The sequence below is a fragment of the Streptomyces sp. NPDC001401 genome (genome assembly GCF_042895385.1).
Classification (GTDB): Bacteria; Actinomycetota; Actinomycetes; order Streptomycetales; family Streptomycetaceae; genus Streptomyces.
Genome location: NZ_JBIAWI010000025.1, coordinates 55759 through 113429, shown reverse-complemented (window position 1 = coordinate 113429; position 57671 = coordinate 55759). Strand labels below are relative to the sequence as shown.

Sequence of the window (57671 nt, the reverse complement as noted above, 5' to 3'; positions counted from 1 at the left end):
CCCGCCGTCGCGCCCAGCGCGTCCAGCAGGATCTGGGCCGGTGGCGCACCGGTGGGCGAGGCGAGTTCCTTGTCGTAGGACTGGATGGCGAAGGTGAAGCCCAGCAGCAGCACGAAGCCCGCTATCCACGAGGTCCAGATGGACTGGACGATGCCCTTCGGGCCCGCCGTCGACGCGTCGTGCGTCTCCTCCGTCATATGGGCCGAGGCGTCGTAGCCGGTGAAGGTGTACTGCGCCATCAGCAGGCCCAGGAGCACGACGTACACACCGCTGCCCCAGCCCGTGTTGTTCACGAACTTCGTGAACACGAAGGACGCCGACTGGTGGTGGTCCGGTACGAAGGCCAGCGCGCCGACGATCACCCCGACGCCGAGCACGTGCCACCACACGCTCACGTCGTTGAGGAAGGCGACGATACGGACGCCGAAGGTGTTGAGCACGCCGTGCAGGATCAGGATGCCCGCGAAGAGCAGCACCGTCCGGCCCGGTGTCACCTCGAAGTCGAACTGCAGGTTCAGGTAGGCGCCGAGGAAGGACGCGGCACCGAAGTCGATGCCCGCCGTCACGGCCACCTGGCCCAGCACGTTGAACCAGCCCGTGAACCACGCCCAGGCGGCGGCCGAACGAGGGGGCGCGAGGCGGTGGGCCCAGAAGTACAGGCCCGCGGAGGTCGGGTAGGCCGAACAGATCTCGGCCATCGACAGGCCGACGAACAGCGTCATCAGGCCTACGGCGACCCAGCCCCAGGTGATCACCGCCGGGCCGCCCGTGTTCATGCCGAACAGGTAGAGGGTCAGGCAGCCCGACAGGACCGAGATGATCGTGAAGGAGACCGCGTAGTTGGAGAACGCCGACATGCGGCGGGCGAGAACCTGCGTGTAGCCGAGCTGGGCAAGCCGTTCCTCGTCCGAGAGTGCCGAGGAACCCGAAGAACCCGAAGAGTCCGAAGAGTCCGAAGAGTCCGAAGGTTTCGAGAGACCCGAGTGCCCGCTCGCTATGCCGTCATCTGTCATGCCCCCAGCGATTCCCTCGCCAGGGGCGTGACATGCATCACAGTATGGCTAAAAAAGGCCCTTGCAGCCCTGCCGGCGGGCCCCGATCTTCACCCGCGCGCCGCAGGAACCATTGGCCTTGCCGTCGTAGCGGTAAGGGCTGCCCGAGGTGTCCCGCGCGACCAGGCCGTTCTTCCCGTCACCGGTGAGGTCGCCGACGCCGACGACCGCGTTCCACGCGGCTCCCCCGCCGCTGGAGACCTTTGCGCGGTCCTCCAACTGCCGTGTGTTCCCGAGCACGCGAAAGGGCCCGTACGACCGAAGTCGTACGGGCCCTTGCTCAGCTCACTCGCCGTCAGCCGTTGCGCTTCCAGCGCGGCTTGTCGTCACGGCGGCCGAAGGAGGAGCCGCCGGTGCCGCGGTGGTCGTCACGGCGGCCGTAGGGACGCTCGTGGCCGCCGGAGCGGAAGCCCGGGCGGTCGCCCTGGCGGTCACGGTTGAAGGGACGGTCGCTGCCGCGGTGCCCGCCGCGCTCGTCACGACGCTCGAAGGAACGGCCGGCCGGACGGTCAGCGGGACGGTCGTCGCGGCGGAAGCCGCCACGGTCGTTGTCCCGACGCTCGAAACCACGGCCACCACGGTCGTCACGACGCTCGAAGGAACGGCCACCACGGTCGTCCCGACGGTCATCGCGACGGAACCCGCCACGGTCGTTGTCCCGACGCTCGAAACCACGGCCACCACGGTCGTCACGACGCTCGAAGGAACGGCCACCACGGTCGTCCCGACGGTCGTCACGGCGGAACCCGCCACGGTCGTTGTCCCGACGCTCGAAACCACGGTCGCCACGGTCACGGTTGAACCCGCCGCGGTCGTTGTCGCGGCGCTCGAAGGAACGGCCACCACGGTCGTCCCGACGCTCGTCGCGACGGAAGCCGCCACGGTCGTTGTCCCGACGCTCACGACGCTCGTACGACGACGAAGCCGGCGCCCGGTCGACGTCCTGCGCGACGGGCTGCTCGGGCACGGACACCTCGGCCGCCTCGACGGTCTCGGCGACCGCAGCCTGCGCCTCGGCCACCGCGGCCTCGGGGTCCTCGCCGCGCTCGCGGGCGACCCGGGCGATCAGCCGGTCGGCCTCCTCGCGCAGCTCGGTCGCGCGGCGCTGCGCCCGCTCCAGCTGCTTGGTGAGGTGGGAGACCTCGCGCTCGGCCAGCTGCGCCGCGTTGGCCGCGGACTCGGACTGGACCTCGGTCATCGAACGGGCGCCGGTGATCTCGGCGACCTCGGGCTCGAAGGCCGTACCGGAGTTGATGATGTGACGCCCGGCGTCGACGCCCGCGTCCTCCATCAGCCGGAAGATCTGGCGGCGCTGGTGCGGCAGCGACAGCGACACGACGGTGCCGGTGCGGCCGGCACGGGCCGTACGGCCGGCGCGGTGCAGGTAGTCCTTGTGGTCACCGGCGGGGTCGACGTTCAGGACCAGGTCGATGCCGTCGACGTGGATACCGCGGGCGGCGACGTCGGTCGCGACGAGCGCGTTGACGTAACCGTCCTTGAAGTCGGCCAGCGTCCGCGTCCGCGCGCCCTGCGTCATACCGCCGTGCAGCGCGTCCGCCTTCACACCCGCTTCGCGCAGCTGCTCGGCGATACGGTCGGCGCCCAGCTGGGTGCGGACGAAGATGATGGTGCGGCCCTTGCGGGAGGCGATCGCGGCGGTGACCGGCGCCTTGTCCTTGGGCTTCACGATGAGGATGTGGTGGGACATCGTCGTGACGTTGCCCTGGGCGCTGTCGACCTCGTGCGTGACCGGGTTGCTCAGGTAGCGCTTGACCAGCGTGGAGATCTCGTTCTCCATGGTGGCGGAGAAGAGCATCCGCTGACCGCCGGCCGGGACCTGGTCGAGCAGCTCGGTGACCTCGGGCAGGAAGCCCAGGTCGGACATCTGGTCGGCCTCGTCGAGAACGGCGATCTGCACGTCCTCGAGCGAGCAGGCGCCGCGGTTGATGATGTCGCGGAGACGGCCGGGGGTGGCGACGAGGACGTCGACGCCGCGCTCCAGGGCGTAGATCTGGTTGCCCATGGAGGTACCGCCGCAGACGACCTTCATCTTGAGGCCGAGGACGTCGCCGTAGGGCTGGAGCGCGTCCGCCACCTGCATGGCGAGCTCGCGGGTCGGGGTGAGGATGACGGCGCGGGGCTTGTGCTTCTCGGTGCGGCCGCCGGCCAGCGTGGCCAGGGTCGGCAGACCGAAGGAGAGGGTCTTGCCGGAGCCGGTGCGGCCACGGCCGAGGATGTCCTTGCCGGCCAGGGCGTCCGGGATGGTCGCGGCCTGGATCGGGAAGGGGGTGGTCACGCCGTTCTGGGCGAGCTTGCGGACGACGCCCTCGGGGAGGCCGAGGTCCGCGAAGGTGACCTCGGGAGCGTCCGCCGCGCCCTCAGTGCCTTCGTTCTCGGGCACGACGACGTGATCAGTACTGGAAATGGACATGCTTAAGCGAAACCTTCCGGAGTCTCGTCGGCACGCGCCCGTCAACTCCGTGATTCGCAATACGACCGCCTCTATGCGGTCAGCCACGGCAAGGGAGAGAACGCGCCACACGGCGCGCTCTGCGTTGGCGCCGGGCAATGGGATCAAACGATCTACCACCATACGCACCCATCACCCCCGAGGGCAAACCAAACCCCAAGGACGTAGGCCAGATCACACTCCTACGCCGGCGACCCCGCTGTAGGCGCGGGCTCCCGCTCCGCCATCTGCGGCGCCGTCTCCTCGTGCGCCGACGACGACGGCTCGGCGACCGTGGGCGCGGGCGAGGCGGAGGTCGGCTGCTCGCTCGGCGTCGGCTGCGGCTCGGCCGTGCGCGTCGGAGTCGGCGTCGCAACGGTCGGCGCAGGGTCCCCGGGCTTCTCGCTCTTCCCGTTGCCGGGCTTGCCCGCCGCAGGAGCGGACTGGCCGGCTCCCGCGGACGGCGAGGCCGAGGGGGACGGCGACTTCTTGCCCTTGTCCTTGTCCCGCTTGCCGTCCTTGTGCTTGCCGTCGACGGTGACACCGGCCCCACCGCCCCGGCCGGACACGCCCGTTCCCCCGTCGGGCGCCTCACCGCCCCGCTGCCCCGCGGAGTGCGACGGCTTCGCGCTGCCGCCTCCCCCGTCCTCGCCCACGCTCATGCAGCCGGCGGCAGCGGCGACGGCCATGACCGTGGCGGCCAGACGGACGGGTACGTACATGCGGCGCACGGAAAGCCACCTCCGAGGCGGGGGAAGGAGTCAACCTGCCCAACTCCCGCCGCCCACAAGAGGACACGCGCCCCGGTCATCCGTATCCCAGGGCGTGCAGCCGCGCGTCGTCGATCCCGAAGTGGTGCGCGATCTCGTGCACGACGGTCACCTCGGTCTCCGCAACGACGTCCTCCCGCGACTCGCACATCCTGAGTGTCGGCCCCCGGTAGATCGTGATCCGGTCCGGCAGCACCCCGGCGTACCACTCACCCCGGTCCGTCAGCGGAGTCCCCTCGTACAGCCCGAGCAGCTCGGGATCGTCCGCCGGCGGCTCGTCCTCGACGAACACCGCGACGTTGTCCATCAGCCGCGTCAGCTCCGGAGGGATCCGGTCGAGCGCCTCGGCGACCAGTTCCTCGAACTCCTCGCGCGTCATCTCCAGCACAGGCCCATTGTCAGCCACAGCACGCCCGTACGAGAGTCATGGACCCACCCGCATATCCACCCCCGCACTTGGGCATACGGGACCAATGGGCCGCGCCCCCGCCATCGCCGCCACCGTCCTGAACCGGGTACGCAAGTCCCCGCGCACCCTCACCCGCCACTACCGCTCCCGGCGTCCCCTCCCGACCCTCGAGCTCGTCCGCCAGCCGCACCCCTGGCCGCGCGCCCTGGGGCTGGTCGCCGTGGTCCTGCTCGGCGCCTGGCTGGGGCTGCTGATCGTCGGCAACGTACGGGTCCCGGTCGGCCCCATGAACACGACGATGACCCTGCGCCCGTCCCTCAGCGGCGGCACGAAGATCAACGTCTCGCCGCTCGGCGCCCTGCAGCTGAACAGCCACCGCGCGCCGCTCCGCCTGGACGTGAACGTCGACCAGCTGGACCCCGTCCGCGCCCAGGCCCTGGTCGACCACCCCGAGCGCCTCTCCGGCCTCCAGGACGAGGTCGTCCACGACGTCGAGCACGGCACCCTCGACCTGGCCGTGCGCTCCTGCGTCGCCGTCGTGTCGGGAGCCACGGCCCTGGGCCTCGCGGTCTACCGCCGCCCCCGCCGCGCCCTCGCCGCCGGCGGCACGGCCCTGACCCTCCTCATGGCCTGCGGCGCCACGGCGTACGCCACCTGGAACCCCGAATCCGTCCTCGAACCGAAGTACTCGGGCCTGCTCTCCTCCGCGCCCTCCGTGGTCGGCAACGCCCGCAACATCGTCACCGAATTCGACGTCTACCAGAAGGAGTTGGCGCGCCTGGTGACCAACGTGACGAAGCTCTACGACGTCACGTCCACCCTCCCCGCCTACCAGCCGGACCCGACGACCGTCCGCGTCCTGCACGTCTCGGACATCCACCTCAACCCCGCGAGCTGGAAGATCATCGCGTCGCTGGTGGACCAGTACAAGGTGAACGTGATCGTCGACACCGGCGACACGATGGACCACGGCACGGCGGCGGAGAACGGCTTCCTCGACCCGATCGCGGACCTCGGAGCGCCGTACGTCTGGGTCAGGGGCAACCACGACTCGAACATCACCCAGCGCTACCTGTCCCGCATGAAGAACGTGCACGTCCTGGACAACGGCCGGGCGGAGACGATCGGGGGCCTGCGCTTCGCCGGCATCGGCGACCCGCAGTTCACCCCCGACCGCTCGAAGGTGATCGGCGCCGACGAGTCGGAGCAGCTGGCCGGGGACCGCCTGGCCGCGGCCCTGAGCGACCAGAAGAACACGGGCACCCCGGTCGACGTGGCCATGGCCCACGAACCGTCGGCGGCCCGCGAGGTCGACGGCGAGGTGCCCCTCGTCCTGTGCGGCCACCTGCACCACGAGGGCGACGAGATCCTGAAGAACGGCACCCGCCTGCGCATGGAGGGCTCGACGGGCGGCAGCGGCCTGCGCGCCCTCGAACACAAATACCCGGCCCCGATCGAGGCCTCGATCCTCTACTTCGACCGCGACACCCGCCGCCTCCAGGCCTGGGACGCGATCAAACTCGGCGGCCTGGGCGAGACGACGGCGGAGGTCACCCGCCACCTCCCGAAGGAGAACCAGCCGGGAGCCACGACACCCACTCCATCGGCCCCCTCCTCCCCCTCCAACCCCACCGCACCGACCCCTGCCACCTCAGCCCCCTAAACCGTTTTGGCGATACCTCCCGCCATCCCATATGCTTCTCACGTCCCCGACGCGCTGAGAGGCGCCCAGGCGGGCCGATAGCCCTCATCGTCTAGCGGCCTAGGACGCCGCCCTTTCAAGGCGGTAGCACGGGTTCGAATCCCGTTGGGGGCACGCAACACCGTGTGCGACACTGTCGTACGCAACAGCTTGGTCCTGTGGAGCAGTTTGGAGTGCTCGCCACCCTGTCAAGGTGGAGGCCGCGGGTTCAAATCCCGTCAGGACCGCTGAGGTTTCCTCGGAAGCCTCGTGGCTGGGTAGCTCAGTTGGTACGAGCGATCGCCTGAAAAGCGATAGGTCGCCGGTTCGACCCCGGCCCCAGCCACACGGTACGAAAGCCCCGTCTCCGGACGGGGCTTTCGTCGTGCATACGGGTAGTGCGCACGGTTCGTGCATACGGCGAGTGGAGGGCACCGGTGACAGACGGCAGCCAGGGTTTCCGGGGCTTCGACGTCGTGCGGCGCGGCTACGACCGCTCCCAGGTCGACGAGTACCTCCGGCTCCTCGCGGCGGGCACCGCCCCCACCGCACCGCCCGCCTTCGACCTCGCCCGCCGCGGCTACGACCGGGGCCAGGTCGACGCCCGGATCGCCGAGCTGCGGGCCGGCTGAGGTTGTCGGGCCGGACGCTTGGCAGCGCTGCGGTGCAGCGCTACGTTCTGGCTGGTCGGCGTAGGGCCAAGGGGGGCGGGGGACGATGAGTCGGGACGAGGCCAAGGCCATTCGGGATGTCGAGCTGGAGAAGGACCGGGCTCGATACGGGCTGCTGTCCGTGGTGATCAGCAATCTTGCGATCGCGGGGGTCGCGATCTTCGGGGTGTGGCGGCTCGACGGGGACAAGGCGGTGATCGTGGGGGTGCTCACGGCCGCGTTCACCGCGGTGAGCAGCATGACCACGGCCTACCTGGGGATCAAGGCCGTCTCCAACACCGCCAGGTCCATCGCGCTGGGGGAGGGCGGCATGCGGCAACAGCAGCAGCCCGCGCCCACGGCGCCGCCAGGGCAGCGGACCACCTGAGAGCCTGCGAACAAACCCCCTGCTCAGCCGCCGGGCGGCAAATCGTTCGCCAGAGATTTCCCCGGGATGAGATCCTGGATCGCGTATGTCTACGCACCCTGCCCCCGCCACCCCGGCCCTCGGCACCCTCGCCCCCCGCCTGACCGAGCTCTCCCTGCGCGACGCGCACCGGCTCGGGCGCAGGCTCGAAGGCGCGCGCAAGATCCGTAAGCCGGAGGCCCAGGCCGCCGTCCTCGCCGAGATCGAGGCGGAGATCGCGAAGGCCGAGGGGCGGATGGGCGAGCGGCGCGGCCGGGTTCCCGCCGTCTCCTATCCCGAGCAGCTGCCGGTCAGCCAGAAGAAGGACGTCATCGCGGAGGCCATCCGCGATCACCAGGTCGTGATCGTCGCCGGTGAGACCGGGTCCGGAAAGACCACCCAGATCCCCAAGATCTGTCTCGAGCTCGGACGGGGGGTGCGGGGCATGATCGGGCACACCCAGCCCCGTCGTATCGCCGCCCGTACCGTCGCCGAGCGCGTGGCCGAGGAGATGGACACCCCGCTCGGCGAGGCCGTCGGCTGGAAGGTGCGGTTCACCGACCAGGTGAACCAGGACGCCACCTTCATCAAACTGATGACGGACGGCATCCTGCTCGCCGAGATCCAGACCGACCGCGAGCTGCGCGCCTACGACACGATCATCATCGACGAGGCCCACGAGCGGTCCCTCAACATCGACTTCCTGCTCGGTTATCTCGCGCAGCTGCTGCCCAAGCGGCCCGATCTCAAGGTCGTCATCACCTCCGCGACCATCGACCCCGAGCGCTTCTCCCGGCACTTCGGCGATGCGCCGATCGTCGAGGTCAGCGGGCGTACGTATCCGGTGGAGGTGCGGTACCGGCCCCTCCTGGAGGAGGACTCCGACGACGCCGACCGCGACCAGATCACCGCGATCTGCGACGCCGTCGAGGAGCTCCAGGGAGAGGGCAAGGGCGACATCCTCGTCTTCCTCTCGGGCGAGCGGGAGATCCGCGACACGGCAGACGCGCTGGTCAGGAAGAACTACCGGTTCACGGAGGTCCTTCCGCTCTACGCCCGGCTCTCGCACGCCGAGCAGCACCGCGTCTTCCAGCCGCACACCGGACGCAGGATCGTTCTGGCGACCAACGTTGCCGAGACCTCCCTCACCGTCCCGGGCATCAAGTACGTCATCGACCCGGGCTTCGCCCGCATCTCCCGCTACAGCCACCGTACGAAGGTGCAGCGGCTGCCGATCGAGCCGGTCTCCCAGGCCAGCGCCAACCAGCGCAAGGGCCGCTGCGGTCGTACGTCCGACGGCATCTGCATCCGGCTCTACTCCGAGGACGACTTCGTCGCCCGTCCGGAGTTCACGGACGCGGAGATCCTCCGTACGAACCTCGCCTCCGTCATCCTGCAGATGACCGCGGCCGGCCTCGGCGACATCGAGAAGTTCCCGTTCATCGACCCGCCGGACCACCGCAACATCCGCGACGGCGTGCAGCTGCTGCAGGAACTGGGCGCGCTGGACCCGAACGAGAAGGACGTACGCAAGCGGCTCACCCAGAGCGGGCGCAAGCTCGCCCAGCTGCCCGTCGACCCCCGCCTGGCCCGCATGGTCCTGGAGGCCGACAAGAACGGCTGCGTGCGCGAGGTCATGGTCATAGCCGCCGCGCTCTCCATCCAGGACCCGCGCGAGCGCCCCGCCGACAAACAGGCCCAGGCCGACCAGCAGCACGCCCGCTTCAAGGACGAGACCAGCGACTTCCTCGCCTATCTCAACCTCTGGCGCTACATCCGCGAGCAGCAGAAGGAGCGGGGTTCGAGCTCCTTCCGCCGTATGTGCAAGCAGGAGTACCTCAACTTCCTGCGTATCCGCGAATGGCAGGACATCTACAGCCAGCTCCGGACGGTCGCCAAGCAGATGGGCATCCATCTCAACGAGGAGGACGCCCCCGGCGACCGTATCCACGTCTCCCTCCTCGCCGGCCTGCTCTCGCACATCGGCATGAAGGACGTGAAGGACGGCGCGAAGAACGAGTATCTGGGCGCCCGGAACGCCAAGTTCGCGGTCTTCCCGGGCTCCGCCCTCTTCAAGAAGCCGCCGCGGTTCGTGATGTCGGCCGAGCTGGTGGAGACGTCCCGCCTCTGGGCCCGTGTCAACGCGAAGATCGAGCCGGAGTGGGTCGAGCCGCTCGCCGAGCACCTCCTGAAGCGGACGTACAGCGAACCGCACTGGGAGAAGGACCAGGCGGCCGTGATGGCGTACGAGAAGGTCACGCTGTACGGCGTCCCGATCGTCGCCCAGCGGAAGGTGAACTACGGCCGTATCGACCCGGAGTCGAGTCGCGAGCTGTTCATCCGCAACGCACTCGTCGAGGGCGACTGGCGCACGCACCACAAGTTCTTCGCCGACAACCGCAGACTCCTCAGCGAGGTCGAGGAGTTGGAGCACCGCGCCCGGCGCCGGGACATCGTCGTCGACGACGACACGCTGTTCGACTTCTACGACCAGAAGGTGCCCGAACACGTCGTCTCCGGCGCCCACTTCGACTCCTGGTGGAAGCGGAAGCGGCACGAGCAGCCGGAGTTCCTGGACTTCGAGCGGGAGATGCTCATCCGGGAGTCGGCGGAGGCGGTCACCAAGGCCGACTACCCCGACTCCTGGCGGCAGGGTCCGCTGAAGTTCCGTGTCACCTATCAGTTCGAACCGGGTGCGGACGCCGACGGTGTGACCGTCCACATCCCGCTCCAGGTCCTCAACCAGGTCACGGACGAGGGCTTCGACTGGCAGATCCCGGGTCTGCGGGAAGAAGTCGTCACCGAGCTGATCCGCTCGCTCCCGAAGCCGGTCCGCCGTAACTACGTGCCGGCGCCGAACTTCGCGAAGCGTTTCCTGGACACTGCCGTCCCCTTGCAGGAACCCCTCACCACCACCATGGCGCGCGAGCTGAAACGCATGGTCGGCGTGCCGTTCGAGGCGTCCGACTTCGACTGGTCGAAGGTGCCGGACCATCTGCGCATCACCTTCCGCATCGTCGACGAGCGGCGGCGCAAGCTCGCCGAGGACAAGGACCTCGAGGCGCTGAGGCTCCAGCTGAAACCGAAGGCCCGCAAGGCCCTCTCCCAGGCCGCCGCGGCCACCGCCTCGCGCGAGGGCGGGGAGTCCCTGGAGCGCAAGGGCCTGACGGACTGGACGATCGGCTCCCTCACCCGCGTCTTCGAGACGCGCCGTGCCGGCCAGCCGGTGAAGGCGTATCCGGCGCTGGTCGACGACGGCGACACGGTCTCGGTCCGCCTCTTCGACACGGAGGCGGAGCAGGCGGAGGCGATGTGGAAGGGCACGCGCCGGCTGATCCTGCGCAACATCCCCGTCAATCCCGCGAAGTTCGCTTCCGAGAAGCTGACCAACGCCCAGAAGCTCGCCCTGTCCGCGAACCCGCACGGCTCGATCCAGGGCCTGTTCGACGACTGCGCGATGGCGGCGGCGGACAAGCTGATCGGGGACTTCGGGGGCCCGGCATGGGACGAGGAGTCGTACCGGAAGCTGTACGACAAGGTGCGCGCGGAGATCGTGGACACGACGGTCCGTGCAGTGGGGCAGGTGCAGCAGGTGCTGGCCGCCTGGCAGGCCTGTGAGCGCCGCCTGAAGGCCGTACGGAGCCCTGCCCTGCTGCCGAACCTCCAGGACGTGCGCAGGCAGCTGGACGCCCTTGTGAAGCCCGGCTTCGTGACGGAGACGGGGCTGCGGCGCCTGCCCGACCTCATGCGCTACCTGATCGCCGCGGACCGCCGGCTCCAGCAGATGCCGACGAACGTCCAGCGGGACACGACGCGCATGGAGAAGGTCCACGAGATGCAGGACGAGTACGCGTGGCTGCTGGAGCAGATGCCTCAGGGGCGTCCCGTCCCCTCCTCGGTCCTGGACATCCGCTGGATGATCGAGGAGCTCCGGGTCAGCTATTTCGCCCACGCCCTCGGCACGGCGTACCCCGTCTCCGACAAGCGGATCGTGAAGGCGATCGACGCGGCCGTACCGTAACCGCCCGCACACACTGGGTGAGTTCGACCAGCGGGCTCACCCTCCTGTACAGTCTCTTCTCGCAGCGCAACGCACGAATGGCGCCGCGAAACCTGGTCCTGTGGAGCAGTTTGGAGTGCTCGCCACCCTGTCAAGGTGGAGGCCGCGGGTTCAAATCCCGTCAGGACCGCAGTGAGAGAGAAGGGCCCGCATCCCGCAAGGGACGCGGGCCCTTCCTCATGTCCCACGCCTCCCGCTCGCCACCCTGTCAAGGTGGAGGCCGCGCCCGCGGCGCAGCCGCAATCGGGTACAGCAAATCCCGTCAGGACCGCAGTGCAGAGCCCGGATCTTCGGATCCGGGCTCTTTGCGTACATCACCCTCGCCTCGGATCCAGGCTCTCCGGATACGTCACCCCACGTCAGCACTTCCGGTACGCCATGCACAGGTGTCCGGCGGAGCCCCACGCCGTCTTGACGGCGTCAATTTCCATCGGTACCCAGAAGACAGGGCCCGTTCCCCGTTCGGTCCGGTGGAGGTGGCGTATGGCGGCGTCGGTCAGGCACGAGACACGGGCCCTGCTCCGTGCGCATCTGTCGGCCGCTTCGTCCTCGTACGGCCACCTGACCCGCCACTGCCCGATCTGCCACCACCTGCTGCGGCTGGCGCTGGACTCGCCGAGAGTCGCCGAGGTCCCGGACGAGGCCGTCGAGGACGAAAATGCCGCCGGCGCATAACGGCCCGCCGCTCCCAACACCCGCCCGCCATGGGAATCCGGACCGTGTGCCTCCTTTAGCGCACGGGCGCTGACAGCAACAAGGACTGCGGCATGTGACGGGTGTCACCGCATGAGTTTCTGAAACCGCGGTACTTACACCTCGCCTACAAGTGGTCAATTTTATATGTGCAATTGCACTACCCGGGGGCCCCTCCGAGAGGCTCCCCCGGGCGCCGCCCAGCGGGCACCCACAGGAGATCCGACACCCCTCCCCAGACTCCGACAAGGCCACTCACAGAGCCCCGGACCAGGCACGCCACGCACACAAAAAAGATCGCGCTGGACCCGGCGGAGTCCAGCGCGATCGACGACGCACCCTGTTACTTGCTTGGAAAGCTCTGAAGAGCGTGGGCGTGGAGCCTGTTGGGGCAGACCCCGCGTCGCTTGGAGCTAGGGTTCGGGCGCCGCGGCAAGTTGGGGGACCTGCCGGTTTGCCCGGTTATGCAGTTGTTCAGGCCTCGCTGCGCTGCTGCGGGATGCCCGCGAGCAGCGCACGGACCTCCGCCTCGCGGTAGCGGCGGTGCCCGCCGAGCGTTCGAATCGAAGTGAGCTTTCCGGCCTTCGCCCACCGCGTGACCGTCTTGGGGTCGACGCGGAACATGGTGGCGACCTCAGCCGGGGTCAACAGCGGCTCGGCATCAGGGGTGCGAGCGGTCATGAGCGGCCTCCTCGGGAGAACCGAACCTTCTCGGTTCTTTCCTCTAAATTCTGCACCTTGACCCGCGTTGCCCGAAATGGCGGATGCGGGTCGAGTCGGTTATAGGACGAACGGCTTGTCCTCGGCACTACAACTACACCATCTGTCCAGCCGCGTCGGCCAAACCGATGGAATTGCCCCTCCAGGTGTTCATCAGCGACGGAAGCCGATGGACCATGCCATAGCGGACAGTCACGTCACTGTGACGATCAGTCACAGGACAATCAGGAGCCACGAGACCCCCCAAAGCGTGCAATGCTGAGATTCCGCCCACAGTGGTACGCACTGGGACGGACGGAGCCCTCCCCGGACTCCTTGTCCTATTTTGGCACGAGGAGGGGCAAGGGACGCAAGGGCCGCGTAAGTGCGGTCCGTCACGCTTGGCACGGCTTGAGATGAACGCCCGGATCGGGACCTACGTCCCATGTTGACGAAACCTCAGGAAACTCAGAGCACACTTCGGTGCGAGGACGAAACCCCAAAACGGGCGATTCGTCAAACGTCAGTTCGTGACCTGAGGTTGCCCTCAGTTGGCCGAGCGCCGGTCCCGGACCGACCGCCAGCGCTCCACGAGCCGCGCGTACGCCGCCCCCGCGGCCACGCCGTCGCCCTGCCGCACCGCCTCGATGCCCTCGGCGACGTCCGCCGCCGAGTGGTCGTCCTCGAGCTCGCCGGCGGGCAGCGTGTGCACCAGCCCGCCGTAGTCCAGCTCCACCAGCGAGCGCGGGTGGAACTCCTCCAGCCAGCGCCCCACGTCCACCAGGCCGTCGATCAGCGGCCCCTCGTCGATGCCGTCCTTCAGGGCCCGCAGAGCCCGCGCCACCCGCCGCCGCGCCTGCACCATGGGCGTCTGGTAGCGCAGCATCGGGGGAATCTCGCCGGAGCCCTTGTCGAAGCGCCGCTCCTGGTCCGAGACCAGCACGAACCAGTGCAGCGGCACCTGCCAGGTCGCCGTGCGGATCCACGGGCGGGCGTCCGGGTTGCGGACCAGCCAGCGCTCGTAGTCCTGGGTCGTCTGCCGTCGTACGACCTCCGGCAGCACCGCGTCCAGGACCGGCTTCGGCAGCTCCTCGGGCAGCTCCTGGAGGGCCTGCCAGCCGCGCAGCCGGGTGCGCCAGGGGCACACGCACAGCACACCGTCGACCTCGAGCACGAACGCGTCGCTGCTCTCGTGCACCGGCACCGGGATCGGCGGGGTGGGCACCAAGTCGGCCAGGGAGCGGCGCAGTTCGTCCTGGTACGAGGGGCGGTCGGCGCGCCGGGCGTAGCGCGCCCAGTGGCTGCGCTCCGGCTCGGGGAAGGCGGCCAGCGGCTCGTACACGCGCAGATACGTCGCGTACGGGACGATCACCGAGGACACCTTGGGCACGCCTGCTCCCTCCCCCGCCCACCACCGGGAAAACCTGCGGAACCCGCTCACAAACGGGCGGGAAATCTATGCAAATCGTCGCACGGACGTACTCCGCGAGTGGGTGATCCTGAGCACTGCGCGGTGGCCGGGGGCACCCAGGCTCTAATCTCATGCTCACAGCACCCGCCACCCGCACGGGAGCTGGTCTCCAACCGCCGCTACTTACTTCAGGAGTCACCACAGTGACCGACGTAACCGGCGCACCTGCTGATGTACTGCACACCCTGTTCCACTCGGATCAGGGAGGTCATGAGCAAGTCGTGCTCTGCCAGGACCGCGCCAGCGGCCTCAAGGCCGTCATCGCCATCCACTCCACCGCCCTGGGCCCCGCGCTCGGCGGTACGCGCTTCTACCCGTACGCGAACGAGGCCGAGGCCGTCGCCGACGCGCTGAACCTCGCGCGCGGGATGTCGTACAAGAACGCCATGGCCGGTCTCGACCACGGCGGCGGCAAGGCCGTGATCATCGGCGACCCGGAGCTCATCAAGACCGAGGAGCTGCTCCTCGCCTACGGCCGGTTCGTCGCCTCCCTCGGCGGGCGCTACGTCACCGCGTGCGACGTCGGTACGTACGTCGCCGACATGGACGTCGTCGCCCGCGAGTGCCGCTGGACCACGGGCCGCTCGCCCGAGAACGGCGGCGCCGGCGACTCCTCCGTGCTCACCGCCTTCGGCGTCTACCAGGGCATGCGCGCCAGCGCCCAGCACCTGTGGGGCGACCCGTCGCTGCGCGGCCGCAGGGTCGGCATCGCGGGCGTCGGGAAGGTCGGGCACCACCTCGTCCGGCATCTGCGGGACGAGGGCGCCGAGGTCGTCATCACCGATGTGCGCGAGGAGGCCGTGGGGCGGATCCTCGCGGCGCATCCGACGGGCGTGAGCGCCGTCGCCGACACCGCGACCCTGATCCGCACCGAGGGCCTCGACATCTATGCCCCCTGCGCGCTCGGCGGAGCTCTCAACGACGACACCGTGCCCGCGCTGACCGCGAAGATCGTCTGCGGCGCCGCCAACAACCAGCTCGCCCACCCGGGCGTCGAGAAGGACCTCGCCGACCGCGGGATCCTCTACGCGCCGGACTACGTGGTGAACGCCGGCGGTGTCATCCAGGTCGCCGACGAGCTGCACGGCTTCGACTTCGACCGGTGCAAGGCGAAGGCGGCGAAGATCTTCGACACCACGCTGGCCATATTCGCACGTGCGAAGGCGGATGGGATTCCGCCGGCCGCCGCGGCCGACCGGATCGCCGAGCAGCGGATGCACGAGGCGGCCGCCGGGCGCAGTCTCTGACCTTCGGGAGGTTTGGCCGGTACCCGTCGGCGCACACTTAGAGAGAACTCTCACGTTCGTCGGCGGGTCGCCTGCCGAGAAGTGGTTAAAATCGCGGTTGACCAGCGGGGACGGGGCGCCCCGAGGGTCCTGGACCCGGGCCCGTCCTGCGGGCGACGTACCGTATGGGCGCGGGCTCAGGTACCGTGGAAGCCCTACGGACCGGTCTCTCTGCGGAGAGCCCGTTCCAGATCATGAACGCGTGTCAAGACTCTGGGGCCGTCGAGCCCCGTCACCGAGGGGGTCGAGCCATGGGGCGCGGCCGGGCCAAGGCCAAGCAGACGAAGGTCGCCCGCCAGCTGAAGTACAACAGCGGCGGGACTGACCTGTCGCGTCTGGCCAGCGAGCTGGGCGCTTCGACTTCGAACCAGCCGCCGAACGGCGAGCCGTTCGAGGACGACGAGGACGAAGACGACCCGTACGCCCAGTACGCGGATCTTTATAACGACGACGATGAGGACGAGGACGACGAGTCCGGTCCGTCGTCGCAACATCGCCGCGGCGCTTGACGCACTCAGCAGTGCTTGACCCGGTCCGGGGTGGTCCACACCACCGGACCGGGTTTTGCGCTGTCCCAGCGGACCTCAGGCGCTGTAGTCGCCCACCAGCTCCGCGCCCGTCGCGTGGTCCCCACGGTCGGTGATCTCTCCGGCCACCCACGCCTCGACGCCCCGGTCCGCCAGCGTCGCCAGGGCCACGTCCGTCGACTCCTCGGGGACGATGGCGATCATGCCCACGCCCATGTTGAGGGTCTTCTCCAGCTCCAGGCGCTCGACCTGACCCGTCCTGCCGACGAGGTCGAAGATCGGGTCCGGGGTCCAGGTGGAGCGGTCGACGATCGCGTGCAGGCCGTCCGGGATGACGCGGGCGAGGTTCGCGGCGAGGCCGCCACCCGTGACATGGCTGAACGCGTGCACCTCGGTGGTGCGGGTCAGCGCCAGGCAGTCCAGCGAGTAGATCTTGGTCGGCTCCAGCAGTTCCTCGCCGAGGGTGCGGCCGAGCTCCTCGATCCGGGCGTCGAGCGACAGGCCCGCCTGGTTCAGCAGGACGTGCCGGACGAGCGAGTACCCGTTCGAGTGAAGCCCGGAGGCCGCCATGGCGATCACCGTGTCACCCGTACGGATGCGATCCGGGCCCAGCAGCCGGTCGGCCTCCACGGCGCCCGTACCGGCGCCGGCGACGTCGAAGTCGTCCGGGCCGAGCAGTCCGGGGTGTTCGGCCGTCTCGCCGCCCACGAGGGCGCAGCCGGCCAGTACACATCCCTCCGCGATGCCCTTGACGATCGCGGCCACTCGCTCGGGGTGGACCTTGCCGACGCAGATGTAGTCGGTCATGAACAGCGGCTCGGCGCCGCACACCACGATGTCGTCCATGACCATCGCGACCAGGTCGTGGCCGATGGTGTCGTACACACCCAGTTGGCGAGCGATGTCGACCTTGGTTCCGACGCCGTCGGTGGCGGAGGCGAGGAGGGGACGCTCGAAGCGCTTGAGGGCGGAGGCGTCGAAGAGGCCGGCGAATCCGCCGAGGCCGCCGAGGACCTCGGGGCGCTGCGTCTTCTTCACCCACTCCTTCATCAGCTCGACGGCGCGGTCGCCCGCTTCGATGTCGACGCCCGCGGCTGCGTAGCTGGCACCAGTTGTCTCAGACATGACGGTGAGAACTTTCGTGTCGTACTGCAGACGTATTCAAAAAAAGCACAGCACGGGCTTTACGGGCGACGGATCGCGTCGGCCGCCGCCGTGGCTGCCGGACCGGCGGCCAGCTCGGTCTCCAGGAGCTGCTTGCCGAGCAGTTCGGGGTCCGGGAGCTCCATCGGGTACTCGCCGTCGAAGCAGGCGCGGCACAGGTTCGGCTTGGCGATGGTGGTCGCCTCGATCATGCCGTCGATGGAGATGTACGCCAGGGAGTCGGCGCCGAGCGAGGTGCCGATCTCGTCGATGGTCATGCCGTTGGCGATGAGCTCGGCGCGGGTGGCGAAGTCGATGCCGAAGAAGCACGGCCACTTCACGGGCGGGGACGAGATCCGGATGTGGACCTCGGCGGCGCCCGCCTCGCGGAGCATCCTCACCAGCGCACGCTGGGTGTTGCCGCGGACGATCGAGTCGTCCACGACCACCAGGCGCTTGCCCTTGATGACTTCCTTCAGCGGGTTCAGCTTCAGGCGGATGCCGAGCTGGCGGATCGTCTGCGAGGGCTGGATGAAGGTCCGGCCGACGTACGCGTTCTTCACGAGACCCGCGCCGAAGGGGATGCCGGAGGCCTCCGCGTAGCCGATGGCGGCCGGGGTGCCGGACTCCGGGGTCGCTATGACCAGGTCGGCCTCGACCGGTGCTTCCTTGGCGAGCTTGCGACCCATCTCCACGCGGGAGAGATACACGTTCCGGCCGGCGATGTCGGTGTCGGGGCGGGCCAGGTACACGTACTCGAAGACACAGCCCTTGGGCTTCGCGTCCGCGAATCGGGAGGTGCGCAGACCGTTCTCGTCGATGGCGACGAACTCGCCCGGCTCGATCTCGCGGACGTAGCTCGCGCCGCAGATGTCGAGGGCGGCGGACTCGGAGGCGACCACCCAGCCGCGCTCGAGGCGGCCGAGGACCAGCGGGCGGATGCCCTGCGGGTCGCGGGCGGCGTACAGGGTGTGCTCATCCATGAAGACGAGCGAGAAGGCGCCCTTGACCTGCGGAAGGACCGTGTGGGCGGCCTCCTCGATGGTCAGCGGCTTGCCGTCCCCGTCCTCCTGGGCGGCGAGCAGGGCCGTGAGGAGGTCGGTGTCGTTGGTGGCCGCCACGCGCGGGGTGCGGCCGCCCTCCTTCTTCGGCAGGTCGGCGACCATCTCGGCGAGCTGCGCCGTGTTGACCAGGTTGCCGTTGTGGCCGAGCGCGATGGAGCCGTGCGCGGTGGCGCGGAACGTCGGCTGGGCGTTCTCCCACACGGAGGCGCCGGTGGTCGAGTAGCGGGCGTGACCGACCGCGATATGACCCTGGAGCGAACCGAGCGAGGTCTCGTCGAAGACCTGGGAGACGAGGCCCATGTCCTTGAAGACGAGGATCTGGGAGCCGTTGCTGACCGCGATTCCCGCGGATTCCTGGCCCCGATGCTGGAGGGCGTAGAGCCCGAAGTAAGTGAGCTTGGCGACCTCTTCGCCCGGAGCCCAGACTCCGAAGACGCCGCAAGCGTCCTGGGGGCCTTTCTCACCGGGGAGCAGATCATGATTGAGTCGACCGTCACCACGTGGCACGGCACCGAGTGTAGGCGAGATCGACCACTGGTCCGAATTGGGGATACCTGCCGCTAATGGATCACCGCTCGGCGACCGCCTTGGCGCTTTCTCCGTTTGCGCTGGTCAGGGTGAGGGTTTGATGATCCAACCGATAGGTCGCGGTGCCGTCGAAGAGGCGCAGGAGGCTCCTCTCCGTATGCATGAGTGAGGTGTCGCACATCATTCGTGTGGTGGACGGGGCGCCCAGGGTGATATGTCCGTCGCGCACCGTGGCCTTCGCGTTGACGTGATTGCAGCCGAGGCGGCCGGTGACGTTGCCGGACTTCTTGTCGAAGGTGAGATACGTGGACGTCTGCTGCTTCTGCGGCAGGCTTGCCGCCGTGCCGTCGGCACCGAGTGCCGTGATCGTCCACTTCGTCCCGTACAGGGGAGCGTCCTTCTCCTTGGTCAGCCGGATGCGGTCGCCGTCGTGGGTGGTGAGCGTCAGGCCGTCGCCCTTGGTCTCGACCGTGAGGGAGTGGTCGGTGAGGGTGGCGGCGAAGTTCCGTTCGAAGGCCATGCGCGCCGGCTCGCAGGCCATCAGGGTCTGGCGGGCGTTCGTCAGCTCGACGCGGTGGTCCGTGAAGGCGGCCTTCGCGCCGAACTCGTTGCAGCCGTAGTTGCCCACCGCTGTTCCGTCCTCGCGGATCCGCAGGGCGGCGTCGGCGGGAGCGCGCCGGGTGGTGCCGTCCACGGTGACGCTGTCGACCTTCCAGTGGACGCCGGACACTTCCGACGTGACGGAGGCGCTGCCCGTGTCGCTTCCGCACGCCATGACGAGCGGAAGCACGGTCAGGACGGCGAGGGTGAGTCGCTGTTTGTCCATGCCGATGGGACGGGAGGGACGGAAGACCGGTTCCCGGCTCAGCCGCAATTCACCCCATGAGCGGCAGCAGCCCGCTCAGATCCGCCCGTTCTCCGCTGGCGCCGACCTGGGCCTCCTGGACCGCGTCCGCCCATGTCACCCGCCCGGTCGCCAGCCGGAACCAGGTCATCGGGTCGGTCTCGACGACGTTCGGCGGGGTGCCGCGGGTGTGCCGGGGGCCCTCGATGCACTGCACCACGGCGTACGGCGGGATCCGCACCTCGGTCGAGCCGCCGGGCGCCTTCGCTGCCAGGGCGTCGGCGAGCAGCCGGGTGCAGGCGGCGAGGGCCTGGCGGTCGTACGGCACCTCGAGGCCCGGGACGGCGGCGTTCAGGTCGTCGGTGTGGACGACGAGTTCGACGGTGCGGGTGACCAGGTAGTCGGCGAGCGGCAGGGCGCCGACGTTGGTCTCCAGCAGCCGGGTGCCGGGGTGCTCGTCGAGAAGCCGGACGAGGCTCTGCTCGACGTCGGCGAGGTAGGAGTCGAGGTCGGCGTGCTGCTCGGCGAGCCGCCGGGTGAAGTCGTCGATGGCCGAGGAGTTGGCGAAGGTGGCGAAGGCCCAGTCGAGCAGCACGGCGTCCTGCTTCGCCGGCTCGGGCTTGTCGAGCGACCGGTGGACGGCCGTCACCGCCATCCCGATGTGCGCGACCAGCTCCCGTACCGTCCAGTCCCCGAGCCGGGTGGGGAGCGCGAACTGCTCGGGAGTCAGCGCGGCCACCGCCTCCCGTACGTTCCCGAACTGGGCGAGTACCGCGGTGCGGATCCTGACCGGGTCGTACGTACGAGCGCGCTTCTTGGCCGGAGACATGCCGGGGAGCCTAGCCAGTCCGCTCACGCCTTGCGCGCGTACCCCTCCAGCCCCCGCTCCACCAGCGCGAAGGCCCGCTCGGCGTGCGCGGGTGCGTCCGCGGCGACCGCTTCCGGGCTCTCGCCGGCGGCGATGCGGGTGACGTGCTCCTCGATCAGGGCGTTGCGGGCGGCGCTGAGGGTGGCGGCGGCGATCAGGGCGAGGGTGCGGTCACCTGTCTCCTCGGCGAGCACGTCGGCGAGTTCCCGGGTGCCCTTCTGGGCGCCGAGGAACGCGCGTTCCATCAACACCGGGGTGTCCCGGACGAGTTGGCGCACCTGGCGGGCGAACGGCTCGGCATGCAGCCCGAGCGCGGGTTCGCGGGCCTCGACCATCTCCAGGAACTGCCGGCGCACCGCGTCCACGGCCGTCTCGCCCGGCTTCCGCTCCCGCACCGCGCGGGCCGCGTCCGTGAAGTGTTCCTCCACGGGCATGAAGACCAGGTCTTCCTTGGTGCCGAAGTAGTTGAAGACGGTCATCTTCGAGACCTCGGCGGCGTCGGCGATCTCCTGCACCGAGACGTTGTCGAAGCCGCGCTCGACGAAGAGCATGACCGCGGCCCGATAGATCCGCTGCGCCGTCTGCAGCTTCTTCCGCTCGCGCAGCCCCATCGCCTGATCAGCCATCTTGCCACCTTACCAAGACGAAATTTAGCCCAGACCGAAGTTTCATCCCAGATGAAATATTGACTGGGTACACAAACTCGGGGCATGGTGGGGCCCATGACCGAGACCCAGCGCAAAATCGGCTTCCTCGTCTGCCTCGTGACGATCGTCCTGGCCGTCCTGGACCTGCAGATCGTGTCCGCGGCCACCGTCCCGATCGTCCGGGACCTCGACCCCGACCACGGCATCGACAAGATCCCTTGGCTGGTCAGCGCCTTCGCGCTGGCGTCGGCCGCGCTGCTCCCGCTCTACGGCAAGCTGTGCGACGTCCTCGGCCCCAAGCGCGTCTTCACCGGCGCGATCGCCACCTTCCTGCTCGGCTCCGCGCTGTGCGGCGCGGCCCAGTCGATGGACCAGCTCATCGCGGCCCGCGCGGTGCAGGGCCTGGGCGGCGGCGGACTGATGAGCGTGACGATGGTGGTGATCGCCCATCTCAAGGGCCCGGAGGAGAAGGGCGGCGGCAAGGGCACCAACATGGGCGGACTCGTCGCCGGCGGCGCGATGGCCGTCGGCCCCTGGATCGGCGGTCTGCTGGCGGACCACGCGAGCTGGCGCTGGATCTTCTACGTCAACCTGCCGGTCGGCCTCGCGGTCCTGGCCGCCTCGGCCTTCGCCCTGAAGCTCCCCGAGCAACACGTCCGCCGCCCGCTCGACTACGCCGGAGCCGCGCTCGCCGCCGCCTTCTCCTGCGCGCTGCTGCTGGTCACCGACTGGGGCGGCAAGAAGTACGCCTGGTCCTCACCGGTCGTGCTGGGCCTGCTTGTCGGGGCCGCCGTGGCCCTGGCCCTGTTCCTCTGGCGCCAGCTGCGTGCCCCCGAACCCGTCCTCCCCCTCGCCCTGTTCCGCATCCGCGAGCTGCGCCTCGGCTTCGCCATCCAGGCGATCATGGGTGCGGCCATGATGGGCGCGATCTACTACGTGCTCATCTACCTGCAGATCGTCCGCGGTCTCAGCAGCTCCTCCGCGGGCCTCTATCTGCTTCCGATGGCGGTCGGCATGTCGGCCGCGGGCCTCCTCTCCGGCCCGCTCGCGGCACGCGGCTGGACCTCCCGCACCTTCACCATCAGCGGTACGGCCACCACCGCCCTCGCCTTCGTGCTGCTCGCCACGACAATCGCCCCCGACACCTCGCTCTGGCTGATCCGAGCCGAACTCCTGCTGGTCGGGGCCGGGCTCGGGCAGCTCCTGGGCCAGCTGATCCTGCTGGTGCAGGACGCGGCGCCGCGCCCCCAGCTGGGCGTCGCCACCACGTCCATCCGTTACTTCCAGACCTTCGGCAGCGCCCTGGGCACCGCCCTCTTCGGCACCGTCCTGACCCGCCTGTACGCCTCCCACGGCCCCGGCGGCGACGTGAGCGCGCTGGCCCGCCTGACGGGAACGGCCCACGTCAACGGCGTGCACGCCTTCATCGACGCGACCAGTGTGGTGTTCTGGTGCGGCGCGGGAATCATGGCGGTGGCCTCGCTGATGGCATTGCGGTTGCCCAAGTCCGGCCCGATGCAAGGGACTTCGAGCCCGCCCCGGGAGACCGAGCCGGTCCCGGCATGACGGAAGGCCCCGCCCGTTCGAAACGGGCGGGGCCTTGGTCGTCGTACTCCCGAAAGGGATCAGGCAAGCAGCGCCGGGATCGTCGCCTCGTGCGCCTCGCGCAGCTCCTCCAGGGACAGCTCGAACTCGCCCTGCAGCTCCACGCTGTCACCGTCCACGACACCGATGCGCGTGACGGGCAGCCCCCGCGCACCGCACATGTCGTTGAAACGGACCTCCTCGGAGCGCGGCACGGCGACGACCGCACGCCCCGCCGACTCCGAGAACAGGAAGGTGAAGGCGTCGAGCCCGTCCGGTACGACCAGACGCGCGCCCTTGCCGCCGAGCAGCGCCGACTCCACGACCGCCTGGATCAGACCGCCGTCGGACAGGTCGTGCGCCGAGTCGATCATTCCGTCGCGGGAGGCGGAGATCAGGATCTCGGCGAGGAGGCGCTCGCGCTCCAGGTCGACCTTCGGGGGCAGGCCGCCGAGGTGGTCGTGCACGACCTGCGACCAGGCCGAACCGCCGAACTCCTCGCGGGTGTCGCCGAGGAGGTAGAGCAGCTGCCCCTCCTCCTGGAAGGCGACGGGCGTGCGGCGCGCGACATCGTCGATGACGCCCAGTACGGCCACGACCGGGGTCGGGTGGATGGCCGCCTCGCCCGTCTGGTTGTAGAGCGAGACGTTGCCGCCGGTCACCGGGGTGCCGAGCTGCTGGCAGGCGTCGGCGAGTCCGCGGATGGCCTCCGCGAACTGCCACATGACGGCCGGGTCCTCGGGCGAGCCGAAGTTCAGGCAGTCGGAGACGGCGAGGGGCTTGGCACCGGTGGTGGCGACGTTCCGGTACGCCTCCGCGAGGGCCAGCTGCGCGCCCGCGTACGGGTCGAGCTTGGCGTACCGTCCGTTGCCGTCGGTCGCGATGGCGACGCCGAGTCCGGACTCCTCGTCGATGCGGATCATGCCGGAGTCCTCCGGCTGGGCCAGCACCGTGTTGCCCTGCACGAAGTGGTCGTACTGGGAAGTGATCCACTTCTTCGAGGCCTGGTTGGGAGAGGCCACCAGCTTCAGGACCTGGTCCTTCAGCTCGGCCGAACCCGCGGGCCGCGCAAGCTTGTTGGCGTCGTCCGCCTGAAGGGCGTCCTGCCACTCCGGAGGGGCGTACGGCCGCTCGTAGACCGGGCCGTCGTGCGCGACCGTCCGCGGGTCGACGTCGACGATCTTGCCGCCGTGCCAGTAGATCTCGAGGCGGTCGCCGTCCGTGACCTCACCGATCACGGTGGCGATGACGTCCCACTTGTCGCAGATCTCCAGGAACCGGTCGACCTTCGCCGGCTCGACGACCGCGCACATGCGTTCCTGCGACTCGCTCATGAGGATTTCCTCGGGCGAGAGGGTCGAGTCACGCAGCGGTACGTCGTCCAGGGTGACGCGCATGCCGCCGGAGCCGTTGGAGGCAAGCTCACTCGTCGCACACGACAGTCCGGCCGCACCCAGGTCCTGGATGCCGACGACCAGCTTCTCCTTGAAGGCCTCCAGGGTGCACTCGATGAGGAGCTTCTCCTGGAAGGGGTCGCCGACCTGCACGGCCGGGCGCTTCGACGGCTTGGCGTCGTCGAAGGTCTCGGAAGCCAGGATCGAGGCACCACCGATGCCGTCACCACCCGTACGGGCCCCGTACAGGATGACCTTGTTGCCCGCGCCGGACGCCTTCGCCAGGTGGATGTCCTCGTGCCGCATGACACCGATGGCACCGGCGTTGACCAGCGGGTTGCCCTGGTAGCAGGCGTCGAAGACGACCTCGCCGCCGATGTTCGGCAGGCCCAGGCAGTTGCCGTAGCCGCCGATGCCGGCGACGACGCCCGGGAGGACGCGCTTGGTGTCCGGGTGGTCCGCAGCGCCGAAGCGCAGCGGGTCGACGACCGCGACCGGCCGCGCACCCATGGCGATGATGTCGCGGACGATGCCGCCGACACCGGTGGCCGCGCCCTGGTAGGGCTCGACGTACGACGGGTGGTTGTGCGACTCGACCTTGAAGGTCACGGCGTAACCCTGGCCGACGTCCACGACACCGGCGTTCTCGCCGATGCCCACCAGCAGCGCGTCGCTGTGCGGGGCCTTCTCGCCGAACTGGCGCAGGTGCACCTTCGACGACTTGTAGGAGCAGTGCTCGGACCACATGACGGAGTACATGGCGAGCTCGGCGCCGGTGGGCCGGCGGCCGAGGATCTCCACGACCCGCTCGTACTCGTCCTTCTTCAGACCGAGTTCGGCCCAGGGCAGCTCGACGTCGGGGGTCGCGGCCGCGTGCTCGACCGTGTCCAGAGGCGTCCGGCTCATGCGTTGACCATCTTCTTGAGGATCGAGGTGAAGAAGGGGAGGCCGTCGGTGCGGCCGGACCCGATGAGGGGCTCCACGGCGTGCTCCGGGTGCGGCATGAGGCCTACGACGTTCCCGGCCTCGTTGGTGATGCCGGCGATGTCGTTGAGCGAGCCGTTCGGGTTGAAGTCCAGATACCGGAAGGTCACGCGCCCCTCGGCCTCCAGCTTGTCCAGCGTGTACTGGTCGGCGACGTAGCGGCCGTCCATGTTCTTCAGCGGGATGTAGATCTCCTGGCCCTCGCTGTAGTCGCTGGTCCAGGACGTGGAGGCGTTCTCCACCCGCAGCTTCTGGTCGCGGCAGATGAAGTGCAGATGGTCGTTGCCGAGCATCCCGCCCGGGAGGAGGTGGGCCTCGGTGAGGATCTGGAAGCCGTTGCAGATACCGAGGACCGGAAGGCCGGCCTTCGCCTGCTCGATGACCGTCTCCATCACCGGCGAGAAGCGGGAGATGGCGCCGGCCCGCAGATAGTCGCCGTAGGAGAAACCGCCGGGGAGGACCACCGCGTCGACCTGGTGGAGGTCCTTGTCCTTGTGCCAGAGGGCGACCGGCTCGGCACCCGCGAGGCGGATCGCGCGCTGTGTGTCCCGGTCGTCGAGGCTGCCGGGGAAAGTGACGACGCCAATACGAGCGGTCACTTCGCGGCCTCCGCGACTTCCTCCACCTTGACGGTGAAGTCCTCGATCACGGTGTTGGCGAGGAAGGATTCCGCAAGATCGTGGATGCGGGCGAGGGCGGCCTCGTCGACCGGCCCGTCAACTTCCAGTTCGAATCGCTTTCCCTGACGTACGTCGGAGATGCCCTCGAAACCCAGCCGCGGCAGTGCGCGCTGCACCGCCTGGCCCTGGGGGTCGAGGATCTCCGGCTTGAGCATGACGTCGACTACGACGCGTGCCACTGGCACTCCCGGTGGTGTGGTGCTGAGCAGGTTCCTGCAGGTGTCTCCAACAGGTGGCTTCAGACTACCTGCACAAAATTTCTACGCGAGTAGAGTTGTAGGAAACTACGTGACGGCCATCACGATCCGGTGTCGGACGGGCGCCTTCACCAAAAGTTCAGGGAAAGATCCCTGATCGATGCCCCATAGCTATTGCGCGGGAGACACGCGGGGAGATTTAGTCGGGCTTCACATTGCAATGCCGGGCACTGTACAAATGAATTGTCATTAGTCGATACTTTGCCCATTAACTGGCGGACAGTCGACATCTCCGCGACGCGTGGCACGTCATCCATGTCATCCACGTCTTCGTAGATAGAGGTGTCGCACGAAGGGACCGATATTCGTGGCGCAGAAGGTCGTGGTCACTCTCTTTGACGACATCGACGGCTCGGAAGCGGCGGAAACGATCGCCTTCGGACTCGACGGCAAGTCGTACGAGATCGACCTGAATCAAGCCAATGCCAAGAAACTGCGTAAGGCGCTCGAGCCGTACGTGGAGGCCGGCCGCAAGCGGTCCAAGTCCGGCAGGACGTACCGGCAGACGGAGGTCGCCCCCGACCCTGCGGCCGTCCGCGCCTGGGCCCAGGCCAACAAGATGGACGTCCCGGCCCGCGGCCGCATCCCCAAGAAGGTCTACGAGGCGTTCAGCGCGGCGCAGTAGCCGCCGGCCGACGACCGGTCACCCGCCCCTCGGGAGAACCGACTTGCGCTGCACCCCTCCTGGTCAGCTAGAGTCTGGAGCACGCCGAGGGGCGAGGCCGAAAGGCCCGGCTCACGGAGTACATGCGGGTGTAGTTTAGTAGCAGAACAACCCCCTTCCAGGGGGAAGGCGCAGTGTGCAATTCCTGTCACCCGCTCTGCACCGCCGGTCCGGACCACTCTTGTGGATCAGGTAGGCTGGTGCTCGCGCCGATCGGTGGGAGCCGGTCGGAGGCAATGCGGACGTAGCTCAGTTGGTAGAGCGCAACCTTGCCAAGGTTGAGGTCGCGAGTTCGAGCCTCGTCGTCCGCTCTGATTGAAGGCCCCAGTCTTATGACTGGGGCCTTCGTCGTGTTCGGCGTCTCTCCCTCCGTCCCTCTGACATTTGTCATGCCGAGTGATGACAGCGCGCACTGCTGCCGGGGCCCGGTCGCCGGGACGCTGAAGTCATGGACACGAACGAACACGAACACGTGATTGAGGTCACTGACCTGCGGCGTGTGTACGGGGGCGGGTTCGAGGCGGTGCGCGGAATCACCTTCTCCGTGGGCCGCGGCGAGATCTTCGCGCTGCTCGGCACCAACGGCGCGGGCAAGACGTCCACGGTCGAACTGCTGGAGGGGCTCGCCCGGCCGGCCGGAGGCCGGGTGCGGGTGCTCGGCCACGATCCGTACGACGAGCGTGCCGTCGTACGGCCGCGGGTCGGGGTGATGCTGCAGGAGGGCGGGTTTCCGTCCGAGCTGACCGTCGCGGAGACCGCGCGGATGTGGGCGGGGTGCGTGAGCGGGGCGCGGCCGGAGGCCGAGGCGCTGGCGATGGTCGGGCTCGAGCGGCGGGCCGGCGTACGTGTGAAGCAGTTGTCCGGGGGTGAACGGCGGCGGCTGGACCTGGCGCTCGCGCTGCTCGGCGAGCCCGAGGTGCTGTTCCTGGACGAGCCGACGACCGGGCTCGACGCCGAAGGGCGGCGGGACACCTGGGAGTTGGTGCGGGCGCTGCGCGACAGTGGCACCACCGTGCTGCTCACCACGCACTACCTGGAGGAGGCGGAGGGCCTCGCCGACCGGATCGCGATCCTGCACGAGGGGCGCGTCGCGGCCACCGGGACGCCCGCCGAGGTGACCGCCGCGCAGCCCTCGCGGATCTCCTTCCAACTGCCCGACGGCTACTTCCTCGGAGACCTGCCGCCGCTCGGTGAGCTGGGGGTGTGCGGGCACGAGGTGGACGGGAGCGTCGTACGGCTGCGGACGCGGGAGCTGCAGCGGGCGGCCACGGGGCTGCTGGTGTGGGCCGAGGGGGCGCGGGTGGAGCTGCGGGGGCTGGATGTGCGGTCGGCCTCGCTGGAAGAGGCGTTCCTCGGGATCGCGCGGGAGCAGGAGGTGGCGGCATGAGCGGCATGGCTCTCTCTCCCGTCGGGCGGCGGCTGCGGGCGCTGGCACGGGCGGAGCTGACCCTGCTCGGGCGGAACCGGAGTGCGGTGGTCACGGCGCTGCTGATGCCGCTAGCGGTGCCATTCACTGTGCGGCCCGCGGTCGACCAGATGGACCTCAAGGGGGAGGGGCTCAGCGTCGGCACGGTGATGCTGACAGCCGCGATCGGCTTCTCCTTCCTGTTCGCCGTGTACACGGCTCTGGTGAGCGCCCTCGTCGCCCGCCGCGAGGAACTCGTCCTCAAGCGACTGCGCACCGGCGAGCTCGGCGACGCCGAGATCCTCGTCGGCACCGCCCTGCCCGCGGTCTGTGTGGGTCTCGCTCAGGCCGTCGTGCTGTCCGTCGGCTGCGCGGTGCTGCTCGGCACGGGGGCGCCCCCGGCGCCGTATCTGAGCGTGCTGGGTGTGCTGTCGGGGCTGGTGCTCTGTGCCGCGCTGGCCGCGCTCACCGCGTCCTTCACCAGGACCGTGGAGAGCGCCCAGGTGACCGCGGCGCCGCTGGTGTTCGTGTCGATGATGGGCTCGGGCATCGCGATCCCGACGGAGGTCCTGCCGGACCGGGTCGCCTCGGTGTGCGAGCTGCTGCCGCTGTCTCCCGCGATCCGGCTGGTCCGGGGCGGGTTCACCGGGCAGCTGAGCGGCTACGAGGCGCTGGGCGCGGTGGCGACCGCGCTGGCCTGGACGGTTGTGGCGGTGTTTGCTGTACGGCGGTGGTTCCGGTGGGAGCCGCGGCGCTGAGGAGCGGGGGAGCGCGAGGATGAGCCGGGCGGGCGGCTGGTGGCGGCGCAAGAGCACACCGGCGAAGGTCGAGACGTACACGCGGTGGTCGTTCCACTTCTTCGGGGTCGCCGAGATTCTGGCGATCGGGCTGCCCGCCGTCGGCACGCTGGGGCCCGGGCTCGGCGGGGCGCTGCTGGGCCTGGTGGCGGTACACGCGGTGGCGTGCATGGTGACCGTGTCGCGGGCGCTGGACTGGACGCGGGGGCGGCGCGAGCAGCCCGTCCGGCTGCTGTGGGCGCTCGCTGCCGTCACCGCCGTGGTCGCCGTCACTGCGGTGGGGATCGCGGAGCGCGGACCGGACGGCAACGGCGTCGACAACACGGCGGGCGCGGTCTTCGGGGTCGTCCTGGTCGTCGCGGCCGGGGTCATCTCGCTCGGAGTGCGCGAGCGGCGGCGCGTGTACGCGATCGTGGGCGGCTTCGCTCTCGGCGCGGGGATCATCTCCTTCCCGCTGGGCACGCCCGGGCCCGCCACCCTGCTCACCATGGTGGGCGTGCTCCTCGGCGCCGGATTCCTCGCCTTCACCGCAGTCTTCTCCGTCTGGCTGCTCGACGCCGTCTACGAACTCGACGCGGCCCGCGAGACCCGCGCCCGGCTCGCTGTCGCCGAGGAACGGTTGCGGTTCGGGCGGGATCTGCATGACGTCATGGGGCGGAACCTCGCCGTCATCGCGCTGAAGAGCGAGCTCGCCGTACAGCTGGCTCGCCGCGGGCGGCCCGAGGCCGTGGACCAGATGATCGAGGTGCAGCGGATTGCGCAGGAGTCGCAGCGAGAGGTGCGGGATGTCGTACGGGGGTATCGGGACGCCGATCTCGGGGTCGAACTCGCGGGTGCGCAGGGCGTGTTGACCGCGGCAGGGATCCGCTGCGAGGTGAGCGGGGAGGCCGGCGGGCTGGAGGTCGGGGTTCAGTCGGTGCTCGGGTGGGTCGTGCGGGAGGCGACGACGAACGTGCTGCGGCACGGGGACGCGGTGCGATGTGACATAGCACTGAAGTCAGGCGAGAGGTGTGTGGTGCTGACCGTGGAGAACGACGGCGCGGCCACGCCCACGGGTGGCCGCGGGTCCGGGCTGGCCGGGCTGCGGGAGCGGCTGTCGGCGGTGGGCGGGACGCTGGAGGCCGGGCCCGTCGGCGGAAACGTGTTCCGGGTGGTGGCCGAAGTGCCCCTGGGCGTGAGTGAGGTCACGGCGTGACGGGTCCCGTACGACTGCTGCTCGCCGACGACGAGCACCTCATCCGGGGTGCGCTCGCCGCGCTGCTCGCGCTGGAGGACGATCTCGTGGTCGTGGCCGAGGCCGCGACCGGGCCCGAGGCGCTGGCGATGGCGCGGGCGCATGAGCCGGAGGTGGCCGTGCTCGATCTTCAGATGCCTGGCGCCGACGGTGTGAAGGTCGCCACATCCCTGCGGGCCGAACTGCCCGGCTGCCAGGTGCTGATCGTCACCAGTCACGGACGGCCCGGGCATTTGAAGCGGGCGCTTGCGGCGGGTGTGCGGGGGTTCGTTCCGAAGACGGTCAGCGCGCAGCGGCTCGCGGAGATCATCCGGACCGTGCATGCCGGGAACCGTTATGTCGACCCCGAGTTGGCCGCCGACGCGATCGCCTCCGGGGACTCGCCGCTGACCGTGCGGGAGGCCGAGGTGCTGGAACTCGCCGCCGACGGGGCGCCCGTCGCGGAGATCGCCGAGCGGGCAGCGCTGTCGCAGGGGACCGTACGGAATTACCTGTCGTCGGCCGTCTCCAAGCTGGGAGCCGAGAACCGTCATGCGGCGGTGCGGCTCGCGCGGGAGCGGGGTTGGGTATAGTTGGCCCCGCGCCACGGCGCACTGCGGACGTAGCTCAGTTGGTAGAGCGCAACCTTGCCAAGGTTGAGGTCGCGAGTTCGAGCCTCGTCGTCCGCTCCAGATCAAGCCCCCCGGCTTCTGCCGGGGGGCTTCTTCGTGTCCTGTTCCCTGAGTCCTACGACCAGCTCGTGCCCGTCAGGCGCTCGTACGCCTCGACGTACTTCGCCCGGGTCGCCTCCACGACCTCCTGCGGCAGCGGCGGCGGGGGCTGCTCGCTCTTGCGGTCCCAGCCGGAGGCCGGCGAGGTCAGCCAGTCACGCACGAACTGCTTGTCGTACGACGGCTGCGCGTGACCCGGCTCCCACAGGTCGGCCGGCCAGAAGCGGGAGGAGTCCGGGGTGAGGATCTCGTCCGCGAGGACCAGGGTCTCGCCGTCGAAGCCGAACTCGAACTTGGTGTCCGCGAGGATGATGCCGCGGTCCCGGGCGATGTCACGGCCGCGCGCATAGACGGCGAGCGTGGCCTGGCGCAGCTGGGCGGCGGTGTCGGCGCCGACCTGGCGGGCGACCTCCTCGTACGAGACGTTCTCGTCGTGCTCGCCGACCTCGGCCTTGGTGGCCGGGGTGAAGATCGGGGCCGGGAGTTCGCTGCCGTCGACCAGGCCCTCGGGCAGGGCGAGGCCGCAGACCGTACGGGACTCGTTGTACTCCAGCAGGCCCGAGCCGGTGAGATAGCCGCGGGCCACGGCCTCGACCGGGACCATCTGCAGCGACTTGCAGACGAGGGTGCGGCCGGCCCAGTCGGCGGGGGCGCCGGCGGGCAGTTCGGTGCTCAGGACGTGGTTGGGGATCAGATCGGCGATCTGCTCGAACCACCACAGGGACAGCTGGGTGAGGACGCGGCCCTTGTCGGTGATCTCGGTCGGCAGCACCCAGTCGAAGGCGGAGATGCGGTCGCTGGCGACCATCACGAGGTCGCCGGCCTCGTTCTGGTACAGCTCGCGCACCTTGCCGGTGTGGAGATGAACCAGGCCCGGAACCTGGATCGGCTCGGGCTTTTCTACGAATCCGGACACGGTTCCTCCCCGTGGTTATGACCAAGTGGGGTCGATTCTCCCGTATGGCTGGAATCGGTCTTGGTGGGGGGTGGTGGAGCGGGGGGTGCGGGCTTGTGCTGCTGTGGAGCTCAGTCACGTTTGCAGATGCGGTCCAGCAGGTTTGCCGTGGCGCGCTGCACTCGGGTGTCGACGTGGCCCGGACGGTCCAGGGACGGGGACCAGGCGAACGTCCCGGATGCGAAGACCAGGGCGCCGGAGGGGGCTCGGTAGAGGGATGTCTCCTGGTGGCGGAGGGTGCCCTCGGAGTCGGTGTACGGGGAGTGGGCGAGCAGGATGCGCTCCTCGTGCTCGGGGAGCGGGGTGCGCGGGAAGTAGCGGTCCGCCTCGCCTGCGACCAGGCCTTCGATCTCGTCACCCTCGTGGGCGCCGGTCGCCTCCCACAGCCAGTGGTCGGCGTTGCGGACGATCAGGGGGTGGGGATCGGGGACCCGGCCCGCGTACTGGATGCCGACCAGTTGCTGCTCGGGGCGGTCGACTTCGCGCCACAGGACAGGGCGGCCGGGGCCCTTGCGCTTGCGGCAGGTCAGCAGGCGGTCGGGGACGCCGGACGGGGACGGGCCCAACTCCACCTGCCAGTACATGGTGTTGGCGGAGAGGAAGACGAGAGACGTGCCGTGCTCCCGGGCGAGTTCGACGGTGCGGCGCATGTTGGCCGACCAGTACTCGTCGTGTCCCGGGAAGACCAGGCCGCGGTAGCGGGTGGGGTCCACGTGCCCTGCGTGCAGGTCGCGGGCGTCGGCGTAGGCGAGGTCGTAGCCGTAGCGCTCGGCCCAGCGGATGAAGTCGTAGGCGTGGCCGACGTGCAGGGGGAGGCCGGCTCCGGCGTACGGGCGGTCGAAGGAGACCGTGGTCGCGGCGTCGGACTCGCCGAGCAGACGGCCCTGTTCGTCCCAGGCGTGGTAGAGGCTCGCGCCCGTGCGGCCGTCCTCCGGGTAGAGGTTGTACGCCTGCCAGGTGACGTCGGGCAGGAGCAGAAGCAGGTCCGCGGGGTGGTTGTCGCGGACCGTGAAGGGGATGTGGGAGCGGTAGCCGTCGACGGTGGTGAGTACGGCGACGTATGCGCCGATGCTCCAGTAGCTCGGGATCTGCAGGCGCCAGGAGAGCCACCAGTGGTGGCAGGAGACCGTGCGGTCCGCGGCGAGCGGCGGGGGCTGGACGATGCCGGAGAGACGGGGGCTGGTGGTGATCTTGGCCGCGCCGTCGCCGCCGAAGTGGCCGATGCGGTAGATGTCGACGCTGAATTCCTGGGGCGGGTCGACCGTGATGTGGAAGTCGACGGCCTCGCCGGGGGAGACCGCGCCGGTGGAGATGAAACCCTTGATCTGGCGGCGGACGTCGTCCGCGGAGCGGGGGCCGCCGGCGGCTCGCGGGGCCGGGACGCGGGGGGTGTTCGGGGAGTCCCCCGCGGGCGACTGCTGGGGTGCGTCCACGTACCAGGGGACCACCTGGCCGGTGTCGTCGAAGTACGTCTCGCTGCCGCGGAGCCACGGGACGGGGCCCTGGCCGAAGGGGTCGGTCACGGCATGCGCCAGCGCTCCGGATTCCCAGCGGCGGATCTGCTCCTGCCCCATGGTCGCTCCCCTCCCTCGATCCCCCGTGGTCGCGTCTCGCGTGCCTGGCTTGTGCCGTAAGCCCTTGCCATGTGCCCGATCGGTCCCAGCACATCACATTGCGCACGCATGCGGTCACTATTCGTTGCGAATTGGCCGAAAGTGGAATGCGGGATTCCGGAACCGGCAACCGTCACACAAGCCGGACGGGCTTCTCCGGGCGTATGCCGGATTCGAGAAGCCAGGCCCGCAGGGGGGCCGGGTCGCCGTCCTCCACGAGGCTGAGGACGCGGGGGGTCAGGTCCGTGGCCCGTTCCCCGTTGACGAGGAGGGACGGGCCGTCGAGCCAGTCGAGGCCGGGGGTTGCGCCTGCGGTGTCCATGGCGGCGCAGCAGACCATCGCGGTGACGTGGTCGGCCAGCAACTCGCGGGCTGTGCGCGGGGGTTGGAGCGGGAAGAGGGGGAGCGTGGCGTCGTCCCAGAGGGCGGTGTCGGGGGTGGTTCGCTCCGCGGGGGTGGCGGTGGCTTCCTCGCGGGCGAGCTCTGCGGTGAGGCCTGCGGCGAGGGTGGCGGTGCGTTCGTTTTCGGGTTCTTCCGCCTCGGCTTCGCCATCGGCCTTGTTGTTCCCACCCGCACCACCCGTGACGCTTTCGTCGTCGGGTGCGGGTGGCCCCTGTGGGGCTTCCTCGCCGTCGGCGGCTGCGGGTTCGGGCGTCTCGGGGGTCGACAGGTGGTCGAGGATTCTGGAGAGGGTGGGGCCGTCGGGGGGCGGGGTGGCCGGGTCGGGGGTGTGGCTTACGCCCAGGGTGTCGAGGACTCGGTGGAGGCGGGCCGCGTCGGTGCGCCATTTGCGGTCCACGACCTCGTCCGGGTATTCGTCCCAGTCGACCGGGGCCCAGTCGGGGCCGGGTTCGGCAGGGCCGCCGTGGAAGAGGCGGGCGGCGAGCAGCGAGGCCGCCTCGTCCACCGTGCCGGGCTCTTCCAGCAGGTCGCAGGCGGGGCGCTCGCCCAGGCGGGAGGCGAAGCCCTCGGCCAGGCGGTCGCGGCGGGACAGTTCGGTGAGGGCCGCCACCACTCCCGCGTCGAGGCGGGCTGGCCAGCGGCCCATCCGCCAGGCGGGCAGTGCGACGCGGGTCAGCAGGCGGTCCCAGCCGGCGTATGCCAGGCCCACCTGTTCCTGGGCGACGATCCTGAGGCCGTAGTCCACAGCCTGTGCACGCTCGGACGCCGCGGCCGCGACACCGCGCTCCATCTGTGCCGCGTGCTCCCGGCAGCTGCGCAACAGCAGGCGGGCCACCCAGCCGATGCTCGCGCACACCGCGCGGGTCAGGGGGCAGCGGCCGGGCGTCGAGGCGACGGCCACCGCGGCGTCCAGACCCCGTACGAAGCGGCGGGCCGCTGCTATGTCGGGGTGTGCGGAGGGTCCCGTACCGGCGACGACCGGGGCGAGGACCGCGCGCAGTTCGCCGACGCGCATCCACCACAGGAAGGGGGAGCCGATGACGAGGACCGGTGCGGCGGCCGTGCGCCGGTGGGCGCCGCGCACGCCCGCTATCTCGTCGCGGTCCGCCGCGGGGGGCGGGCCGTGCGCCGGGTGGGTGCGGTCCTCCAGCCAGCTGTCGCAGTCCGGGGTGAGCGCTATCGCGGAGGGGGCGGGGACGTCGAGCCGGTCGGCGAGGTCGCGCACCATCCGGTACAGGTCCGGGGCCGACTCCTCGGCGATCGGGACCGTCGGGCTGACGGCCGGGCGGGCGCGGGCGACAACCAGGGCGATGGCGCCCGCGGCGAGCAGTACGAGGACGGCGACGGGGGTCATGGCCCAGCGGGCGACATGCCAGAAGGGGCCCACCAGGTGGTCCGTCGAACCGCCGGCCAGCAGGATCACGGCGACCGCCGCAGGCAACAGTGCAACGGCCAGCGCCCTGCTGCGGATGCGCAGCACGGCGAGGGCCCTCGAGCGCGCTGCCTGCGCGCCCGCTTCCACACCCATACCGGTACCGGTCACCACCGGGCCTCACCCCCTCCCCAGCTGTCCTGGCTGCGCGGCTGTCCTGGCGTTGCTCACTCCCCCACTGTGGCACCCGCCACTGACATCGCAATGCCGGTGGGCCAAGTGCCGGACCGCTTGCGCCGCACCCTAGTTGGGGCCTCGGCCCACGTCAGCCGGATGGGGCATCGGTCACTCGATGGAATGGCTTTGGGGAGAGGTGGATGACGGAAAGCAAAGATCAGGCCCCCGATCCCCAACCCATCGGGCCCCGGATCCTTAGACGGATCCGGGGCCCGATGGGTTGGTCGGCGGCTGGGGACGAGGCAGTGGGTCAGGCGTTCTGCGCCGCCTTCGCCGCGATGTCCGTGCGGTGCTGGGAACCGTCGAGGCGGATGCGGGAGACGGCCCGGTACGCGCGGTCGCGGGCCTGGGTGAGGTCCTTGCCGGTCGCCGTGACGGACAGGACGCGGCCGCCGGCGCTGACCACCGTGGAGCCGTCGTGCTTGGTGCCGGCGTGCAGGACGTAGGCATGCGGGGCGTCCTGGGCGGCCACCTCGTCGAGGCCGGTGATCGGGTCGCCGGTGCGGGGGGTGCCGGGGTAGTTGTGCGAGGCGACGACCACGGTGACCGCGGCGTCGTCGCTCCAGCGCAGGGGCGGCAGGTCCTCGAGGGTGCCGTTCGCGGCGGCGAGCAGGACGCCCGCCAGCGGGGTCTTCAGACGGGCGAGGACCACCTGGGTCTCGGGGTCGCCGAAGCGGGCGTTGAACTCGATGACCCGCACGCCGCGCGATGTGATCGCGAGACCGGCGTAGAGGAGGCCGGAGAAGGGGGTGCCGCGGCGGCGCATCTCGTCGACGGTCGGCTGGAGGACGGTCTGCAGGATCTCCTCGACCAGCTTCGGGTCGGCCCACGGCAGCGGGGAGTACGCGCCCATGCCGCCGGTGTTCGGGCCCTCGTCGCCGTCCAGGGCGCGCTTGAAGTCCTGGGCCGGCTGGAGCGGGACGACCGTCTCGCCGTCGGTGATGGCGAAGAGGGAGACCTCGGGGCCGTCGAGGAACTCCTCGATGACGACGCGCTCGCAGGAGTTGGCGTGCGCCCTGGCCGCCTCGAGGTCACTGGTGACGACTACGCCCTTGCCTGCTGCGAGGCCGTCGTCCTTGACGACGTAGGGGGCACCGAAGGCGTCGAGGGCCTCGTCGACCTCGTCCGGGGTCGTGCAGACGTACGAGCGGGCGGTGGGCACCCCCGCTCCCGCCATGACGTCCTTCGCGAAGGCCTTGGAGCCCTCGATCTGGGCGGCCTGCTTGGCGGGGCCGAAGACCGGGATGCCCGCCTCGCGCACGGCGTCGGCGACCCCGGCGACGAGGGGTGCCTCCGGGCCCACGACCACGAGGTCGGCGCCGAGCTGTTCGGCCAGCGCGGATACGGCTTTGCCGTCCAGCGCGTCGACCTGGTGCAGCTCGGCGACCTCGGCGATGCCGGCGTTGCCGGGGGCGCAGTGCAGCGCGGTGACGTCGGGGTCGAGGGACAGGGAACGGCACAGGGCGTGTTCGCGGGCGCCGTTACCGATGACGAGGACCTTCACGGGGGTCAGCCTAACCGGCGTCGGGGGTGGTGCTTTGTGCGGGTTGCCGAGGGCAGGGGGGTCGGGGCACTGTATGTTCCTCCGAAAGTGGCTCGGGGGTGCCGCTGGTGCCCGCTGGGACTGCCACCCCCAGACCCCCCGCTTCGGCCCTTAAGGGGCCTCGTCCTCAAACGCAACCGGACGGGCTGGGATTCATCGCTACTCGTTCGAGAATTCCTCCACCACCGTCGCCCCCAGCTCCCGCACGATCAGATCGTGGCCGGAGAGGGCCGATTCGTTGAGGTCGGGGTCGTCGTCCTCCGGGATGTCGTCCTCGGGGGAGACCGGGGGTGGGGGTTCCGGGGCCGTTGGCTGGGAGACGGGTGCGGCGGTGGGTGTGGCCTGGGCCGTCGGGGCCGGTGACGTGGGGGCGGGGGACGGTGGGGACGCGGGGCGCTGCGTTGCCGTGCCGCCGCCGTAGCCGCCCGGGGTGCCGCCGCCGTAGGCGCCGTTGGAGGGGGCGGGGGATGGCGGCGGGGCGGAGCCGCCGGACGGGTCGACGATCGCCTCGACCTTCCACTGCACGTTGAACTGCTCGGCCAGCGCCTGGCGCAGTACGTCCTCGCTGCCGCTGCTCGCGAAGTTGTCGCGGGCGCCCGCGTTGACGAAGCCGAGCTGGAGGGTCGTGCCGTCGAAGCCGGCCACCTGGGCGTTCTGGCTGAGCAGGATCCAGGTGAAGCGGCGGCGGTTCTTGACGGCCTCCAGGATGTTCGGCCAGAGCATGCGGGGGTCAAGGCCGCCGCTCGGCGGGGCGTAGCCGGTGGCGGGCGCGGTGGGCTGGGGTGTGGCTGCCGGGGGCGGGGACGGTGCGCTGGGTGGGGGCGTGGGCTGTCCGGCGCCTGCGGGGGTGGCCGTGGGCCAGCCGCCGGGGCGGCGGCCGCCGCCCGCGCTGGCCGCGGTGGGCCAGGCGCCGGGGGCGGGAGCGGACGCGGGTGCCTGGGGCTGCTGGGCTACCGCGGGGGCCGGCGCCGGGGGTGCTGCAGGAGCGGCCGGTTCGGACGGGGCGGCGGCCGGGGCAGCAGCTGTCCGAGCCGGGGGTTCGGTGGCTGCGGGAGCGCCCTGGCCGGACGGCCCGACGCCTCCTGCCCCCGGCCATGCGCCCGCACCGCCGGACGGCGTCCCCCCGCCCGCCGGTGCACCCGATGCGCGTACCGCCGCCCTGGCCGCGGCCGGGCCGCCTCCGGGCGGAACCGGTTCCCCGCCCGTCGCCGAGGGCACCGCTGCCCCGTGCGCTTCGGGCCCGGGCACATACCCCATGGCCGGTGCACCGCTGCCCGCGGAGAAGTTCACGCCCCGCTCGATCCGGTCGAGGCGGGCCATCACCGAACGCTCGTCCCCGTACGCGGCCGGCAGCAGCACGCGTGCGCAGATCAGCTCGAGCTGGAGGCGGGGCGAGTTGGCGCCACGCATCTCGGTCAGGCCCTCGTTGACCAGGTCGGCGGCGCGGCTGAGCTCGGCGGCGCCGAACGTGCCCGCCTGGGCCTGCATGCGCTCGACGACATCGGCCGGGGCATCGATGAGCCCCTTCTCCGCGGCGTCCGGCACGGCGGCGAGGATCACCAGGTCGCGCAGTCGCTCCAGCAGGTCGGCGACGAAGCGGCGCGGGTCGTTGCCGCCCTCGATGATGCGGTCGACGACCTCGAAGGCGGCGGCCCCGTCACCGGTGGCGAAGGCCTCGACGACGGAGTCCAGGAGCGAACCGTCCGTGTAGCCGAGGAGGGAGGTGGCCATGGCATACGTCACACCCTCCTCCCGCGCTCCGGCGAGCAGCTGGTCCATGACGGACATGGAGTCACGCACGGACCCCTGCCCCGCCCGCACGACCAGCGGAAGTACGCCCTCCTCGACGGGGATGTCCTCCCGCCCGCACACCTCGCCGAGGTAGTCGCGCAGGGTGCCCGGCGGCACGAGCCGGAAGGGATAGTGATGCGTCCGTGACCGAATGGTCCCGATGACCTTCTCGGGCTCGGTGGTCGCGAAGATGAACTTGAGGTGCTCCGGGGGCTCCTCGACGACCTTCAGCAGCGCGTTGAAACCGGCCGACGTGACCATGTGGGCCTCGTCGATAATGTAGATCTTGTACCGGCTGGCGGCGGGCCCGAAGAAGGCCTTCTCGCGCAGCTCACGCGCGTCGTCCACGCCACCGTGCGAAGCGGCGTCGATCTCGATGACGTCGATCGATCCCGGGCCGTTGCGCGCCAGGTCCTGGCACGACTGGCACTCGCCGCAGGGCGTCGGCGTAGGTCCCTGTTCGCAGTTGAGGCAGCGGGCCAGGATGCGCGCGCTGGTCGTCTTCCCGCATCCGCGCGGCCCGCTGAACAGGTACGCGTGATTGACCCGGTTGTTCCGCAGCGCCTGCTGCAGCGGGTCGGTTACATGCTCCTGCCCGATGACCTCGGCGAACGACTCCGGGCGATAGCGGCGGTACAGCGCGAGAGACGACACACATACGAGGTTATAGGCGCCCACTGACAACGCGGGCCGCCCGGATGCCGAGACGGGCGCCGGACGAAACCCAAGCGTCTCTTGACGGCCGCTTCACAGAAACCGAGCACCCCTCATGATTAAGTTGAATGCTCAAATACAACAGCAAACGCACAGTGCCCCTGCCGCCCCTCTCCCCACACCCCCCACACCCCCCACATCCCGCAAGGACACTCATGCCCCTCTACTTCATTCGCCATGGCGAGTCACAGGCGAACGAGCAGAACCGGTTCGCCGGACGGCTGGACGCCCCGCTCACCACGCTCGGCCTCCGCCAGGCCGAGCAGGCGGCCGACCGGGTCGCCACCCTCGCGGCGAGCGGCATACGCATCGACGAAGTGCACACGTCCACCCTCCGCCGCGCCCAGGAGACCGCCCGGACGATCATCGACCGACTGCCCGAACCGCCCGACCGGGTCACGATCGACGAGGCCCTCATAGAACGCGACTTCGGTGTCTACAGCGGTCGCAACAAGAGCCTGGTGAAGAAGACCATCGGCTTCGCCGGCTACACCGACGCATTCCACTCCCCGACCGGCCGGCCACCCGGCGGCGAGACCTGGACCGATATGTACGCGCGTGTGGCCGCGTACTACGACGAGGTTCTCCTCCCCGCCTCCCGCGCGGGCCGTACCGTCCTCGTCGTCGCCCACAAGTACATCGTGGAGATGTTCGCGCTGGTCGTCGCAGGCGCCCGCCCCGAGTCGTACCGCGACTTCAAGATCCCCAACGCCCGCCCGCTCTCCGAGGACGACCTGCGCCGCGCGGTCGCGGCCCCGGCAGCCGCCGGCCTGCTGAACGACCTCGGCGAGATCGTCGAGATCCGCCTCCCGCTGCTCGTCGCCGCGGCGGCCGGGGCGGGGACGGTCGCCCAACTCGCCGTGGGCGTTCGCGTGCCCGCCTGGGTGTTCACCGTGACGCTGACGGCCCTGCTCGCGGTCGGCTCCTTCTTCGCCATGCTGCGCGTCAACCCGCGCACCCTCCGCCGCCCGCTCGCGAGCCTCCACACGGCCTGGCCCCTGCTCCTCCCCCGCCTCGCCCTGGGCCTGACCCTCCTCTGGGCGGGCCACTCCCTCCCCCTGGAACTCGCCGGCCTCTTTCTCCTGCTCCCCCCGGCCCTCGTGGTCCCCACCCTCTCCCTCCTCTGGGGAGGCGACTACTTCTTCGCCGTACGACACACGGTGGCCGCCTCGCTGACCCTTCCGGTGCTGCTGCTGGCCGGTCTGGCGCTCCCGGTGATGCTGCCGGGCGGCGTGGCGCAGGCCCATACGCTCACCACCCTCGAACCGGCGCTGCTCACGTACGCGGCCGTACTGCTCGCCGCCCTCGTCCTGCCCGGCGCGGGCGCTCAGGCCCTGCGCCGCCGCGACCCGATCCGTGCCGGCGCCCTCAGCACCAACTGGAACTGGCTGGGCGGCCTCGCCCTGATCCCCTTGGCAGGCCTGGCCACGTTCGCGCTGACCCCGCCGACGGGCCTGACGGCAGCGCTCGCCGCTCACCTGCTGTTGACGACAACCGTCACCGCCGCAGCCCTGACGGCCCTCCGGGGCCTGACGGCGCTCTTCCTCCGCCTGCGCCCGCACGGCACCGGCCTCGGCCGCGACATGTTCATCACCCAGAACACGCCCAACGTCTTCCTGTGGCTCGCCATGACCGCGGTCCTCGCCCCCACGACCGGCCACCACCCCTCGGTCATCGGCCTGGGCGTCGCGCTGGTCTTCTTCCTCGCGGTCTACGTCGACGAGCGGATCTTCCTCCGCGCACACCGCCGCGACCTGTCCCCCGGGAACGCAAAGACCCCCCACGCACCCGCCAGAGCCGACCTACCCTTGCTGCCTTCCGGCCCTGGGGGAGTTCAGTCAGATAGCGCCGCGTGAGGGGCTGAGCCCCAGCCTACCCGATCGCCGGGCGCCCGAACGAGTTCGCTAGCACCCTCCAACGTCATGTAATGTTTCCGGCGGAGGATTCGCCTAGAGGCCTAGGGCGCACGCTTGGAAAGCGTGTTGGGGGCAACCCCTCACGAGTTCGAATCTCGTATCCTCCGCAGCCGCCTGAACAGGCAAGACGAAGGGGCCCGCTGATCTTCAGCGGGCCCCTTCGTCGTTGGGCCCCTTCGTTGTCGTCCTCAGCCTTCGTTGTCCTGGTTTTTGTCCACAGGCGGTGTTTCTGGGGTTCCCCAGAGGGCTCCGCCGGTCTTCCGGGCCACGTCCTTGAGCATGGCGTCGGGCACGTGGCCAACGCGACTGCTGCGACACCGCGTTCGTGACCGGGCCCACGCGCATCGTGGTGACGGCACCGCCCGCGGCGACGGCGGCGATCGCTACGCCGCGTCGCAGTCTCATGCGGTCACCGTGCCGCTGTCGGCGAACCGTGAGAGCGCAGGTGGAACGAGCCTGGACGCCAAGGGACCCTCGCAACCGACGCCCGACTTGTCCAAGCGCATCAGGCGCACGCTGAGCGGTCAAGGATGCCTCAGGCCAAGGAGGAGGGTTGCGTCCAGGGAAATGGTCTACGGGTGCGACCTGATCCGGGGGTTTGCTCCGGCGTCGGGGTGAGGGCCGCACGAGAGTTGCCGCTGCCCCGGCCACCGGCATCGTGCTTCTTATAGCCGAGGTGATCGGTGATCTCACCTTCCAGGGCAGATTCCAAGGTCCGCTTGGTCAGCTGCTACAGCAGCCCACACTGCCCGGTCAGCTGAAGCCCTCCGACCGGGCCCGCTCCACCAGCTCGCGACAAACTGCTCGTCGGAGACGGGCACAGGCTGCCCAGGCTGGGCACTCTCGACAGGCTCCGCGGTCTCCAACTCCACGGCGGTGTCAGTCACTTGACGTCTCTCCCATGATTGCCGGATCCGCCGTTGGATTTACACTCCCAGCCCCTGGGGCGGCCGTGAAATCCGGCTGCCTTCGTAAGACTTGAGGCGGATCTGAGCTCAGCGGCAAAGCGAGTTGATCTCAATGGCAAAGCGATCACCAAGCTTGTTGACCTTTCAAGTTTCACCGGGCTAGCTTCCAGTCACGCCGCAAACGACCAGATCAGCGGGGTGCAAGCGGGGGGCACATCAACGGCGATCGGCCATGTCCCCGCCGAATTCACAGCCACACTTCGTGGGGCTTCATTTGACCCACCGAGCGACCTGCAAAAGCGGGGTGCGCCGGTGAAATAGGGGAATCGGGGATTTCCTTAATGACCAAAATATCTGGCAGACGTCTGTCTCTGGCCACTGCGTTGAGCGTCGTCGCCGCATCGGCGGTGATCGGCCTGGGACTGTCGTCGCCGGCCAATGCCGTCTGCACACAGGGCTCCAGCGACTCATCGGGCTGCGGCAGCACCAGCAGCCCGTCCCCCAGCACTTCGCCCTCGCCGTCGGCCACCGAGGTCAAGCCCACGGACTCGGCGCCGCCGCCCTCCAGTGGGCCGACGATCACCGCGGCGCCCAGCCCGAGCACCCTGACCCCTGTGTCCGGCGCCGCCATGGTCAAGGGCATCTTCACCCTGGGCAACGGCTCACCGCTGGCCGGCGCCACGGTGACCCTGACCCCGGTGGACGAGGCGCTGCCGGCGGACGGCAGCACGATCACGCCGACGACCGTGGGCACGGCGACCACAGCCGCGGACGGCAGCTGGTCGTTCACGCTGCCCTCGACCCTCCCCAGCAATCTGCAGACCTACGCGGACGACAACGGAGGCGTGCTCTCCCTGGAAGCGTCCTTCTACGGCCAGGCCCCGGACGGCACTGTGCTGACCGGTACCGACTACGTGGACGCGGGCGTGGCCACCGGTTCCGCGACCACGGAGGGCTCGGCCGCGGCCCGTGCCGAGGCGACGGACACCGTGGCGATCCACCCCGACACGGACGAGACGCAGGTGACTCCAGCGGACTCGACCCTGGTCGACACCGCGGACACCCCTTCCGACACGGCCATGAACACCTGGCAGTCGGCGGACGGCACGTCGGCCACCACCTTCAATCCGGACGTGGTCGACGGCGTGGACTACAGCGCCGTGAAGCCGAAGATCGGCGTGCCGGTCTGCGTGCCGAGCAAGCACGTGATCAAGCAGCACGACTACTACACATCCGTCGGTGAAGCGCACGCGTACTACGACACCACCGCCGCCTTCGAGTACAACAACACCCTGTCCAGCACCTGGGGCGTGGCAACCAGCGTCGACGGCGAGCACTGGTCCATCACCGGAAAGGTCTCGCGCAAGAGCAGCACCGGCCACGCCGTGGGGTTCGCGAACCAGGGTCCGCACTGGGCCAAGCGATTCCAGATTCCGGTCGAATACCAGGACGTCGACCATCAGGTCGCCTGCCCCAACCACAGGGTCACGCATTCGTACTCCATTCTCCCGGTCAAGTACGACATTCCTGCCGGGGGAGCGGTGGCGAGGTACGGCGGCGATGTCCGCAACAAGGACGGAGTGGCGGCGTACCGGAATTCCAATCCGTCCTATCGTGCGGTTCTCGGCAAGAAGCAGTACGCGACCATCACCTCCGGAACCTCCATCACCATCGGCTACGCCGCCAAGGTGTTCGGAGTGACGATCAGCCTCGACACCGAGTACGGCACCTCGCACTTCCAGAAAATCACTGCGGGGTCGGGTGGCTCGGAGCACGACATCTGGGGCGCCAAGGGCAAGATTTCGGGGAACCCCGGTGTCATCTACTCGTACTAGCGGCCGCGCCTGGGCGCTCGCCGCGACAGCACTGCTGGCCTTCGCGACAGGTTGCGCGGGTGCCACCGGCACGGACCGGGTCACCGTGGGGACGGCGCTGCAGGCGGAGGGGCCGGGAACATCCGGTTCCCTCGGCTTCTCGGACGTGAAGGTCGGCGACGTCTACCGCATGGCCTTCCCCCTCACGAGGAACACGTCCAGACAAGCCGTCTCCGTCACGGGGGTCAAGCTCCTCAACGTCCCGGCGGGCGCCAAGGTCCTTGGCTACGCGGTCTACTCGGTGAAGGACACACCCGGCTACCGGCTGGGCTACCGGGAGACCGCCCACCCCACCGCCGGCGACGTGGACCTCGACAAGTACCCGAACTACGCCGGGCACCCTTACACCGTCAAGCCGGGGGCGCTCAGCGACAAGTACGCGGTGGTACGGCTCAAGGTCACCGCACAGGTGAAAGCACCCATCTCGGGCTGCGAGGCGGACTACACCCAGGCCGGTCAGACCTATCACCAGACCCTGGCCTGCAAGTTCGGGCTCGACATGGCCTGAACGAGCTCGACGGCATGAATGCTTCCTGTCGCGCAACCCACCGGTGACGCCCTGCCTCGACTGCCGAGGCAGGGCGTCACCTGCTCCCGCAGGCAAGCGGCCTGAGCCGAGTTCGGGCCGGGCATGGACGCTCGCACGGCCTGGGTGACAGCGCGGCCAGCGCGGCATCCGGACCCCAGACGAACATTTGGAAAGCGTGTTGGGGGCAACCCCTCACGAGTTCGAATCTCGTATCCTCCGCAGCCGCCTGAACAGGCGAAACGAGGACCCCGGACCGCTCAGCGGCCGGGGTCCTCGGCGTATCGCGGGTGACACGACCGGCACCAGCCCTGGCCATGGAGGTCTGCCAGGTCGATCTGTCGGATGTCGGGGTCGGCCCCCGCCACGGCATGTGCCTTGTCGTTGAAGCCTGTTCCACCGAAGCAGACGAGCCGTGGCTGTCCCCGATTCCTGGGTCTCCGGGACAGTAGGCTCTTCGCCCACGCAAGGCTAGGGGGCTGAGTGGCAACGCAGATCGTGTCGTACTCGCTGGACGACGAGACGGTCGTCCAGTTCGAGGTCGAACCGACGGGGGACTGGCACCCCGTCGGTACAGCCGAGGTGGTGGGTCGTGTCGGGGATGCGGTCGGCCCTGCGATCGAGGCCGCGCGCAGCGTCCTGAACCGGGTCTCAGGACTGCGCCCTGACAATGTCCAGGTCAAATTCGGCGTCAAGGTGAACGGCACCGCCAACTGGATCATCGCCAAAGCGGCCACTGAAGCCAACTTCGAGATCACCCTCACCTGGGATCCGCAGTCACCGACGGGATCCGGTGCGAATTCGGAGCCCTCTGGGGCATGAATGCGACTTCGCGCGGGGTGCGTCCCAGGCGGGACACCTGGGTGGCCGCCATCCACAGCACTCCACAGGACGTGCGCCCGCTGGGCTCCGGTTTTCTGATCGACAGCCGACGCGTGCTGACCTGTGCGCACGTGGTCCGGCCCATCTGGGACAGGAAGGGTGACCTTTGGGTCGCCTTTCCCAAGGCCGAGGAAGTCGTCGAGCGCCGTCTGCGGGTTTCCGCGGTGTCCCTGCCGGCCGACGACCAAGGCGTTCGCGACGTGGCTGTCCTCCACCTGACCGAGGACGTGCCCAGCGGCTTGGCGGCCCGGCTGCAGCGAGCGGCCCCCGGGGATCTCGTCGGCAAGAAGTGGTGGTCGTTCGGCTTCCCGGAAGGAGCGCTCGGCAACTCGGCGAGCGGCACCGTGGGAGAGGAACTCGCCCATGGATGGGTGCGCCTCGACACGGATGAGTCCCGTTATCCGGTCAAGGGCGGCTACAGCGGGGCAGCCGTCTGGTCGCCCGATGTCCAGGCTGTCGTCGGCATGGTGGGGCAGGCCCACAGCACCACGGGCGACGCTCTGGCCCTCACCGTGCGGGAGATCGACAGGCTTCTGCCCGAGGAAAAGCTGTGCAATCTCGTCGAACGGTCGCTGGATGCCGTCGATGAGGCACCTCTGACTTCGTGGGGCTGGTCGCTGGAGACCGACCCGGAAGCCGGCAGGCATTGGCGGCCCCGTGCCCGAGGCGTGAGCACGGACGCCGAGCGCGGATTCCGCTTCCGGGGGCGGACCGCCGTACTGAGTGACGTCACCGCATGGATCACCGCCACCCCGCCGAGCCGACAGGTCCTCGTGATCACCGGCGCACCGGGCTCGGGCAAGTCAGCCGTTCTGGGCCGGATCGTCACCACTGCCGACCGGGAGGTGGCCGCATCCTTGCCACCCGAGGACACGGCCGTGCGGGCCCCACTGGGATCCGTCGCCTGCGCCGTCCACACCAAAGGCAAGACTGCGCTCGAGGTCGCGCAGGAGATCGCACGTGCCGCTTCGGCTCCCCTGCCCCGGCAGGTCGGCGATCTGCTGCCCTCGTTGCGGGAATGTCTGCGCGAGCGTCATCGCCATCAATTCACGCTCGTCGTCGACGGCTTGGACGAGGCCACGTCCCCCGCCGACGCACGCGCCGTCATCAGCCACATCGTGGTTCCGCTCGCGGAGACCTGCGCGGATCTGGGAGTGCGTGTGGTGGTCGGCACCAGGCGTCGTGACGATGCCGGCGACCTGCTGGGCGCCTTCGGGCAGGCGGCACGTGTCCTGGACCTGGACTCACCGGAGTTCTCCGCCCTCTCGGACCTCACTGCGTACACGGTGGCGACGCTCCAGTTACAGGGGGACGAACGCTCCGGCAGCCCGTACTCCGACCTGGGGGCCGCCCTGCCCCTGGCCGAGCGGATCGCCGCCCTCGCCGACGGCAACTTCCTGGTCGCCGGGCTTGTGGCACGGACCCACGGGCTGCACGACGTACAGGCCGCGGATCCGCGGAAGGTGTCCTTCCCGGTGACGGTGGACGCCTCGCTCCGCGAGTATCTGCACCTGCTGCCGGAGCTGGGAACGCTCACCGCGGAGAAGCTGCTCGTCCCCCTCGCCCACGCCGAGTCCCCCGGCCTCCCGCTCCCGCTGTGGCGTACGGCTCTGACGGCTCTGTTCGGCACGGCCCCCACCGAGGACGAGCTGTTGTCCTTCGCTCGCTCCTCCGCCGCCAATTTCCTCGTCGAGACCACGGGCCAAGGGCCGGACGGTATCGCCTTCCAACTCTTCCACCAGGCCTTGAACGAGGCGCTGCGCGCCATGCGCGCCGACATGGCGGACCTCGTCCGCGACGAACGTGCCATCGCACGTGCCCTGCTCTTTGACGGCGTGCAGCACGGCTGGTCCCGCGCGCACCCCTATCTGCTGCGCTCGCTCGCCGGCCATGCGAGACGCGGAGGCGTCATCGACGAGCTCCTGTCCGAGGACGACTATCCGCTGTACGCCGATCTGCGCCGACTGATCCCGCAGGCACGGGACGCCGGCACTTCGGCCACCCGTCGACGTGCCGAAGTGCTGCGTCGTACGCCCCGGGCCATCGACGCCCCTCCACAGGAGCGAGCCGCCCTCTTCAGCGTGACCGAGGTCCAGGAACGCCTCGGCACGACCTACCGATCCAATGCCGCGGCCGCCCCCTACCGAGCTGTGTGGTCCACCGCGCCACCTGCGCCGGAAGTGGCAGTCCTGGAAGGGCACGACCGGCAGGTGGACGCCCTCTGTTTCGTCGACGTCGGCGAACGCGGGGTCCTCGCCAGTGCCGACGGTGCCTCCATCAGGCTGTGGGACGTGGCGACCGGTGACACCCTCCACACGCTGGAGGGCCGCTCCGAACGGTGGCTCAGCGCGCTGTGCGCGGTCTCGGTCTCCGGCCGTACGCTCCTGGCCAGTGGCGAAGGCGACGGCTCGGTGCGGTTGTGGGACGCAGGCGTCGGCGCGATGGTCCGTACCCTGACGGGACATGACGCGCCGGTCGTCCATCTGTGCACCATCGACATCTCGGAGCGCACCTTCCTGGTCAGTGCCGGGCACCACGGGCGCGTGCTGGTCCGGGACCCGGAGAACGGTGACGTGCTGAGCGCCTTCCCGGCCGACGGCCGTCGGATCACCGGGGTGGGCGCGCTGGAACTGGACGGCAGCCCCGTCCTGGCCATCGCCACCGCCTTCACGCCGAGATCCGACCTGATCCATCTCTGGGACCCCGTGACCGGCGCGACTCTGCGCAGATTCGACGTGGACGACTTCGAGTCCGCTCGCAGCGACGTCGTCAGGCGACCCTTGGTCTCCGTACCGGGTCCGAACGGCCCTCTCCTGGCCACGTTCAGCGGTTACGACTGCGTCAGGCTGTGGGATCCGCAATCCGGCAGGACCGAACGAATCATGGCAGCAGACGACTGGCTCTGCGCGCTCTCCACCGTGCGCACCCGGAACGGCCTTCTCATGGCGGTCGGTTACGGCGGTGACGGAGCGGGCGGCGTCATGCTCCTGGATCCGTTCACGGGCGAGAAGGTCCACTGCCTGGACGGTCATGACGAATGGGTCGGCGCGGTGTGTGCCGCGCAATCGCAGGGCGAACTGCTCCTGGCAAGCGCCGGTGGGGACTACACCGTGCGGTTGTGGGACCTCGACAGAAGCCCGGGCCCGGAAGATCACGACGACGCGGGGACCCGGGTCACGTCCCTGTGCTCACTCGAGGTCCGGGACCGGATGCTCGTCGCCGGCAACGGGCTGCGCGGCGGATCCCTGCGCATCCACGATGTGGCGACCGGCAGGCTGGTCGACCGGGTCGACACCGGCCACGAAACGGTCTGGGCCTTCTGCCCTCTGCGGTTCGAGGACCGCGACTGTCTGGCTATCGCCGGAGCCGGCGGCGGGACGCCCACGGTTCAGATCTGGGATCCCCTCACAGCGGTTACGACCCAGGCGTTGACAGGCCTGGAAGTCAGGCAGATGTGCCCGGTCGAAGTCGACGGCCGGCCGTGTCTGGCAGTGGTCGTCCGGGACGGGGAGGCGTACCGCATCTCCGTCTGGGATCCGGCGTCGAAGGAGATCGTCCGGACCGTCGGCCAGGGCACAGGCATCACTGCGGACACCTTCCTCCCCGTTCGCGTCGCGGGGCGCAACGCCGTCGCGGAACTCCACAGCGGGCGGAGTCACGGTTCCGGCCGGGTCACCGTGTGGGACATGGATGAGGGCGCGTTGATCGCCTCCTGGGACGTGCCCGACGAGGGCATCTCGGACCTGTTCGAGCTGAAGACCGAAGGGGGTGTCCTCTTGGCAGTCAAACAGCAGGACGGCACCGAGGGCGACGATGATTTCGGCAGCGGCACGCTGTGGGGCCTGGACCCTCTCACGGGACGCAAGGTTCTTGTCCGCGCCCTGCACAGCGGGTGGGTGAACGAAGTTCGGCCTGTGGAGATCCACGGCCGCAGGCTGGTCGCGACCGCCGGTCAGAACACACGCTCCGTGGGCCTGTGGGCGAGCGACACCCTGGAACCGGTGACGGATATTCCGGTACGCCGAGAGGCCTACGCGGTGGTCGGCGCCGGGGACCATCTCGTCGTCGGCCTCGACCACGGCCTCCTGGCGGTGAGGATCACGAGTGAGTCGATCCCGGTGGGCCACTAGCCGGACCGCGTGACGGTCCGGCGTGCCGAGCCGCATCAGTGGTCCGGCCCTCTGGCGTTGCACTCGGCTGTCCGCCGGGCGGAGACATCGGTCAGGCATTGCTCGTGGCGCCGACGATCGCGGAGAAGATCCGGTCCTGCGGGGTGGTCGGCACATGGAAGAAGCCGTTGTTGCAGCCGAGCCGCAGTACCGCCGCCTCGTCCGCGACCGCCTTGACGTCTCCCAGGTTGTGGCTGATGAGGATCACTCCGATGCCCTGCTCGCGGAGCTCGTCGACGAGGTCGAGGACGTGGCCGGACTGGGCGACGCCGAGCGCCGCGGTGGGCTCGTCGAGGAGGACGGCCTTCGGGTGGCCGAGGAGTGCGCGGGAGATGGCGACCGTCTGGCGCTGGCCCGCGGACAGTGAAGCGATCGGGGCACGCACATCGGGGACGCGGATGCCGAGTGTGTCGAGCTGACCGCGTGCCTCCCTGCGCATGCCGCCGTCGTCCATCAGCCGGAACAGGCGGCCCCGCACACCGGGGGACCGCCGCTCCCGCCCCAGGAAGAGGTTCTCAGCGACATCGAGGTCGTCGCACAGCGCCAGGTTCTGGTACACGGTCGCGATGCCGAGGCGCTGGGCGATCCGGGGGGTCCTGATGTGGACGCTTCGGCCCTCCCACTCGATGACGCCCTTGTCCGCGGGGTCGACGCCCGCGATGACCCTGATGAGGGTGGACTTTCCGGCACCGTTGTCTCCCAGGAGGGCGACGACCTCGCCCTCGTGGACTTCCAGGTCGACGTCCTTGAGGGCCTGGACGGCGCCGAACCGCTTGGAAATCCCGTGCAGCGCGAGCAGGGGAGGCCCAGTCACGCGAACCTCTCCTTCTCCGCGCGACCGAGCTGACGCCGCACGGCCTCGGTGGAGCCCCTGCCCGGGGCGGGTCCGGCCCGCTCCTCGACAGGACCAGGGGGCTCCCTGTCCCGATCACCATCTTTCGTCGCCGTCGGGACGTATGCAATGCAGGACGTGAACAAGGAGGCCGACGCGGACAAGGAGGCCGAAGACAAGACTGAAGCCGCACAGTGCGATATGTATTAACAATCTGGACATGGCGCGGAGCCCAGGGACTTCTACGACGCAGTGACTTCCACGACGCTGGACCCGGCCGGAGGAGGGTGTCACCGATGGCACACCACCACACCGTCCGCAGGCACAGCCGGACACGGCGTTCCCGGCAGGGGACGATGCTCTTCCTGGTGGGAACACTGCTGCTCGGCAGTGCCGCCTGCGGCGGGAGCAAGGACTCCACGGGCGGCGACGGGGCGCGGAAGGTCACCATCGGTCTGGTGACCAAGACCGAGACCAACCCGTTCTTCGTGACCATGCGCAGGGCCGCCGAGAACGCGGCGAAGAAGACACACGCCGAACTGATCGCCCTGTCCGGCAAGTTCGACGGAGACAACGAGGGCCAGGTCGCCGCGGTGGAGAGCCTGATCACCCGCCATGTGCAGGGAATCCTGATCACACCCTCGAACACGACGGGGATCCTGGGCGTCATCGCGGAGGCCCGCCGGCAGGGCATCCTGGTGATCGCGCTGGACACCGCGACGGACCCGGCGGACGCGGCGAACGCCACGTACGCGACCGACAACTTCAAGGCCGGACGCCTCCAGGGCGCCTATGTCCGGACCGTCCTCGCCGGCCGGGCCCCCAAGCTGTTCATGCTCGACGGCACCGAGGGCTCCACGGTCAGCCAAGAGCGCCACGACGGCTTCCTCGGCGGCTTCGGGATCAAGAACGACTCACCGGCGATCCGCGGACGGGCAAACACCAACGGCGACCGCAATCAGGCGCAGGCCGCGATGGAGAACCTGCTGCAGCGCACGAGCGACGTGAACTCGGTCTACACCATCAACGAACCGGTGGCCAACGGCGCCTACACGGCCCTGGCCGCACGCGGCCTCACCCGCAAGGTGACCGTCGGCTCCATCGACGGCGGATGCGACGGCGTGCACGACGTCAGATCCGGCAAGTACGCGGCCACCGTCATGCAGTTCCCGGTCAGGATGGCCGACCTGGGGGTGGCCGCGGTCACCGACTTCGCCCGGCACGGGAGGAAACCGTCCGGCTTCACGGACACGGGCACGGTCCTCATCACCGACAAGCCGGTGCGGGGACTGGCGTCCCGGAGCACGGACTGGGGACTGAAGCACTGCTGGGGATGACCTTCGGGCGCCGACCGGGCGAAGGGATCAACAACGGATCATGAGATCTCCCGTCACGACCAGTCCAGCCGCCGACAGCGAGAGGGGCACCGCGCTGCGGGACGCGTTCCGCTACGCCCTGCGCACACCGACCGTCGGCCCCCTCGCGGCCCTGGCCCTCGCCGTACTGGCCTTCTCGCTCACGACGGACACGTTCCTGACGCCGGAGAACCTCTCCCTGGTGCTGCAGCAGTCCATCGTGATCGGCACGCTGGCACTGGGCCAGACCCTGATCATCCTCACCGCGGGCATCGATCTGTCGAACGGGGCCATCGCGGTCCTCGGCACGCTCGTCATGGCCAAGCTCGTCTTCGAGGGACACAGCCCGGCGGGGGCGCTGCTGCTCGGCCTGGTCGTGGCGACCTGTATCGGGCTGGTCAACGGCCTGCTCGTGGCCCAGCTGGGCCTGCCCCCTTTCATCGTGACCCTGGGTGCGCTGACCGTCGTCTACGCCGTCGGCAGGCTCTACTCCGATTCCCGCAGCTATCCGGTGACCGCCGATCTGCTGGTCTTCTGGGGGAACGGCATCCACCTCGGCAGCGTCCTCGTCACCTGGGGAACGTTCCTGCTCGTGGGCCTGTACGCGTACTTCTGGTACGTGCTCGCCAAGACGGCCTGGGGCCGGCACATCTACGCCGTCGGCAACGCACCCGAGTCCGCCCGCCTGACCGGCATCAACGTGCGGCGCACCATCCTGTCGGTCTACCTCACCGCCGGTCTCCTCTACGGCATCGCCGCCTGGCAGGCCCTCGGCCGTATCCCCAACGCCGATCCCAACTCCTACCAGACGGCGAATCTGGAGAGCATCACGGCCGTCGTCATCGGCGGGACCAGCCTCTTCGGCGGCCGGGGAGGCGTTGTCGGAACGCTCATCGGGACGCTCATCGTCACCGTGCTCCGCTCGGGCCTCACCCAGGCGGGTATCGACAGCCTCTACCAGGACGTCGCCACCGGGACCCTCGTCGTCGTCACGGTCGCCGTCGACAAGGTCCTGCGCAGAGGCTCCACGCGCTGACTGCGACCCGTCATCGCCCCATCATCCGCGGATGGTAACAATCGCAATAGTATCTCCGGCGATACTATTGGCCGCGGAGGTGTTCCCATGCGTCGTTTCATCGGGCGGGACCGGGAGCTGAAGGTGCTCGGCAACGCCTTGCAGGGGGTTCAGGACGGCGCCGGGTCGCAGAAGCCGGGTCAGTGCATCCTCGTGCGCGGTCGGCGGCGGGTCGGCAAGTCCAGCCTCGTCGAGGAGTTTCTGCGGCGCACCGGGACGCCGTATCTCTTCTTCACCGCGGCGGGCGGGACGGCGCAGGACGAGCTCAGGGAGCTGCTCGACGCCGTATCCCGGTCCACGCTCCCGGAGCGAGGGCTGTTCGCGGAGGAGGCCCCGGAGCAGTGGAACGCGGCGTTCAGGCTCCTTGCCGAGGTGCTGCCCGACGACAGCCCGAGCGTGGTCGTCATCGACGAGGTGCCGTATCTCATGGACCGTGTCGACGCCTTCGAGGGCATGCTGCAGCGGGCCTGGGACCGCCTGCTCAGCCGCAAGCCGGTGCTTCTCCTCCTGGTCGGCTCCGATCTGTCGATGATGGAGGCCCTCAACAGCTACGACCGTCCTTTCCACCAGCGCGGTCGGGAGATGGTCGTGGGGCCGCTCAATCCGGTCGACATCGGCGAGATGCTCGGGCTCGAGCCCGCGGCCGCCTTCGACGCCGCTCTGATCACGGGCGGGCTTCCGCTGATCTGCGCGGAGTGGCGGGTCGGAGCGGACGTGTGGGAGTTCCTCCGCGACTCGCTGGACAACCCGATCTCGGCACTGCTGGTCTCCGCCGAGCGGTCGCTCGCCGCGGAGTTCCCGCCGCAGGCCATGAGCAGGGAGGTCCTGCGGGCCGTCGGAAGCGGGGAGCGGACCTTCACCAACATCGCGCGTGCCGCCGGCGGCATCGCACACACCACGCTCACCCGGGCCACCGATGTCCTGACCGAGAAAAGGGTCGTGGCGGCCGAACTGCCGCTCTCCCTGCGGCCGTCCAAGGAACGCCGCTACCGGGTGGCCGACCCCTATCTGCGGTTCTGGCTGGCCTTTCTGGATCCCCATATGGCGGAGATCGAGCGGATGCGCGGCGATCTCACGCTGAGCCGCATCAAGGAGCGGTGGACGAGCTGGCGGGGTCGTGCGATCGAGCCGCTGGTGCGGGAGTCCCTCGCCCGGCTCCTGCCGGACGGGCCCCTGCCCGCCGCTCCGGCGATCGGCGGGTACTGGACCCGCAGCAACGACGTCGAGATCGACCTGGTGGGTGCCGACCGGCAGCCGGTGGCGAGGCAGTTGCTCTTCCTCGGCTCGGTCAAGTGGCTGGAGACCTCCGCCTTCGACAGCCACGACCTGGCCGCGCTGCAGAAGCACCGGGCAGCGATCACCGACGAACCGGTGCCGCTCGTGGCGGTCTCCCGCAGCGGGGTCGGCTGCTCCGGGCTCCAGGCCGCGTACGGTCCCGAGGAACTGCTCAGCGCCTGGCGCAAGGCCTGAACAGCGGCTGAGCAGGGCCAGGGCCGCTAGCGGACGTCCACGAAGTCACCCGTCGCCTTGACGGCGCTGGTCGTCATGGTGGGCCTGAACTCGTACCGCCAGTAGCGGTCGGCGGTCGCGGTGACCTTGGCGGTGGCGATCCCGGTGGAGTTCGTGGTGACGTAGCCGAGGGACTCGTAGTAGTCGTTGCCGGGGGTGCGGAACTCCAGGTAGGCGCGCTGGTTGGTGTAGCCGCGGTAGTCGTGGGTGTCCCAGTTGGCCCGGGAGAGCTTGCCCGTGACGGTGAGGGTGCTGCCCTTGGCGACCGGCTCGGGGGAGGCGTTGGCGGTCAGCTTGCCGTAGCGCTTCATGAAGAACGAGGTCCAGCCGTCCGCCTGCACGTAGTCCCCGTCGTTGGCGTGCGCCTCGGCGTAGATCTTCCAGATGCCGGCCAGCGAGTTCTTCAGATCGCGCCGGGGGTCGATCGTGTAGTGCCTGGTGCAGACGGACGTGTTCCCGTTGGCCGTGCACACGGCCGCCGTCTCTGTGGGCTTCAGGACCGCGTCCGCGTTGGCGAGGCTGCTGCCGTGGTAGAGCGTGAAGTCCGCCTTCTTGATGCCCGAGTCGTCACTGGCCGTCAGCTTGACCGTGATCGTCCTCGAGTCGGTGATCCCCAGGACGACGTCGTTGCCCGAGCCGCCGCCGCCGGTGATCCGGAAGTCGTTGAGATCGACGTTGCCGACCTTCTCGTCCGCCTGCGCGCTCGGCGTGAGGAGAGCGGCTGCCGCCAGCGCGCCGAGCAGGGCGGAGCCGATCACCGATCTTCGCATGGAACCCCCAAGGACGGGCCCGCCCTCCCCGGCAGGCCGCTGACAAGTGCAGGCAGTGTACGCACCCGGCGATCAAGCCTGGACGCGCGGGCAGCACCGCATCACTGCCCGCGCGGCTCCCGCACCACCGCCACCTCCCCCGCAGGCACGGTCACCGTCCCCGGTACCGGCTTGCCCGTGAGGAGTTCCGTCGCCCCGGGTGCGACCGCGACCTCGGTGGCCCGGTCGGTGTGGTTGATCAGGAAGAGGTAGTCGGCGTCGGGACCCCGCCGCAGGGCCGCTTCCACGCCCGGCGCGGTCGTGCGGACGGGGTCGACGCCGGATTCCGTGCGGATGCGGTCCAGCAGGCCGGCCAGGGTCGTCGGGTCGGGCTGGGTCGCCAGGTACCAGGCGGTGCCCGCGCCGTGGGCGTTGCGGGTGACCGCCGGGACTCCTGTCAGCGGGCCGTCCGTGTACGAGGCCACCGCTTCCGCGCCCTCCAGCCGTACCCGCTCCGACCACAGGACGCCCGTCCCGCCGTCGCTCAACCCCACCGACTCCCCCGGCAGCAGCGGGAACAGCTCGTCCGTCCGCACGCCCAGGGCCTCCCGGAACGCACCCGGGTAACCGCCCAGCCGTACATGGCAGTTGGCGTCCACCATCCCGCTGTGGAAGCCGACGGCGAGTGTGCCGCCCTGCTCGGCGAACGCCGTGAGGTTCGCGGCACCCTCGTCGTCGACCAGGTAGAGAGAAGGCGCAAGAACCAGGCGGTACGGCGACAGGTCCGCGTCCGGGCGTACGAAGTCCACCGCGACGCCCGCCCGCCACAAGGGCTCGTACCAGGCCCTCACCAGGTCCTGGAAGTGCAGTTCGCCGCTCGGTTGCGAGGGCAGTTCCAGCGCCCAGCGGGCGTTCCAGTCCCAGGCGACGGCCACCTGCGCCGGGGTGGTGCTGCCGCGCACCTCCGCCAACGCCCGCAGGTCCGCGCCCAGTTGCACCACGTCCTGCCAGATCCGGCTGTCGGTGCCCGCGTGCGGCAGCATCGCCGAGTGCCACTGCTCGGCGCCCGCCTTCGCCGCCCGCCACTGGAAGTAGGCGATGCCGTCGGCGCCGCGCGCCACATGGCCGAGGGCGTTGCGGCGCAACTCCCCCGCCGTCTTGGCCCGGTTGACCGGCTGCCAGTTCACCGCACCCGTCGAGTGCTCCATCAGGAGCCACGGGCCGCCGGCCAGCGAGCGGACCAGATCGCCGCTGAGGGCGATGTCGATCTGCGACTCCGGGTCGGCGGACTGGAGGTAGTGGTCGTTGGAGACGATGTCCAGCTGCGGGGCCCAGCGCCAGTAGTCGAGGGCGTCGAAGTTGTACATCACCATGAAGTTGGTGGTGGCGGGGGTCGCGGGGGCTGCCGCCCGCAGGACGTCCCGCTCCGCCTCGTACAGGGACAGCAGTGCGTCGCTGCAGAAGCGGCGCCAGTCCAGCTGGTGGGTCGGGTTCGGGACCGCGCCGGTCGCGCGCGGGGGCAGGATCTGGTCCCAGTCGTAGTACCACTGGCTCCAGAAGGTCGTTCCCCAGGCGTGGTTGAGCGCGTCCAGGCTCGCGTACCTGTCCTGGAGCCAGACGCGGAACGCCTCCGCGCTGGTGTCGCAGTGGCACTCCGCGTTGTGGCAGCCGTACTCGTTGTGGACGTGCCACATCACGACCGCCGGGTGGTCGGCGTAGCGGCGGGCCAGTTCGCCCGTGATCCGCAGGGCCGCCTCGCGGTAGGCCGGGCTGGACGGGCAGAACGTCTGGCGGCTGCCGTACGACAGTCGCCGGCCGTCCTTGTCCACCGGCAGCGCTTCCGGGTGCTGCACGAAGAACCAGGCCGGCGGGGCCGCCGTCGGGGTCGCGAGGTCGGCGGCGATCCCGTGGGCGTGCAGCATGTCGAGGATGCGGTCGAGGCGCGAGAAGTCGTACGCGCCCTCGGACGGTTCGAGCAGCGCCCAGGAGAAGATGTTGACGCTGACCATGGTGACCCCGGCCTCGGCCATCAGGCGCATGTCCTCGGCCCAGACCTCCTCGGGCCACTGCTCGGGGTTGTAGTCGCCGCCGTATGCGATGCCCGGGACGTTCAGGGCGCGGGCGGTCATCGGTCAACTCCTGAGAGAAGACGGCGAGTTGTCTGCACGCCCCACTCGTCGAGCGACAACAGGCGGTCGCTGGACGCCATCAGGCCGCCGGTCGCCTCCACGTGTGCGGCCCAGCGCTCCCGTGTCTCCACGGCCGGGCGGGCCATCAGGCAGTCGGGGTCGTT

45 protein-coding genes, 9 tRNA genes, 1 other RNA gene and 1 pseudogene (2 of these 56 only partly in view) are annotated in these 57671 nt (G+C 69.7%); 30 read left to right on the top strand and 26 right to left on the bottom strand.

Annotated elements, in window-relative coordinates:
- The 5 genes from ACFY10_RS49230 to ACFY10_RS49210 all read right to left on the bottom strand — a co-directional run.
- Positions 1-857 carry the 5' portion of an amino acid permease gene (locus tag ACFY10_RS49230; protein WP_390671958.1) on the bottom strand. The gene continues 619 nt to the left of window position 1, outside the view, so 857 of the gene's 1476 nt are visible here — the first part of the coding sequence; its start codon is at positions 855-857; the stop codon falls past the left edge of the window.
- Between the two features lie 204 nt (positions 858-1061).
- Complete coding sequence (locus ACFY10_RS49225) at positions 1062-1292, bottom strand: hypothetical protein (protein ID WP_390671934.1); 231 nt, start codon at positions 1290-1292, stop codon at positions 1062-1064.
- 55 nt (positions 1293-1347) lie between these two features.
- On the bottom strand, positions 1348-3483 hold the full coding sequence (locus ACFY10_RS49220; protein ID WP_390671933.1) for a DEAD/DEAH box helicase: 2136 nt from the start codon (positions 3481-3483) through the stop codon (positions 1348-1350).
- Positions 3484-3704: 221 nt separating this feature from the next.
- Complete coding sequence (locus ACFY10_RS49215) at positions 3705-4232, bottom strand: hypothetical protein (protein WP_390671932.1); 528 nt, start codon at positions 4230-4232, stop codon at positions 3705-3707.
- Between the two features lie 76 nt (positions 4233-4308).
- Positions 4309-4659, bottom strand: coding sequence for a metallopeptidase family protein (locus tag ACFY10_RS49210; RefSeq protein WP_009327618.1), 351 nt, complete (start codon positions 4657-4659; stop codon positions 4309-4311).
- Between the two features lie 85 nt (positions 4660-4744).
- On the opposite strand from ACFY10_RS49210, the gene ACFY10_RS49205 reads away from it, so the two are divergent.
- The 9 genes from ACFY10_RS49205 (at position 4745) to ACFY10_RS49165 (ending at position 12152) form a co-directional block, all read left to right on the top strand.
- Positions 4745-6343, top strand: coding sequence for a metallophosphoesterase (locus tag ACFY10_RS49205; protein WP_390671931.1), 1599 nt, complete (start codon positions 4745-4747; stop codon positions 6341-6343).
- A gap of 80 nt (positions 6344-6423) precedes the next feature.
- Positions 6424-6496 (top strand) — tRNA-Glu (locus ACFY10_RS49200).
- 38 nt (positions 6497-6534) lie between these two features.
- Positions 6535-6609, top strand: a tRNA-Asp gene (locus ACFY10_RS49195).
- A gap of 24 nt (positions 6610-6633) precedes the next feature.
- A tRNA-Phe gene (locus ACFY10_RS49190) sits at positions 6634-6707 on the top strand.
- Positions 6708-6798: 91 nt separating this feature from the next.
- On the top strand, positions 6799-6993 hold the full coding sequence (locus tag ACFY10_RS49185; RefSeq protein ID WP_390671930.1) for a DivIVA domain-containing protein: 195 nt from the start codon (positions 6799-6801) through the stop codon (positions 6991-6993).
- 85 nt (positions 6994-7078) lie between these two features.
- Positions 7079-7399, top strand: a complete 321-nt coding sequence (locus ACFY10_RS49180; protein WP_390671929.1) for a hypothetical protein — start codon at positions 7079-7081, stop codon at positions 7397-7399.
- 85 nt (positions 7400-7484) lie between these two features.
- On the top strand, positions 7485-11438 hold the full coding sequence (gene hrpA / locus ACFY10_RS49175; protein ID WP_390671928.1) for an ATP-dependent RNA helicase HrpA: 3954 nt from the start codon (positions 7485-7487) through the stop codon (positions 11436-11438).
- Between the two features lie 94 nt (positions 11439-11532).
- A tRNA-Asp gene (locus ACFY10_RS49170) sits at positions 11533-11607 on the top strand.
- Positions 11608-11960: 353 nt separating this feature from the next.
- Positions 11961-12152, top strand: a complete 192-nt coding sequence (locus ACFY10_RS49165; protein WP_390671927.1) for a DUF6274 family protein — start codon at positions 11961-11963, stop codon at positions 12150-12152.
- Positions 12153-12644: 492 nt separating this feature from the next.
- Here the strand turns inward: ACFY10_RS49165 and bldC are convergent, their stop codons facing one another.
- Both bldC and ACFY10_RS49155 read right to left on the bottom strand, forming a co-directional pair.
- Positions 12645-12851 (bottom strand): developmental transcriptional regulator BldC, encoded by a 207-nt coding sequence (gene bldC, locus ACFY10_RS49160; protein ID WP_003949541.1) that lies wholly within the window; start codon positions 12849-12851, stop codon positions 12645-12647.
- Positions 12852-13416: 565 nt separating this feature from the next.
- Entirely contained in the window at positions 13417-14259 is an 843-nt protein-coding gene (locus tag ACFY10_RS49155) for a hypothetical protein (RefSeq protein ID WP_390671926.1), read from the bottom strand.
- 224 nt (positions 14260-14483) lie between these two features.
- On the opposite strand from ACFY10_RS49155, the gene ACFY10_RS49150 reads away from it, so the two are divergent.
- Positions 14484-15587, top strand: a complete 1104-nt coding sequence (locus ACFY10_RS49150) for a Leu/Phe/Val dehydrogenase (RefSeq protein ID WP_390671925.1) — start codon at positions 14484-14486, stop codon at positions 15585-15587.
- 290 nt (positions 15588-15877) lie between these two features.
- Positions 15878-16135 carry a DUF3073 domain-containing protein gene (locus ACFY10_RS49145; protein ID WP_390671924.1) on the top strand — a complete coding sequence of 86 codons (258 nt, stop codon included), beginning with the start codon at positions 15878-15880 and terminating at the stop codon, positions 16133-16135.
- A 75-nt stretch (positions 16136-16210) separates the two neighbouring features.
- On the opposite strand, the gene purM is transcribed toward ACFY10_RS49145, so the two are convergent.
- From purM to ACFY10_RS49120, 5 genes are all read right to left on the bottom strand, one after another.
- A complete protein-coding gene (gene purM, locus ACFY10_RS49140; RefSeq protein WP_390671923.1) occupies positions 16211-17278 on the bottom strand; it encodes a phosphoribosylformylglycinamidine cyclo-ligase in 1068 nt (355 codons plus the stop codon).
- 59 nt (positions 17279-17337) lie between these two features.
- Complete coding sequence (gene purF, locus ACFY10_RS49135) at positions 17338-18867, bottom strand: amidophosphoribosyltransferase (protein WP_390671922.1); 1530 nt, start codon at positions 18865-18867, stop codon at positions 17338-17340.
- A gap of 61 nt (positions 18868-18928) precedes the next feature.
- Positions 18929-19714, bottom strand: coding sequence for an META domain-containing protein (locus ACFY10_RS49130; protein WP_390671921.1), 786 nt, complete (start codon positions 19712-19714; stop codon positions 18929-18931).
- A 49-nt stretch (positions 19715-19763) separates the two neighbouring features.
- Complete coding sequence (locus ACFY10_RS49125) at positions 19764-20561, bottom strand: sterol carrier family protein (RefSeq protein WP_390671920.1); 798 nt, start codon at positions 20559-20561, stop codon at positions 19764-19766.
- A 23-nt stretch (positions 20562-20584) separates the two neighbouring features.
- Complete coding sequence (locus tag ACFY10_RS49120) at positions 20585-21226, bottom strand: TetR/AcrR family transcriptional regulator (protein WP_390671919.1); 642 nt, start codon at positions 21224-21226, stop codon at positions 20585-20587.
- Positions 21227-21322: 96 nt separating this feature from the next.
- Here ACFY10_RS49120 and ACFY10_RS49115 point away from each other — a divergent pair, with 96 nt between their 5' ends.
- A complete protein-coding gene (locus tag ACFY10_RS49115; RefSeq protein WP_390671918.1) occupies positions 21323-22813 on the top strand; it encodes an MFS transporter in 1491 nt (496 codons plus the stop codon).
- A gap of 59 nt (positions 22814-22872) precedes the next feature.
- Here ACFY10_RS49115 and purL read toward each other — a convergent pair whose 3' ends face one another.
- The 3 genes from purL to purS are packed head-to-tail and all read right to left on the bottom strand — an operon-like array spanning position 22873 to position 26068.
- A complete protein-coding gene (gene purL / locus ACFY10_RS49110; RefSeq protein WP_390671917.1) occupies positions 22873-25131 on the bottom strand; it encodes a phosphoribosylformylglycinamidine synthase subunit PurL in 2259 nt (752 codons plus the stop codon).
- Positions 25128-25808: a phosphoribosylformylglycinamidine synthase subunit PurQ gene (gene purQ, locus ACFY10_RS49105; protein ID WP_390671916.1), complete on the bottom strand. Its 681-nt coding sequence runs from the start codon at positions 25806-25808 to the stop codon at positions 25128-25130. The genes purL and purQ overlap by 4 nt, the downstream gene beginning before the upstream one ends.
- Entirely contained in the window at positions 25805-26068 is a 264-nt protein-coding gene (gene purS / locus ACFY10_RS49100; protein ID WP_015659417.1) for a phosphoribosylformylglycinamidine synthase subunit PurS, read from the bottom strand. Before purS ends, purQ begins: the two co-directional genes overlap by 4 nt.
- 385 nt (positions 26069-26453) lie before the next feature.
- On the opposite strand from purS, the gene ACFY10_RS49095 reads away from it, so the two are divergent.
- From ACFY10_RS49095 to ACFY10_RS49060, 8 genes are all read left to right on the top strand, one after another.
- Complete coding sequence (locus ACFY10_RS49095; RefSeq protein ID WP_266682268.1) at positions 26454-26771, top strand: Lsr2 family protein; 318 nt, start codon at positions 26454-26456, stop codon at positions 26769-26771.
- Between the two features lie 124 nt (positions 26772-26895).
- Positions 26896-26967, top strand: a tRNA-Gly gene (locus ACFY10_RS49090).
- An 81-nt stretch (positions 26968-27048) separates the two neighbouring features.
- Positions 27049-27121 (top strand) — tRNA-Gly (locus ACFY10_RS49085).
- Positions 27122-27258: 137 nt separating this feature from the next.
- Positions 27259-28197 carry an ABC transporter ATP-binding protein gene (locus tag ACFY10_RS49080; RefSeq protein WP_390671915.1) on the top strand — a complete coding sequence of 313 codons (939 nt, stop codon included), beginning with the start codon at positions 27259-27261 and terminating at the stop codon, positions 28195-28197.
- Positions 28194-28973, top strand: coding sequence for an ABC transporter permease (locus ACFY10_RS49075; protein WP_390671914.1), 780 nt, complete (start codon positions 28194-28196; stop codon positions 28971-28973). The genes ACFY10_RS49080 and ACFY10_RS49075 overlap by 4 nt, the downstream gene beginning before the upstream one ends.
- 19 nt (positions 28974-28992) lie before the next feature.
- Positions 28993-30207 (top strand): sensor histidine kinase, encoded by a 1215-nt coding sequence (locus tag ACFY10_RS49070; protein ID WP_390671913.1) that lies wholly within the window; start codon positions 28993-28995, stop codon positions 30205-30207.
- Positions 30204-30818 carry a response regulator gene (locus tag ACFY10_RS49065; protein ID WP_390671912.1) on the top strand — a complete coding sequence of 205 codons (615 nt, stop codon included), beginning with the start codon at positions 30204-30206 and terminating at the stop codon, positions 30816-30818. Before ACFY10_RS49070 ends, ACFY10_RS49065 begins: the two co-directional genes overlap by 4 nt.
- A gap of 23 nt (positions 30819-30841) precedes the next feature.
- Positions 30842-30917 (top strand) — tRNA-Gly (locus ACFY10_RS49060).
- A gap of 55 nt (positions 30918-30972) precedes the next feature.
- Here ACFY10_RS49060 and ACFY10_RS49055 read toward each other — a convergent pair.
- The 5 genes from ACFY10_RS49055 to ACFY10_RS49035 all read right to left on the bottom strand — a co-directional run bounded on the left by ACFY10_RS49055 (position 30973) and on the right by ACFY10_RS49035 (position 39523).
- Positions 30973-31872 carry a phosphoribosylaminoimidazolesuccinocarboxamide synthase gene (locus tag ACFY10_RS49055; protein ID WP_390671911.1) on the bottom strand — a complete coding sequence of 300 codons (900 nt, stop codon included), beginning with the start codon at positions 31870-31872 and terminating at the stop codon, positions 30973-30975.
- 110 nt (positions 31873-31982) lie between these two features.
- Complete coding sequence (locus ACFY10_RS49050) at positions 31983-33485, bottom strand: N,N-dimethylformamidase beta subunit family domain-containing protein (protein ID WP_390671910.1); 1503 nt, start codon at positions 33483-33485, stop codon at positions 31983-31985.
- 172 nt (positions 33486-33657) lie between these two features.
- Complete coding sequence (locus ACFY10_RS49045; RefSeq protein ID WP_390671957.1) at positions 33658-35454, bottom strand: hypothetical protein; 1797 nt, start codon at positions 35452-35454, stop codon at positions 33658-33660.
- A 331-nt stretch (positions 35455-35785) separates the two neighbouring features.
- Positions 35786-37039: a phosphoribosylamine--glycine ligase gene (gene purD / locus ACFY10_RS49040; protein WP_390671909.1), complete on the bottom strand. Its 1254-nt coding sequence runs from the start codon at positions 37037-37039 to the stop codon at positions 35786-35788.
- A gap of 198 nt (positions 37040-37237) precedes the next feature.
- A complete protein-coding gene (locus tag ACFY10_RS49035) occupies positions 37238-39523 on the bottom strand; it encodes a DNA polymerase III subunit gamma and tau (protein WP_390671908.1) in 2286 nt (761 codons plus the stop codon).
- 128 nt (positions 39524-39651) lie between these two features.
- Here ACFY10_RS49035 and ACFY10_RS49030 point away from each other — a divergent pair.
- Positions 39652-40236 (top strand): annotated as a pseudogene (locus ACFY10_RS49030) (histidine phosphatase family protein); the annotation flags it as partial.
- A 1118-nt stretch (positions 40237-41354) separates the two neighbouring features.
- Here the strand turns inward: ACFY10_RS49030 and ffs are convergent.
- An RNA gene (gene ffs / locus ACFY10_RS49025) (signal recognition particle sRNA small type) lies at positions 41355-41445 on the bottom strand.
- 76 nt (positions 41446-41521) lie between these two features.
- On the opposite strand from ffs, the gene ACFY10_RS49020 reads away from it, so the two are divergent.
- Positions 41522-41606: transfer RNA gene (locus tag ACFY10_RS49020), tRNA-Ser, on the top strand.
- Between the two features lie 1048 nt (positions 41607-42654).
- On the opposite strand, the gene ACFY10_RS49015 is transcribed toward ACFY10_RS49020, so the two are convergent.
- Positions 42655-43038, bottom strand: a complete 384-nt coding sequence (locus tag ACFY10_RS49015; protein WP_390671907.1) for a hypothetical protein — start codon at positions 43036-43038, stop codon at positions 42655-42657.
- Here ACFY10_RS49015 and ACFY10_RS49010 point away from each other — a divergent pair.
- From ACFY10_RS49010 to ACFY10_RS48990, 5 genes are all read left to right on the top strand, one after another.
- Complete coding sequence (locus ACFY10_RS49010) at positions 43022-44242, top strand: hypothetical protein (protein WP_390671906.1); 1221 nt, start codon at positions 43022-43024, stop codon at positions 44240-44242. The two genes, ACFY10_RS49015 and ACFY10_RS49010, sit on opposite strands and share 17 nt — an antisense overlap.
- Positions 44223-44789: a hypothetical protein gene (locus ACFY10_RS49005; protein WP_390671905.1), complete on the top strand. Its 567-nt coding sequence runs from the start codon at positions 44223-44225 to the stop codon at positions 44787-44789. The genes ACFY10_RS49010 and ACFY10_RS49005 overlap by 20 nt, the downstream gene beginning before the upstream one ends.
- Positions 44790-44931: 142 nt before the next feature.
- Positions 44932-45029: transfer RNA gene (locus ACFY10_RS49000), tRNA-OTHER, on the top strand.
- Between the two features lie 261 nt (positions 45030-45290).
- Complete coding sequence (locus tag ACFY10_RS48995; RefSeq protein ID WP_390671904.1) at positions 45291-45629, top strand: CU044_2847 family protein; 339 nt, start codon at positions 45291-45293, stop codon at positions 45627-45629.
- Entirely contained in the window at positions 45626-49819 is a 4194-nt protein-coding gene (locus ACFY10_RS48990) for a trypsin-like peptidase domain-containing protein (protein WP_390671903.1), read from the top strand. Before ACFY10_RS48995 ends, ACFY10_RS48990 begins: the two co-directional genes overlap by 4 nt.
- A 91-nt stretch (positions 49820-49910) precedes the next feature.
- On the opposite strand, the gene ACFY10_RS48985 is transcribed toward ACFY10_RS48990, so the two are convergent.
- Complete coding sequence (locus tag ACFY10_RS48985; RefSeq protein WP_390671902.1) at positions 49911-50672, bottom strand: ATP-binding cassette domain-containing protein; 762 nt, start codon at positions 50670-50672, stop codon at positions 49911-49913.
- 314 nt (positions 50673-50986) lie between these two features.
- Between ACFY10_RS48985 and ACFY10_RS48980 the strand changes: the two genes are divergently transcribed.
- The 3 genes from ACFY10_RS48980 to ACFY10_RS48970 all read left to right on the top strand — a co-directional run bounded on the left by ACFY10_RS48980 (position 50987) and on the right by ACFY10_RS48970 (position 54590).
- Entirely contained in the window at positions 50987-52027 is a 1041-nt protein-coding gene (locus tag ACFY10_RS48980) for a substrate-binding domain-containing protein (RefSeq protein ID WP_390671901.1), read from the top strand.
- Between the two features lie 40 nt (positions 52028-52067).
- Positions 52068-53081: an ABC transporter permease gene (locus ACFY10_RS48975; protein WP_390671900.1), complete on the top strand. Its 1014-nt coding sequence runs from the start codon at positions 52068-52070 to the stop codon at positions 53079-53081.
- A gap of 87 nt (positions 53082-53168) precedes the next feature.
- Positions 53169-54590 carry an ATP-binding protein gene (locus ACFY10_RS48970; RefSeq protein ID WP_390671899.1) on the top strand — a complete coding sequence of 474 codons (1422 nt, stop codon included), beginning with the start codon at positions 53169-53171 and terminating at the stop codon, positions 54588-54590.
- A gap of 26 nt (positions 54591-54616) precedes the next feature.
- Here ACFY10_RS48970 and ACFY10_RS48965 read toward each other — a convergent pair whose 3' ends face one another.
- The 3 genes from ACFY10_RS48965 to ACFY10_RS48955 all read right to left on the bottom strand — a co-directional run.
- Complete coding sequence (locus ACFY10_RS48965) at positions 54617-55399, bottom strand: calcium-binding protein (protein ID WP_390671898.1); 783 nt, start codon at positions 55397-55399, stop codon at positions 54617-54619.
- Positions 55400-55500: 101 nt separating this feature from the next.
- A complete protein-coding gene (locus ACFY10_RS48960; protein WP_390671897.1) occupies positions 55501-57507 on the bottom strand; it encodes a beta-galactosidase in 2007 nt (668 codons plus the stop codon).
- Positions 57504-57671: the 3' end of a glycoside hydrolase family 36 protein gene (locus ACFY10_RS48955; RefSeq protein WP_390671896.1), read on the bottom strand. Its footprint extends 1146 nt past the window's final position; the window shows 168 of its 1314 coding nt (coding positions 1147-1314); the start codon falls outside the window, past its right edge; the stop codon is at positions 57504-57506. The genes ACFY10_RS48960 and ACFY10_RS48955 overlap by 4 nt, the downstream gene beginning before the upstream one ends.

Excerpts from the sequence above, each read along its gene's own strand:
- ACFY10_RS49075 (WP_390671914.1), top strand. The coding sequence starts at position 28,194 with ATGAGCGGCATGGCTCTCTCTCCCGTCGGGCGGCGGCTGCGGGCGCTG.
- hrpA (WP_390671928.1), top strand. The coding sequence starts at position 7,485 with ATGTCTACGCACCCTGCCCCCGCCACCCCGGCCCTCGGCACCCTCGCC.
- ACFY10_RS49220 (WP_390671933.1), bottom strand. The coding sequence starts at position 3,483 with ATGTCCATTTCCAGTACTGATCACGTCGTCGTGCCCGAGAACGAAGGC.
- purL (WP_390671917.1), bottom strand. The coding sequence starts at position 25,131 with ATGAGCCGGACGCCTCTGGACACGGTCGAGCACGCGGCCGCGACCCCC.
- ACFY10_RS49045 (WP_390671957.1), bottom strand. The coding sequence starts at position 35,454 with ATGGGTGTGGAAGCGGGCGCGCAGGCAGCGCGCTCGAGGGCCCTCGCC.
- ACFY10_RS48965 (WP_390671898.1), bottom strand. The coding sequence starts at position 55,399 with ATGCGAAGATCGGTGATCGGCTCCGCCCTGCTCGGCGCGCTGGCGGCA.
- ACFY10_RS49120 (WP_390671919.1), bottom strand. The coding sequence starts at position 21,226 with ATGGCTGATCAGGCGATGGGGCTGCGCGAGCGGAAGAAGCTGCAGACG.
- ACFY10_RS49125 (WP_390671920.1), bottom strand. The coding sequence starts at position 20,561 with ATGTCTCCGGCCAAGAAGCGCGCTCGTACGTACGACCCGGTCAGGATC.
- ACFY10_RS49180 (WP_390671929.1), top strand. The coding sequence starts at position 7,079 with ATGAGTCGGGACGAGGCCAAGGCCATTCGGGATGTCGAGCTGGAGAAG.
- ACFY10_RS49165 (WP_390671927.1), top strand. The coding sequence starts at position 11,961 with ATGGCGGCGTCGGTCAGGCACGAGACACGGGCCCTGCTCCGTGCGCAT.
- ACFY10_RS48960 (WP_390671897.1), bottom strand. The coding sequence starts at position 57,507 with ATGACCGCCCGCGCCCTGAACGTCCCGGGCATCGCATACGGCGGCGAC.
- purM (WP_390671923.1), bottom strand. The coding sequence starts at position 17,278 with ATGTCTGAGACAACTGGTGCCAGCTACGCAGCCGCGGGCGTCGACATC.
- ACFY10_RS49130 (WP_390671921.1), bottom strand. The coding sequence starts at position 19,714 with ATGGACAAACAGCGACTCACCCTCGCCGTCCTGACCGTGCTTCCGCTC.
- ACFY10_RS49015 (WP_390671907.1), bottom strand. The coding sequence starts at position 43,038 with ATGGCGGCGCCGGACACAGGGGTCAGGGTGCTCGGGCTGGGCGCCGCG.
- ACFY10_RS49080 (WP_390671915.1), top strand. The coding sequence starts at position 27,259 with ATGGACACGAACGAACACGAACACGTGATTGAGGTCACTGACCTGCGG.
- ACFY10_RS48990 (WP_390671903.1), top strand. The coding sequence starts at position 45,626 with ATGAATGCGACTTCGCGCGGGGTGCGTCCCAGGCGGGACACCTGGGTG.
- bldC (WP_003949541.1), bottom strand. The coding sequence starts at position 12,851 with ATGACCGCTCGCACCCCTGATGCCGAGCCGCTGTTGACCCCGGCTGAG.
- ACFY10_RS49205 (WP_390671931.1), top strand. The coding sequence starts at position 4,745 with ATGGGCCGCGCCCCCGCCATCGCCGCCACCGTCCTGAACCGGGTACGC.
- ACFY10_RS49070 (WP_390671913.1), top strand. The coding sequence starts at position 28,993 with ATGAGCCGGGCGGGCGGCTGGTGGCGGCGCAAGAGCACACCGGCGAAG.
- ACFY10_RS49050 (WP_390671910.1), bottom strand. The coding sequence starts at position 33,485 with ATGGGGCAGGAGCAGATCCGCCGCTGGGAATCCGGAGCGCTGGCGCAT.
- ACFY10_RS48975 (WP_390671900.1), top strand. The coding sequence starts at position 52,068 with ATGAGATCTCCCGTCACGACCAGTCCAGCCGCCGACAGCGAGAGGGGC.
- ACFY10_RS49115 (WP_390671918.1), top strand. The coding sequence starts at position 21,323 with ATGACCGAGACCCAGCGCAAAATCGGCTTCCTCGTCTGCCTCGTGACG.
- ACFY10_RS48980 (WP_390671901.1), top strand. The coding sequence starts at position 50,987 with ATGGCACACCACCACACCGTCCGCAGGCACAGCCGGACACGGCGTTCC.
- ACFY10_RS48970 (WP_390671899.1), top strand. The coding sequence starts at position 53,169 with ATGCGTCGTTTCATCGGGCGGGACCGGGAGCTGAAGGTGCTCGGCAAC.
- ACFY10_RS49145 (WP_390671924.1), top strand. The coding sequence starts at position 15,878 with ATGGGGCGCGGCCGGGCCAAGGCCAAGCAGACGAAGGTCGCCCGCCAG.